This is a genomic window from Rhizobium mesoamericanum STM3625, assembly GCF_000312665.1.
Taxonomy (GTDB): Bacteria; Pseudomonadota; Alphaproteobacteria; order Rhizobiales; family Rhizobiaceae; genus Rhizobium; species Rhizobium mesoamericanum.
The window spans coordinates 725150-782820 of sequence record NZ_HF536772.1 but is presented as its reverse complement, the minus strand read 5'-3'; the positions used below and the strand labels follow the sequence as shown (position 1 = coordinate 782820).

The 57671-nt window shown below is 58.9% G+C and carries 51 protein-coding genes, 1 tRNA gene and 1 pseudogene (2 of these 53 running past the window's edge); 23 read left to right on the top strand and 30 right to left on the bottom strand.

Annotated elements, in window-relative coordinates; translation table 11 throughout:
* The 15 genes from BN77_RS03800 to BN77_RS03740 all read right to left on the bottom strand — a co-directional run.
* Positions 1 to 35 carry the 5' end (the start) of a hypothetical protein gene (locus BN77_RS03800; RefSeq protein ID WP_244426159.1) on the bottom strand. The gene continues 184 nt to the left of window position 1, outside the view, so only the first 35 of its 219 coding nucleotides appear in the window; the start codon lies at positions 33 to 35; the stop codon falls past the left edge of the window.
* A gap of 21 nt (positions 36 to 56) precedes the next feature.
* The gene (locus BN77_RS03795) at positions 57 to 1277 is read right to left on the bottom strand and encodes an OpgC family protein (RefSeq protein WP_007528637.1); all 1221 of its coding nucleotides are present in this window, start codon (positions 1275 to 1277) and stop codon (positions 57 to 59) included.
* A gap of 98 nt (positions 1278 to 1375) precedes the next feature.
* Positions 1376 to 9895 carry a glycoside hydrolase family 94 protein gene (locus BN77_RS03790; RefSeq protein WP_007528635.1) on the bottom strand — a complete coding sequence of 2840 codons (8520 nt, stop codon included), beginning with the start codon at positions 9893 to 9895 and terminating at the stop codon, positions 1376 to 1378.
* A 355-nt stretch (positions 9896 to 10250) separates the two neighbouring features.
* Complete coding sequence (locus tag BN77_RS31890) at positions 10251 to 10415, bottom strand: DUF1328 domain-containing protein (RefSeq protein ID WP_007528632.1); 165 nt, start codon at positions 10413 to 10415, stop codon at positions 10251 to 10253.
* Between the two features lie 292 nt (positions 10416 to 10707).
* A complete protein-coding gene (locus BN77_RS34055; protein ID WP_167540360.1) occupies positions 10708 to 10872 on the bottom strand; it encodes a hypothetical protein in 165 nt (54 codons plus the stop codon).
* 125 nt (positions 10873 to 10997) lie between these two features.
* Complete coding sequence (locus tag BN77_RS34635) at positions 10998 to 11192, bottom strand: hypothetical protein (protein WP_081593521.1); 195 nt, start codon at positions 11190 to 11192, stop codon at positions 10998 to 11000.
* A 159-nt stretch (positions 11193 to 11351) separates the two neighbouring features.
* The gene (locus BN77_RS03780; RefSeq protein WP_007528628.1) at positions 11352 to 12101 is read right to left on the bottom strand and encodes an ABC transporter ATP-binding protein; all 750 of its coding nucleotides are present in this window, start codon (positions 12099 to 12101) and stop codon (positions 11352 to 11354) included.
* A complete protein-coding gene (locus BN77_RS03775) occupies positions 12098 to 12931 on the bottom strand; it encodes an ABC transporter ATP-binding protein (RefSeq protein ID WP_007528626.1) in 834 nt (277 codons plus the stop codon). The genes BN77_RS03780 and BN77_RS03775 overlap by 4 nt, the downstream gene beginning before the upstream one ends.
* Positions 12928 to 13863: an ABC transporter permease gene (locus BN77_RS03770; RefSeq protein ID WP_007528624.1), complete on the bottom strand. Its 936-nt coding sequence runs from the start codon at positions 13861 to 13863 to the stop codon at positions 12928 to 12930. The genes BN77_RS03775 and BN77_RS03770 overlap by 4 nt, the downstream gene beginning before the upstream one ends.
* Entirely contained in the window at positions 13860 to 14927 is a 1068-nt protein-coding gene (locus BN77_RS03765; protein ID WP_208856421.1) for an ABC transporter permease, read from the bottom strand. Before BN77_RS03765 ends, BN77_RS03770 begins: the two co-directional genes overlap by 4 nt.
* Before the next feature lie 18 nt (positions 14928 to 14945).
* The gene (locus BN77_RS03760) at positions 14946 to 16589 is read right to left on the bottom strand and encodes an ABC transporter substrate-binding protein (protein ID WP_007528620.1); all 1644 of its coding nucleotides are present in this window, start codon (positions 16587 to 16589) and stop codon (positions 14946 to 14948) included.
* A gap of 49 nt (positions 16590 to 16638) precedes the next feature.
* Positions 16639 to 17697: a dipeptidase gene (locus BN77_RS03755; protein ID WP_007528618.1), complete on the bottom strand. Its 1059-nt coding sequence runs from the start codon at positions 17695 to 17697 to the stop codon at positions 16639 to 16641.
* Between the two features lie 157 nt (positions 17698 to 17854).
* The gene (locus tag BN77_RS03750; protein ID WP_007528617.1) at positions 17855 to 18880 is read right to left on the bottom strand and encodes an ABC transporter permease; all 1026 of its coding nucleotides are present in this window, start codon (positions 18878 to 18880) and stop codon (positions 17855 to 17857) included.
* Between the two features lie 33 nt (positions 18881 to 18913).
* Positions 18914 to 20455 carry a sugar ABC transporter ATP-binding protein gene (locus tag BN77_RS03745; RefSeq protein ID WP_007528615.1) on the bottom strand — a complete coding sequence of 514 codons (1542 nt, stop codon included), beginning with the start codon at positions 20453 to 20455 and terminating at the stop codon, positions 18914 to 18916.
* Positions 20456 to 20525: 70 nt separating this feature from the next.
* A complete protein-coding gene (locus BN77_RS03740) occupies positions 20526 to 21455 on the bottom strand; it encodes a sugar ABC transporter substrate-binding protein (RefSeq protein WP_007528612.1) in 930 nt (309 codons plus the stop codon).
* A 324-nt stretch (positions 21456 to 21779) separates the two neighbouring features.
* Between BN77_RS03740 and BN77_RS03735 the strand changes: the two genes are divergently transcribed.
* Positions 21780 to 22289, top strand: coding sequence for a DUF1993 domain-containing protein (locus BN77_RS03735; protein WP_007528611.1), 510 nt, complete (start codon positions 21780 to 21782; stop codon positions 22287 to 22289).
* Here the strand turns inward: BN77_RS03735 and BN77_RS03730 are convergent.
* The gene (locus BN77_RS03730) at positions 22268 to 23815 is read right to left on the bottom strand and encodes an alkaline phosphatase family protein (protein ID WP_007528609.1); all 1548 of its coding nucleotides are present in this window, start codon (positions 23813 to 23815) and stop codon (positions 22268 to 22270) included. The two genes, BN77_RS03735 and BN77_RS03730, sit on opposite strands and share 22 nt — an antisense overlap.
* 9 nt (positions 23816 to 23824) lie before the next feature.
* Positions 23825 to 24808, bottom strand: a complete 984-nt coding sequence (galE, locus tag BN77_RS03725; RefSeq protein ID WP_007528607.1) for a UDP-glucose 4-epimerase GalE — start codon at positions 24806 to 24808, stop codon at positions 23825 to 23827.
* 347 nt (positions 24809 to 25155) lie between these two features.
* Here galE and BN77_RS03720 point away from each other — a divergent pair, with 347 nt between their 5' ends.
* A complete protein-coding gene (locus tag BN77_RS03720; protein WP_007528602.1) occupies positions 25156 to 25938 on the top strand; it encodes a class I SAM-dependent methyltransferase in 783 nt (260 codons plus the stop codon).
* A 1-nt stretch (position 25939) separates the two neighbouring features.
* Here BN77_RS03720 and BN77_RS03715 read toward each other — a convergent pair whose 3' ends face one another.
* The 10 genes from BN77_RS03715 to BN77_RS03670 form a co-directional block, all read right to left on the bottom strand.
* Positions 25940 to 26644, bottom strand: a complete 705-nt coding sequence (locus BN77_RS03715; protein ID WP_007528600.1) for a response regulator transcription factor — start codon at positions 26642 to 26644, stop codon at positions 25940 to 25942.
* Positions 26641 to 29349, bottom strand: a complete 2709-nt coding sequence (locus BN77_RS03710; RefSeq protein ID WP_007528598.1) for a sensor histidine kinase — start codon at positions 29347 to 29349, stop codon at positions 26641 to 26643. Before BN77_RS03710 ends, BN77_RS03715 begins: the two co-directional genes overlap by 4 nt.
* Before the next feature lie 62 nt (positions 29350 to 29411).
* Entirely contained in the window at positions 29412 to 29981 is a 570-nt protein-coding gene (kdpC, locus tag BN77_RS03705) for a potassium-transporting ATPase subunit KdpC (RefSeq protein ID WP_007528596.1), read from the bottom strand.
* 12 nt (positions 29982 to 29993) lie between these two features.
* Entirely contained in the window at positions 29994 to 32081 is a 2088-nt protein-coding gene (gene kdpB, locus BN77_RS03700; protein ID WP_007528594.1) for a potassium-transporting ATPase subunit KdpB, read from the bottom strand.
* A gap of 205 nt (positions 32082 to 32286) precedes the next feature.
* Positions 32287 to 33990 (bottom strand): potassium-transporting ATPase subunit KdpA, encoded by a 1704-nt coding sequence (gene kdpA / locus BN77_RS03695; protein ID WP_007528591.1) that lies wholly within the window; start codon positions 33988 to 33990, stop codon positions 32287 to 32289.
* 62 nt (positions 33991 to 34052) lie between these two features.
* On the bottom strand, positions 34053 to 34142 hold the full coding sequence (locus tag BN77_RS03690; RefSeq protein ID WP_016556800.1) for a K(+)-transporting ATPase subunit F: 90 nt from the start codon (positions 34140 to 34142) through the stop codon (positions 34053 to 34055).
* 438 nt (positions 34143 to 34580) lie between these two features.
* Positions 34581 to 35234 (bottom strand): CDP-alcohol phosphatidyltransferase family protein, encoded by a 654-nt coding sequence (locus BN77_RS03685; RefSeq protein ID WP_007528588.1) that lies wholly within the window; start codon positions 35232 to 35234, stop codon positions 34581 to 34583.
* Positions 35231 to 35623: a hypothetical protein gene (locus tag BN77_RS03680; RefSeq protein ID WP_007528586.1), complete on the bottom strand. Its 393-nt coding sequence runs from the start codon at positions 35621 to 35623 to the stop codon at positions 35231 to 35233. The genes BN77_RS03685 and BN77_RS03680 overlap by 4 nt, the downstream gene beginning before the upstream one ends.
* Positions 35620 to 36567 (bottom strand): phosphatidate cytidylyltransferase, encoded by a 948-nt coding sequence (locus tag BN77_RS03675; RefSeq protein ID WP_007528584.1) that lies wholly within the window; start codon positions 36565 to 36567, stop codon positions 35620 to 35622. The genes BN77_RS03680 and BN77_RS03675 overlap by 4 nt, the downstream gene beginning before the upstream one ends.
* Positions 36564 to 37208: a lysophospholipid acyltransferase family protein gene (locus BN77_RS03670; RefSeq protein ID WP_040677547.1), complete on the bottom strand. Its 645-nt coding sequence runs from the start codon at positions 37206 to 37208 to the stop codon at positions 36564 to 36566. Before BN77_RS03670 ends, BN77_RS03675 begins: the two co-directional genes overlap by 4 nt.
* A gap of 223 nt (positions 37209 to 37431) precedes the next feature.
* On the opposite strand from BN77_RS03670, the gene BN77_RS03665 reads away from it, so the two are divergent.
* The 7 genes and pseudogenes from BN77_RS03665 to BN77_RS35800 form a co-directional block, all read left to right on the top strand.
* Positions 37432 to 37746: a DUF6074 family protein gene (locus tag BN77_RS03665; protein ID WP_040676699.1), complete on the top strand. Its 315-nt coding sequence runs from the start codon at positions 37432 to 37434 to the stop codon at positions 37744 to 37746.
* Between the two features lie 439 nt (positions 37747 to 38185).
* Positions 38186 to 39349 (top strand): isovaleryl-CoA dehydrogenase, encoded by a 1164-nt coding sequence (locus BN77_RS03660; RefSeq protein ID WP_007528578.1) that lies wholly within the window; start codon positions 38186 to 38188, stop codon positions 39347 to 39349.
* A 26-nt stretch (positions 39350 to 39375) separates the two neighbouring features.
* Positions 39376 to 40983: a carboxyl transferase domain-containing protein gene (locus BN77_RS03655; protein WP_007528576.1), complete on the top strand. Its 1608-nt coding sequence runs from the start codon at positions 39376 to 39378 to the stop codon at positions 40981 to 40983.
* Between the two features lie 7 nt (positions 40984 to 40990).
* Positions 40991 to 42976: an acetyl/propionyl/methylcrotonyl-CoA carboxylase subunit alpha gene (locus tag BN77_RS03650; RefSeq protein WP_007528574.1), complete on the top strand. Its 1986-nt coding sequence runs from the start codon at positions 40991 to 40993 to the stop codon at positions 42974 to 42976.
* Positions 42973 to 43860 carry a hydroxymethylglutaryl-CoA lyase gene (locus BN77_RS03645; protein WP_007528572.1) on the top strand — a complete coding sequence of 296 codons (888 nt, stop codon included), beginning with the start codon at positions 42973 to 42975 and terminating at the stop codon, positions 43858 to 43860. Before BN77_RS03650 ends, BN77_RS03645 begins: the two co-directional genes overlap by 4 nt.
* Positions 43860 to 44636 carry a crotonase/enoyl-CoA hydratase family protein gene (locus tag BN77_RS03640; RefSeq protein WP_007528570.1) on the top strand — a complete coding sequence of 259 codons (777 nt, stop codon included), beginning with the start codon at positions 43860 to 43862 and terminating at the stop codon, positions 44634 to 44636. The genes BN77_RS03645 and BN77_RS03640 overlap by 1 nt, the downstream gene beginning before the upstream one ends.
* Positions 44599 to 44790: pseudogene (locus BN77_RS35800) on the top strand (hypothetical protein); the annotation flags it as partial. The gene BN77_RS03640 and the pseudogene BN77_RS35800, both read left to right, overlap by 38 nt.
* Before the next feature lie 131 nt (positions 44791 to 44921).
* Here BN77_RS35800 and BN77_RS03635 read toward each other — a convergent pair.
* Positions 44922 to 45011, bottom strand: a tRNA-Ser gene (locus BN77_RS03635).
* Positions 45012 to 45316: 305 nt separating this feature from the next.
* Between BN77_RS03635 and rplU the strand changes: the two genes are divergently transcribed.
* The 4 genes from rplU to BN77_RS03615 all read left to right on the top strand — a co-directional run bounded on the left by rplU (position 45317) and on the right by BN77_RS03615 (position 47305).
* Positions 45317 to 45634, top strand: a complete 318-nt coding sequence (gene rplU, locus BN77_RS03630; RefSeq protein WP_007528566.1) for a 50S ribosomal protein L21 — start codon at positions 45317 to 45319, stop codon at positions 45632 to 45634.
* A gap of 34 nt (positions 45635 to 45668) precedes the next feature.
* Entirely contained in the window at positions 45669 to 45938 is a 270-nt protein-coding gene (gene rpmA, locus BN77_RS03625; protein ID WP_004127267.1) for a 50S ribosomal protein L27, read from the top strand.
* A gap of 126 nt (positions 45939 to 46064) precedes the next feature.
* Positions 46065 to 46721 (top strand): GNAT family N-acetyltransferase, encoded by a 657-nt coding sequence (locus BN77_RS03620; RefSeq protein ID WP_028746530.1) that lies wholly within the window; start codon positions 46065 to 46067, stop codon positions 46719 to 46721.
* A gap of 35 nt (positions 46722 to 46756) precedes the next feature.
* Complete coding sequence (locus BN77_RS03615) at positions 46757 to 47305, top strand: GNAT family N-acetyltransferase (RefSeq protein ID WP_007528553.1); 549 nt, start codon at positions 46757 to 46759, stop codon at positions 47303 to 47305.
* A 38-nt stretch (positions 47306 to 47343) separates the two neighbouring features.
* Here the strand turns inward: BN77_RS03615 and BN77_RS03610 are convergent, their stop codons facing one another.
* The gene (locus tag BN77_RS03610) at positions 47344 to 48207 is read right to left on the bottom strand and encodes an endonuclease/exonuclease/phosphatase family protein (protein ID WP_007528551.1); all 864 of its coding nucleotides are present in this window, start codon (positions 48205 to 48207) and stop codon (positions 47344 to 47346) included.
* 83 nt (positions 48208 to 48290) lie between these two features.
* On the opposite strand from BN77_RS03610, the gene obgE reads away from it, so the two are divergent.
* From obgE to modC, 7 genes are all read left to right on the top strand, one after another.
* Positions 48291 to 49373, top strand: a complete 1083-nt coding sequence (gene obgE / locus BN77_RS03605) for a GTPase ObgE (RefSeq protein WP_007528548.1) — start codon at positions 48291 to 48293, stop codon at positions 49371 to 49373.
* On the top strand, positions 49360 to 50529 hold the full coding sequence (gene proB, locus BN77_RS03600) for a glutamate 5-kinase (protein ID WP_040676695.1): 1170 nt from the start codon (positions 49360 to 49362) through the stop codon (positions 50527 to 50529). Before obgE ends, proB begins: the two co-directional genes overlap by 14 nt.
* Positions 50522 to 51805 carry a glutamate-5-semialdehyde dehydrogenase gene (locus tag BN77_RS03595; RefSeq protein WP_040676693.1) on the top strand — a complete coding sequence of 428 codons (1284 nt, stop codon included), beginning with the start codon at positions 50522 to 50524 and terminating at the stop codon, positions 51803 to 51805. Before proB ends, BN77_RS03595 begins: the two co-directional genes overlap by 8 nt.
* A 37-nt stretch (positions 51806 to 51842) precedes the next feature.
* Positions 51843 to 52436: a nicotinate-nucleotide adenylyltransferase gene (locus tag BN77_RS03590; protein ID WP_244426202.1), complete on the top strand. Its 594-nt coding sequence runs from the start codon at positions 51843 to 51845 to the stop codon at positions 52434 to 52436.
* A gap of 485 nt (positions 52437 to 52921) precedes the next feature.
* Entirely contained in the window at positions 52922 to 53707 is a 786-nt protein-coding gene (gene modA, locus BN77_RS03585) for a molybdate ABC transporter substrate-binding protein (RefSeq protein WP_007528540.1), read from the top strand.
* Between the two features lie 73 nt (positions 53708 to 53780).
* A complete protein-coding gene (gene modB, locus BN77_RS03580; protein ID WP_007528538.1) occupies positions 53781 to 54482 on the top strand; it encodes a molybdate ABC transporter permease subunit in 702 nt (233 codons plus the stop codon).
* Complete coding sequence (modC, locus tag BN77_RS03575) at positions 54479 to 55543, top strand: molybdenum ABC transporter ATP-binding protein (protein WP_007528536.1); 1065 nt, start codon at positions 54479 to 54481, stop codon at positions 55541 to 55543. The genes modB and modC overlap by 4 nt, the downstream gene beginning before the upstream one ends.
* Here the strand turns inward: modC and BN77_RS03570 are convergent, their stop codons facing one another.
* Complete coding sequence (locus BN77_RS03570) at positions 55544 to 55915, bottom strand: winged helix-turn-helix domain-containing protein (protein ID WP_007528533.1); 372 nt, start codon at positions 55913 to 55915, stop codon at positions 55544 to 55546. It lies immediately after the preceding gene.
* Between the two features lie 204 nt (positions 55916 to 56119).
* On the opposite strand from BN77_RS03570, the gene rsfS reads away from it, so the two are divergent.
* The 3 genes from rsfS to BN77_RS03555 form a co-directional block, all read left to right on the top strand.
* The gene (gene rsfS / locus BN77_RS03565) at positions 56120 to 56563 is read left to right on the top strand and encodes a ribosome silencing factor (protein WP_007528531.1); all 444 of its coding nucleotides are present in this window, start codon (positions 56120 to 56122) and stop codon (positions 56561 to 56563) included.
* A 76-nt stretch (positions 56564 to 56639) separates the two neighbouring features.
* Positions 56640 to 57122: a 23S rRNA (pseudouridine(1915)-N(3))-methyltransferase RlmH gene (gene rlmH, locus BN77_RS03560; protein ID WP_007528529.1), complete on the top strand. Its 483-nt coding sequence runs from the start codon at positions 56640 to 56642 to the stop codon at positions 57120 to 57122.
* Positions 57123 to 57239: 117 nt separating this feature from the next.
* A protein-coding gene (locus BN77_RS03555) for a murein hydrolase activator EnvC family protein (RefSeq protein WP_007528527.1) crosses the window boundary here: on the top strand, positions 57240 to 57671 show its beginning. It continues 1023 nt past the right edge of the window; the window shows 432 of its 1455 coding nt (coding positions 1-432); the start codon lies at positions 57240 to 57242; its stop codon lies off the right edge, out of view.

Here is a 57671-nt window from a genome sequence, read left to right as displayed (position 1 = left end):
GATGTGCCGCTGCGGGCGGTCAGACGATCGTTCAAGCATCCCGGTAGCGCTGCCATCTAGCGTCGATCGCGCGAACGATCGACGCGTACCGGAACTGGCACCAGGGCTCGGTTGAGAAGCCTGCTACGGCTTCCGGTCTCGAGCTTTCGCTTGCGCTCAAGGTGGAAGGCATATGCGAACTGGATGGCAATGCCGATAACCACGAAGATTGGGCCGCCGACACGGTCGTGGTTGTTGATATAGAGCACCACCTGACCAACCATCGCCAGAATCGTACCGGCGACAAAGACGTTCAGTGAGTGGCGGCCAAGAATGGCCAGTGGATTGTCCGCGGAGCGGCGAAGCAGGCGTGAGATTACGGGAATATTGATGACGAGATAGGTGAGCGCCAGAACGTGCAGCAGTCTCGGCAGCGACAGGAACGTCTTGTCGAAGCCTGTCAGTACGGGCGGCAGCCCGAGTGATGCCAAGGCAATTCCGAGGCTCCAGAGTTGACCGACGACCCACGCAAAAGACAGCACGACATACGTGGCTGCGAGCACCAACAGGACCGGGTTCTGCGGCAGTTTGCCGCCGCGATACACATGCACCGTACCGACAATGCCTATTGTGAAGAGGAACTGCCAGGACAGCGGGTTGAGAAACCAATAGCCCTCGATCAGCATGTTATGAGGCGCAATCTCGTACATGCCCGCAAACAGCCACACAGTGCCGGAAACGACGAGCGCAAGAAGTGGGCTTGCCGCATTGAGCACAAGGATGAGCGGTACCATCAGCATCAAGGCGCCATACATCGGCAGGATGTTGTTGTAGCCAATCTGATGGCCGAGCAGGACCAGCGAGGGAATGCCGGCCTTCAGATTGGTGAGGACGGCAAGGATGTTGATTTCACACAGCAGGCCTGGTCGGTGGAAGATCCATGCGCCGGTCAGGAATAGGGCGAGCGTCATGAATGTTGTGATCATGTGAGCCAGGTAAAGCGTGAATGCTCGCCTCATGGCCTTGGTTGCGGTCTGCAGCCACGTGCCGGTCTCAAAATTTGGACCGTAGGCCAAGCCGACGGCAATGCCAGAGATCAGCACGAAGGCTTCGGCCGCATCCGAAAAGCCAAAATTCTTGGTTGTGAAATTCTCGAAAATCTGACCGGGAACATGATTGATGAAAATCGTGATGAGCGCCAGACCGCGCAGAACGTCCAATCTCGTATCACGCTTTGGCGCCGCTACCGCCACAGAGCTTTGCTTGGCGCCGATCGTTCCCTCGAGCGCTATCGCCATGGACCCTCTCCTATTTCCGATTTGCAAACGCAGTTGCGGCCAAAAGATCTCCCTTTTGGCCGCAACGAATCGCCGGATGATAGCGAGGAAAAATGCCGTTATCCGACCGGATATCCCTCGTCGGGATCGGTGACTTCGCGTCCGTTGATGGTCACATCGTAACCTCTTGGATGGGACGATTTTGAGACCGAAATGAGGTATTTAGTACCCGTATGGTCAATCTCGGCGGAGAAGCCGTCCCATGTGCTCGCCAGTGCCGGACGCACGTACAAGCGGCTATCTTTTACCCTGATACCAAGGATGCCCTCAGTCACCGCGCGGTAAAGCCATCCCGCCGAGCCGGTGTACCATGTCCAGCCGCCGCGTCCGCTGAGCGCCCCCTCGCCGTATACATCGGCTGCGATGATATAGGGCTCGACGCGATAGTGTTCCGCGGAAACCGGATCACGCGCGTGATTGATCGGGTTGAGCAGTTCGAAGCAACGCAGAGCATCGTCGCCGCGGCCAAGCTCAGCCAATGCCATGACGACCCAGGTTGCGGCATGGGTGTATTGACCGCCATTTTCACGCACACCCGGCGGATATGCCTTGATGTAGCCGGGATCTTTGGCCGAGGTCGCAAAGGGCGGTGTGAAGAGCCGGATGATCCGCGCCTCGGGATCGACCAGCTTGTCTAGGACCGCGTCCATTGCCTTCGCTGCGCGGGCCGGATCCCCTTGGCCTGACAGCACGCTCCAAGACTGGGCGATCGAATCGATCTGGCATTCGAGGCTTTCCTTCGAGCCGAGCAGGGTGCCGTCATCGAAGGTGCCGCGCCTGTAGTAGGCCCCATCCCAGGCGGCGGTTTCAAGCGCGGCCTTGAGCTCGGTCAGGTGCTTGGTCCACCGTTCAACACGGGTGGTATCGCCCCGCTCCTGTGCATAGGCGGTAAACGAGCGCAGTGCGCCCGCCAGAAACCAGCCAAGCCACACGCTGGTTCCCTGGCCGCCGACGCCGACGCGGTTCATACCGTCGTTCCAATCGCCGCCGAGGAATAACGGCAAGCCATTCTTTCCTTTCCTGGCGATGGCGAGGTCCAGAGCGAGCGCCGCATGTTCGTAGACGCTCGTCTTGTCCTCGGAGATCTCGGGTAGAAAGAACGAGTCGTGCTGGCCCTCAAGGAGGGCTGGCCCGTCCAGGAATGCAAGCTGTTCGTCGAGGATGCGTTTATCCCCTGTAATGCTGCAATAGTGATGGATCGCGTAGGCAAGCCAGACCACGTCGTCTGAAATCAGGGTTCGGACTCCAGCGCCAGTGCCGGGCAGCCACCAGTGCTGAACATCACCCTCGCGGAACTGCCGGGAGGCTGCATTCAGGATCTGCTTTCGGGCGATCGACGGCTCATGCACGACGAATGCCAACGTATCCTGCAACTGATCGCGGAAACCAAAAGCACCGCTAGCCTGGTAGAAAGCTGTACGCGCCATGATGCGGCAGCCCAGGCTCTGGTATGGCAGCCAGGTATTGATCAGATTGTTCATACTCTGGTCGGGGGTGGAAATTTGCAGCTTTCCGGTGAAACCTTGCCAGAACGCGCGGTTGGCCTGGACAACGTCCTCAAAGGCAACCTTGCGGATATCGTTGATCAACGCCCGCGCTTCCGCTTTCGTTTTGGTATCGCCGAGGAAGAAGCAGACATCCCGCTCCTCGTCCGGGGCGATCTCAATGTCGATCGCTAGAACCGCCGCGGAATCGCCGTCGAGTTCGGTGCTGCCGGAAAGGCCGGCTGCTGAACTGAGCGCTTGCGGCGATTGGATCGTGCCGCGCTTGCCGATGAATTCCCGGCGGCTGGCGGTAAAGCTCGATGGCTTCTCGCTCGCCACAAAGAAAGCAGCGCGACCGGAATAATCGATGCTATAGCTGTTGCTTGCAAACAACGCGCCGGTCTCTTCGTCATGGTCGGATAGGATGAACGGAGCTGTCTTCTGGGCATTGTTCCCCAGGATCCATTCGACGTAACCGTAGAGCCGAAGCTTTCGCGGCTTAGCTCCCGCATTGCGGAGCCGGACTCGCTGCAACTTCACCGGCTTCTCGCGATCGACGGTCTGTGTCACTTCGAGAGCGATTTCGTTCTGGACGCTGGAGAATACGGAATAGCCTAAGCCATGCCGTGCTTCGAAGCGGACATCCTGCCGCTGCGACAGGCTCGCGAACGGAGTCAAAACCGCACCGCTTTCGCGGTCGACGACATAGATTGCTTCACCGGAACGGTTGATGACGGCGTCATTGGACCACGAGGTCAACTGATAGTCACGGGAGTTTGCGCTCCAGGTGAAGCCGGCTCCTTCAGCCGAGACGTGGAAGCCAAACTTCTCATTTGAGATCACGTTGATCCACGGATGCGGCGTAGCGTGGCCTCCGGGAATGCGCACGACATACTCCCGTCCATCGCCGGCAAAGCCTCCGATCCCGTTCCAGAAATTGAGGTCGCCTTCCTCCTCAATGACCACCTTCGATGGTCGTGAAGCAGGTGGCGGGGCGACCCGCTTAACGAGCGTCTTCGCTCGGTCGGCACGTTCTAGTTCCTGCTGTTCTTCCTTGCTTGGAGAAAAGAGCGCTACGGCGCGATTGATCTGATCGATTATCTTGCCATTCTTGGCATGGAGTGTGACGCGCGAGGCGGAGATGAGCGCGTGATATGTCGACTCTTCCATCAGATCCTTGCGCACAGTGAAGATGTGCTGACGCAAGCCGTCGGCCTGACCAATGCGACGAACGTTCTCGGCCATCTGGTCAACCGCGTGCTGCATGTCCTGTGCATAGGATGAAGCGCGCTCGTTCATGATGACCAGGTCGGCGGTGACGCCACGTGAGCGCAAGTATTCCTGCGCAAGCAACGCCTCCCTGACGATGTCGAGATCCATGTCGTCGTTGACGCGCAACGTAAAGATCGGGAAGTCACCCGAAATCGCCAATGGCCAAAGGGACGACTGTGACTGCATGCCCGCGGCGACTGCGGCCGCATCGGCGCGCAGATACATATCCGGGTAAACCAGGTAGCGACCAAGGTGTTGGAAGGCAGCCGCCTGCTGCGACGTCACGCCGACATGGCGCATTTGCACCTGCGTGCGAGTCCATGCCTGGACGAGCTCATGGTTGAATGCGTCCGCGTGGCGATACCGATCAACTGCCAAGTCCACCTCGTTGCGGCTTGGGGCTGCAATAGTCCAGAAAATGACGCTGACCTTCTTGCCTGGTGGTACGCGCACCGTGCGGCGAAGCGAGAGAACCGGATCGAGGGTAAAGCCGTCCGTGCCGGAAAGCGTGGCTCCTGGATCGAAGGCGGCAGCATTCGAGAGGCTGCGTCCCCGACCGAGGAACTTGCGGCGGTCAGTCTCGAACTCGGTGTGGCGCGAATTGCCAGCGCTGTCGACAATAAGGTGGGCAACGGCGATATTCGGCTCGTTCGGATCACGTTTGTTGCGCTCGACGCGGATTACGTCCCCACGCTTGCCGATCTCCGTCTTGACGAACATGCGAGCGAATGCCGGGTGGGCGTTGTCGACATCGTCTGTTGCAAGGACAGGCTCTAGATAGGAGGTTACTTCGATAAATCGATCCTCCGTCCCCGAGTTGATAAGGGTCAGTCGGCGTGCTTCGGCGTCATGTTCGGTGGCGACAATGCATTCGACCTCGCTCGTGAGGTCGCCCACCGTTTTGGTGAACTCCGCCTTCTCATCGGCGAAAAGAACCTTGACCTGCTCCCCCTCGACACTCTTTGGCTCCGTGGTTGCCGACCACCATTCATTCGTCGCCGTATCACGAAGAAAGATGAAGGTACCCCAGCGATCCTCGGTCGGATCGGCTTTCCAACGGGCGACCGATTGGCCGTTCCACCGCGAATAGCCGGCGCCGGTGGCGGTCAGCATCAGCGAGTAGTGCCCGTTCGAGAGGAAAACCAGCTCGCGATCGCGCGATGCCGGATCATAGATCTTGCGCAGTTCAGGACGTAACAGATCGTCCTGGATGCTGGCTGGGGTATCGGACTCGTGCTTGCCGCTCATGACCGGAATATCCCTCGGTGCCTTCTCTTGCAGAAGGAGTTCGGCAGCCTCAATCACCGGATCCGAGTGGAATAGTTCGCGCAAGTGGCCGTTGAAGGCAACGTTCGCGACAGCGGCGATCGACATGCCATGATGGTGAGCATAGTAGTTGTAGACGACAGCGCAAGTCTTGCCTTCAGGCAGGCGGGTCGGCGTAAAGTCGACGGCGTCATGAAAACCGAACTTGCCGAGCGCACCGAGCTTGCGCAGACGGTGGAGATTGTCAAGCGCCGCGTCGGGATTGTACTGGCTGGCAAGGATGGACGCATAGGGCGCGATAACAGCGTTATGTCCCAGGCCTCGCTTCAGGCCGAGCGTTGGTACGCCGAAGTTCGTGTACTGATAGTTGAGGTTGTGGTCGCGGGCGTTGAAGGCCGCTTCCGAAATTCCCCACGGGATCCCCAGCTTGCGAGCATGGTTCATCTGTTCGACGACGACCAGGTTGTTGGTCTGGTTGAGAATGCCGCCACCACGCTCCTGCATGACGAGCGGCGGCATCAGGTATTCGAACATCGAGCCAGACCACGAGACAAGCGCTCCACGCGAGCCGACCGGAACGACCTGGCGCCCGAGACGGTACCAGTGTTCCGTCGGCAGGTCGCCCTTGGCGATGCCGAACAGGCTGGTGAGGCGGCATTCAGACGCCAACAGGTCGTAGCAGGCCTGATCAAGCTCGCCGCTTTCGACGCGGTATCCGATCGACAGCAAACGCCTTTCAGGTCGAAACAGGAAGCCGAAGTCCATTGAGAAGGCAAGGTCGCGTGCCTTGTCGCGCAAAGCTATCAGGCGCGGACGCAGCGCATCGATGTTGGATAGATCAAAGGTGCTGTCAGCGATGTGGGCTTCGCAGACCTTGACGAGCGACTCCGCCCAACGTGTGACCTCTGCGCTCAAGGCGGACTTCACCTCATGGTCGAGGTTAGCGGCCAGCTTTTGAATGTCGCGCGCCAGCACGGCAAGGTTGATAATGCGGATCGACGCGAATTCATGCTCGCGCTTGACGGCCGCAAGCGCGTTCAGGAAGCCGATGATTCGCTCTTCGAGGCGACGGCGCAGCGGGCGAACGGTCTTGCGATCATCCGGCATCTCCGACAGCACTTCTGCGAGGATGCCTGCCGTATCACCGACACCATCGAGGTTGCCCTGCATGTGAGCGGAAGGCGCTTCGGCCCAGTTGCGGCACGCGGACGAAATCGCAATCAGGTGGCCGGCGAGGTTGCCGCTGTCTACCGCCGAAACATAGCGAGGCCCGAGCGTCTGGAGCGTATCGGTATGGTACCAATTGAACAGGTGGCCGCGGAATTTCTCCATCTTATCGATCGTAGCGATCGTCTGTTCAAGCCGCTCGATGGTTTCCTCAAAGGAGAACCACCCGAATTGGCGGCCGGATACAACGGAAAGCAGGTAAACGCCGATATTGGTCGGAGACGTGCGCGCGGCCACGATTACATGCGGGGTTTCCTGAACGTTGTCCGGCGGCAGATAATTCTGCTCGGCGGTGGTAAACGTCTCGAAATAGCGCCAGGTGCGGCGGGCGATCTTGCGAAGCTCGGTGGATACGGAATCGGCGACTTCGAGACGGTCTTCGGTCTCCGCAGATTGGCTGACATAGTAGGCAACGAGCGGTGAAAGGATCCAAAGCAGCGCGAAAGGAACGCCAACCAGATAGGAATTGTCGCCGGAGAGTGCCGCGAAGCCAAGCGCGAGCACGGCGAGCGCCGGTGCGTGCCACATTGCCTTGTAATAAGAAAAGATGGTTCCCTGCTTACCGGCCTGGACGCTGGCTGCCGTTCGCCACTGCAGCATCAACTTGTGGCTGACAAGCAGACGGTAGAGCGAGCGACCTATCGCATCGGCCATCATACAAGCGGAATCGGCGATGAAGATAATTCGCAGGGCGACCTGTGCATTGGCGGCACGGATGTCAGACCAGACCGTGTAGAGATGGGCCCGGGCGACAATATCGCTGGTGCGCGGGATGATACCGTTGATGAGCGAGAGCGTCGGCGCGACGAACAGGCAGAAAATAAGGAGGATCTGCCACACGAGAGCGCCGAGCGGCCCCATGAAATACCAGCCAAGAACCGAAGCGAAGAACCATGCGATCGGCGTTAGCGACCGGCGGAGGTTGTCGAACATCTTCCAGCGGCCAAGCCCCGTGACGCCATGCTTCGGATTGAACATGTAAGGTAGCAGCTGCCAATCGCCACGCGCCCAGCGATGCTGGCGTGAGGTTTCGACCTCATAGCGGATTGGGAAATCCTCGACCAGCTCCAGATCGGTGACGAGCGCGCAGCGGGCCATCGAACCTTCAAGCAGGTCATGGCTGAGCACCGAGTTTTCCTCGATGCGGCCCTTCAGCGACGCTTCGAAAGCGTCAACGTGATAGAGACCTTTGCCGGTGAAGGTGCCTTCGCCCGCCAAGTCCTGATAGACGTCGGAGACGGTGAAGACGTAGGGATCCAGGCCGCGGTTGATCGAAAAGACGCGCTGGAAAACCGAAGCGTCCTTGCCTGTTGTCAGGGATGGGGTGACACGCGGCTGCAGCACGCCATAGCCGCTTTCCACGCGGTTCGTCGCCGGATTGATAACCGGACGGTTAATCGGGTGATAAAGCTTGCCCACGAGCTTTGTGACCGCGTCGCGCATGAGGCGTGTATCGGCGTCGAGCGTCATGACGTACTGGATGTTTGCCGGCACGATATTGGCACCGGGAAGGTAAGTCGTATCGCGATCGCCACGAAGCAGCATGTTCAGTTCATGCAGTTTGCCGCGCTTGCGCTCCCATCCCATCCAGGCGCCTTCGGACGGATTGTAGAGCCGACGGCGATGCAGGAGGTAAAAGCGCGTCCTGCCATCAAAGGCATAGCGTGCCGAGAGGTTCGCGACTTCGCGCCGGGCATAGTCCAGCACCTCCAGATCGGCGGATGTTTCTTCGACCTGGCTGTCAGGCCAGTCGCTGAGCAGCGCAAAGTAGATTTCGCCACGCGGGTTGGCGAGGTAGTGAACTTCGAGATTTCGGACCAGCTCATCGACGCTGTCGCGGTTGGAGATGAGGCAGGGGACGACCAGGAGCGTGCGGGCTTCCTCGGGAATGCCTTCCTTGAATTCGTAACCGATCAGTCTAGCTGGCGTAACGAAGAACGACAGTACGGTGTTAAAGAGACCGGTCGCGCCTTCAGAGGCAGGAAGCGAAAACATGATCAGCAGGATCGCGATCTCAAGCGGTCCCATGCCAGCATTTGCCATGAACTTGCCGACGACCGCCATGGCGATGATGGTGAGCAGGATCACCGGAGTGGCGATCGACAGCCAGTTGAACCGGCGAACTGTTCGGACGAAATACTGCGTCAGCGTGGGACGATAGTTTGACCGAGCCTCCAGCTTTGGCCTCTGCGCGCCAGTCAAAAAGCCACCAACGTTTGGCTCATGTGGCTGCGATTCCCCAGACGCCCTTGCCTCTTCGGTCATATCGAGGGCCAGTTGGGCAATTTCCATTTCCGACAGCGGCGATCGCTTGGCGATCTTTTCGATCTGTTTGCGGTATTTGTTGCGCGAGCCGGAATCGAGATCGCCGTAATCGGAATGATCCCAGAGCAGCTTGTCGACATGACTAACCTGCTCCACCCAGACAGACCACTCGGTATCGTCGATCTCACGAAGACTGCGAATGATGTTGCCCATCGTGACATTGCCCGAGGACAGGCGGCTATGCTCCGCCATCGTCGTCTCTTCGCTGTCACGACCGAGGGCTTCAAGGCGTTCGTCGAGCCAGGCGATCGCCAGGCTGGATGCCTGTGAGCCGTCGCGCATGCGGTAAAGGAACTGGGTCGCGAAAGTGTTGTCTTCGGCAAGCGACTCCAGCGACTTGAGATATTCGGCGGCCTTCGCCGGGTCCGTCAGCCGCACAAGCTCGTCTGCGGCCTCGTTGGCGCGTCGACGGAGTCTGCGGCTGCGCTCAACGCGGCTCGAAATGCGACGCAGGTTCTCGACGAGCACATAGCGCACGAGCGAAGGGAGTGCCCAGAGTTCACCGATCCTTAGCGTTTCGCTCTGTTGGAAGCCATCGACGAGCGCCGTCAGGCTTTCCTGCGAGATAGTGCTGTGGGTGTGTGCGACGTAAAGCCAGGCAAGCGCCAGGGTGCGTGGGATCTGAACACCATTCACGTCGATGGTCGGCAGTTCGCGGTAGAAGCGCCGCGGGAAGTCACGACGGACTTCCTGAATCGCTTCCTCGACGATGTAGTGGTTGTCGAGCAGCCATTCCGCTGCCGGGGTGATCGTTTCACCAGATTCCACGTCGGTTGCCGTGGTCCGATAGACCCGCAGAATTTCCTTCTCGTTTTCCTTATGCCGCGCGAAGAAGTCGAAGGGTGCAAAGGCGGGAAGTGAGTCGACGCCGCGTGTGGCGACAGAGGCGCCGATTCCTTTGATATCCTCGATGGAGAGATAAGTTGAGCGGATCGAGTCGTTATGGTCGATCTGCTTCGTTTCGGACTCGCGGGACGGGCTCGGAGACGTGGTGGAAATGGACATGGGTTCGGTTCTGGATCCAAACAAAGTTATGATGATTTTGCGTAGCCTTTTGCACTGCCAAATATGACTGCCGCATGAACAGAGCCGGGGTTTTGTTGATCCCCACGTCAAGATCGAAACGGCAATCAACCGACGATGCAAATCGGTTTAAACGCAACTTATGTGGGCTATGTGCGAACGCGGCTCCGTTGGGCCCTCCACCCTTTGCCACTCCCGGAAAGTTGGACACCATTGCGATAATTCAAGTCAAGATGTTTCAATGAATGCGATTCGGGCCACGGGACAATATCGCCTGCGGTCACAAAAAAACCGACGCTTGGGCAAGCGCCGGTTCCAGACTTATGGCCGTCTTTTTTCAAGTACGGCGCATGACGCGCATTATCAGAGAGACGACGAACAGGATCAGGAACAGGAAGAAAAGAACCTGAGCGATTGACGCGGAAGCACCGGCAATTCCCCCAAAGCCCAATACGCCAGCGATCAGCGCAACGACAAGAAATACGAGTGCATAATAAAGCATAGCGATCTCCTTTGTCTCAGCTGAAGAAATTAACGGAAGGTCGCTCTGTTGGTTCCGTTAAAGTTTCAAAGGGGCTCGGCCCAAAGGAGAAGGTGCGTTCATGACGCGCCCTCGCATAATCAATGGCCGACCCACATTGTTTGGAACCCGCTGAAGACATGAAGCGGAATAATCGCCGGGATCGCGCCTCATTACCATTCTCCCTTCACAATATTCGTACTGAGAGAATGAGGAGCTGAACGGATGATTTCCGCGGCGGCATCGACTGTCACCGCGATGTGCTCTCGTTGGCTTAGCCTACGACGCCAAAGACGAGGGCCGCGACGAAAACGAATGCTGCCGTAATCAGGGTTGCGTGAACAGCAAGCTGGATCTTGCTACGGGTCGTGCCCAGCTTCTTGGTCTGGACGGAACCGTACTGATTCACATGAGCATGCGAGATACCCAGGTCTGCCATGTGCTGCCTCCGTTTCTTCCGCGTTTCTTTTTGTTATGGTATGTTTTCGTATTTTCTCTATCTGATAGGTAGAGATAAAATTCCGTCTTGCCAGGGTGCGATAAAAAATCCGTCCGTTTGGTGGACTAGGCCAGAGTTCGCCACGCCCAAAGCAAGGAATGATCCTCTCCAGCGCTCCGGCGGAATCCGGCTGGTGCCGCAGGTGTGTCCAGCATCCGCCGGTCTTGCTCTGTGGGAATGGATGTCGAGACTGGAGCTTCTCTGTCGGTTTTGGCCGGTGGATGCAGGTATCCCATGGTCATGCCGCCGAGAAAAAACATGCCTGACCTCCATGATCACGAAAATTAACGGGCGTTAACCGGATCATGACAGAATTAAGGCACCTGTCAATAGTCTAGTTGAATGGTCGTGTTTTAGCGGATTGTTAAGGCTGAGGTCCAACGCGCCTCAACCATAACAATTCGTTGAAAGGAGTGCCTTTAAGCTTTGACAAAGCCCTTGCTGGCGACCATCAGATTTCGCGTATAGTCTTCGCTCACGACTGCCTGTGCTAGCTGGTCGGAGGTCAGTCGTTCGACGACGGAGCCGTTTCGCATCACGGCCAGGCGATCACACATGTGGGTGACCACGCCGAGATCATGACTGACCATGACGAAGGTCAGTTTGCGATCCCGCCGCACCTGTTCGAGGAGGTTCAGAACCTCCGCTTGCACTGAAGCGTCAAGGGCAGACGTCGGTTCATCAAGCAAGAGTATGGACGGCTCAACGATGAGAGCTCGTGCAATCGCAACGCGTTGACGTTGACCGCCCGAAAGCTGATGCGGGTAACGAAAACGGAAGCCGTTTCCAAGCCCGACCTCGTCGAGAGCGCGGGCGATGCGCATGTCACTATCGCTGATGCCATGTATGGCCAACGGCTCGAGAAGGAGGCGATCTATGGTCTGGCGGGGGTGCAGCGATCCATACGGATCCTGGAACACCATCTGCACCTGTCTGTAAAAGGCCTTCGATCTTTTCGCACCGACGAGGGGATCGTTATGGATCGTGATGCGGCCGCGTGCCACTGGCGCCAGGCCGGCAACGGCACGGAGCAGCGTTGACTTTCCCGATCCGGACTCACCGACCAGGCCGAATGACTCACCGGTCTCAACATTGATGTCGACGTCCTTCAGCGCGTGGAAGTGATCATAGACCACGCTCAGCTTGTCGACTGAAAGTGCAGTGCTCATGCGGCCCACTCCGGCTTGCGATTGAGAACCGGCAGGGGATGCCTGCTTTGTCCAATTTGAGGCATGCAGTTCAACAGGCCCTGTGTGTAGGGATGGCGCGCATTATTGAGCTCGGACGCCTTGAGTTCTTCAACGATCTTCCCGGCATACATAACGATGACACGGTCGCAGAAGGACGATACCAGGCGCAGGTCGTGGGATACGAAGATCAGCCCCATGCCGCGCTCCGACACGAGCCGGTCCATAATCCTGAGAACGTCGAGTTGGACTGTTACGTCCAGTGCGGAGGTCGGTTCGTCGGCGATCAACAGCTCCGGATCGGCGACCAGCATCATGGCGATCATGGCGCGTTGACCCATGCCGCCCGAGATCTCGTGCGGATAGAGATCGAAGACCCGCTTCGGATCGCGAATCTGCACGGCCTCCAGCATGGCGAGTGCGCGGTCGCGTGCCTCCGCCTTGCTGACTTTCTCGTGGGTCCTCAAGGTTTCGCAGATCTGCCGGCCGATCGACATGACAGGGTCAAGCGAATATTTCGGATCCTGCAGGACCATCGCGATGCGTTTGCCACGCATCTGCCGGCGCTGCTTGGCGGATGCGGCTAAAAGGTCAATGCCGTTGAAATCGAGCTTGTCGGCGGTAACGATGCCATGCTTCGGGGTCAGGCCCATAATGGCGCGCCCCGTCTGAGATTTGCCCGAGCCGGATTCACCCACGATGCCGAGGCGTTCCTTACCAAGAGTAAGCGAAACGCCGCGGACGGCCTCGATCACCCCCGTGCGCGTGGGATAGCTGACCTTGAGGTTTTGAACGGTGAGGAGTTCGGTCACTGGCCGCTGTCCTTGGGGTCTAGGGCGTCGCGCAGGCCGTCGCCCAGCAGGTTGAAACCGAGGCTAACGATCAGAATTGCGAAGCCCGGCATGGCAGCGACCCACCACTGATCCAGGATGAAGCGTCTGCCAGACGCGATCATTGCGCCCCATTCGGGCAGCGGCGGTTGAGCCCCAAGACCGAGGAAACCGAGGCCAGCGGCTGTCAGGATGATGCCAGCCATGTCAAGCGTTACGCGGACGATGAGCGAGGAAAGGCAGAGCGGCATCACGTGCCGGACCACAATCCGCAGCGGTGACGCGCCCATCAGCTTGACGGCAGAGATGTAATCGGAACGTCGCACTGTTAGCGTCTCAGCGCGCGCAATGCGAGCATAAGGAGGCCAGGAGGTGATCGCAATCGCGATGATCGCGTTCTGGATGCCGGGTCCGAGAGCCGCAACGAAGGCGAGGGCCAGCACCAACTTGGGGAAGGCGAGGAAGATATCGGTAATGCGCATCAGTGTCGCGTCGACCCAGCCGCCGGTGTAACCCGACACCGTTCCAACGATCAATCCAATCGGAGCCGAGATGGCCGCGACGAGAACGACCACGAGCAGCGTCAAACGGGAGCCGTAGATCAGGCGTGAATAAATATCGCGGCCCTGGTCGTCGGTGCCAAGCCAGTAGCCCTCTGAACCGGGCGGCAGCAGACGCGCATTCTTCAGGTCGCCGACGATGGGCGAATGGGTTGCGAGGATGCTGGCAAAGGCAGCCACGAACAGGAGGGCAATGATGATCAGCAAGCCAACGACCGCCAGGCGGTTTGCGGTGAACTGGCGCCAGGTCACGTAGGCTCGGCCCAATCGTGCCTGCGCGCGCGATTGTGGCCGATCGGAAAGCAGCCACTCGCGGCGGCTTAATGGCGAAGTTTGATTTGCGGGCACCGTCATCGGCTTCGCGTCCTGGGGTCAAGCGTCCGGTAGAGTAGGTCGGACAGAAGATTGATGCCGATAAAGACCGTGCCGATGACGATGGTGCCACCGAGTACGGCATTCATATCCGCGTTCTGAAGAGAATTGGTGATGTAGAGTCCAATGCCAGGCCACGAGAAAACGGTTTCCGTCAGTACCGAACCCTCGAGCAGACCGGCATATGAGAGCGCGATGACGGTGACGAGTGGCACGGCGGCATTGCGCAATGCATGACCCCAGATCACGCGCGTTTCCGACAGTCCCTTGGCGCGCGCGGCAACCACATATTCTTGACTGAGTTCATTGAGCATGAAGCTGCGGGTCATGCGGCTGATGTAGGCAAGCGAAAAGTAGCCAAGCAGCGAAGCTGGTAGAATGATGTGGCGGAAGACGTCGTAGAAGACGTCCCACTGCCCCTGCATGGCGCTGTCGATCAGATAGAAGCCGGTCACCGGCGTGAAGCTATACTCGAAGACGATGTCGATGCGGCCGGGGAAGGCAACCCACCGTAATTGAGCGTAGAAGATCACAAGCGAGATGAGCGCCAGCCAAAATATCGGCACGGAATAGCCGATCAGGCCGATCACACGGACAAGCTGGTCGGTGATGCTGCCCCGGCGGACGGCGGCCAGCACGCCGAGCGGCACGCCGATAACCGAGCCAATAATCGTGCCGAGCGTTGCCAGCTCTATCGTCGCGGGGAAGACACGCCTGATATCGACCATGACCGGGTTGGTGGTCAATACCGAGGTCCCGAAGTCACCTGAGAGAATGCTTTTCAGATAGATGTAGAACTGCTGGTAGAGCGGCAGGTCGAAACCGAGCTCGCGACGAACGCGTTCGACAACATGGGCAGGCGCGCGGTCGCCGAGAATCGCAAGGACTGGATCAATCGGCACGACGCGGCCGATGAAGAAAGTGACGGCCAGAAGACCAAGATAAGTGGTGACGGCGGCGACAAGAAATCGCCCGACCGCCTTGGCAATGGGAACGGCGCGGCCCTGTTTGGGCCGTGCCTCCATCTTTGTTGCTACGATGCTCAACGGATCAATCCCGCCGGATTATTCCTTGCCGACCGGGCCGACATAGTTGGTGTCGAAGCTCGGGCCGAGTTTGAAGTCCGTTAGGCTCTTGCGAGCGCCGGCGACTTCGATCTGCTGGAAGATGATCACGAAGGGGCTGTTGGCAAGGAACTTCTTCTGAATGTCCTCATACATGGCTGCGCGCTTTGCGCCGTCGCGTTCGAGCAAGGCAGCCTTCGTTTCCTTCTCAAGTTCGGGCGCTTCCCAGGTATTGCGCCATGCGAGCGTCTTGACCGTACCGGCGTCCGAGTTGTCCGGGTTGGTGGTGAAGGTATCTGCATTCGAGTTCGGGTCGAAGTAGTCCGAACCCCACTGGCCGATGTACATGTCGTGCGTACGCGCGCGGTACTTCGTCAGAGTCTGCTTGCCGTCGCCAGGGATGATTTCCATCTTGACCCCGGCCTGGGCAAGCGTTTGCTGCATGGATTCGGCAATACCAGTTACCGGTTGCGTGTTGCGAACGTCCATCGTCACAGAGAAGCCGTCCTTAAGGCCGGCTTTTGCAAGCAGTTCCTTGGCCTTGGCCACATCGAGCTTATACGGATTTTCATCAAGCGCACCGAGCTGGCCCTTCGGCAGGAAGGTCTGGTGGATCTCGCCGATGCCCTTGATGAGGGTAGAGCCGATGGCATCGTAGTCGACGAGGTACTTGAAGGCTTCCTGAACTTCAGGCTTCTTCAGGTTCTCGTTCTTGGAGTTGAGGCTGACGTAGTAGACGGTGCCCTTCGGCGCGCTGACGGTCGTCAGGTCGGCATTCTTGGAGACTGCATCCAGGTCACCGGGTTCCAGGTTGCGGGCGACGTCGATATCGCCCGCTTCCAACGCAAGCCGCTGCGCCGAGCTTTCCTTCATAAAGCGATAGATGACGCGGTTCAGCTTCGCCTTATCGCCATAGTAATTGTCGTTGCGTTCCATCACGACAACTTCGTTGGCACGCCACTCACGCAGCTTGAAGGCGCCCGAACCGGCGTAACCGGTCTTCAGCCATTCGTTGCCGAAATCGTTGTCATACTTGTAGTCGGCGCTCGGCGTCACGGATTTGACGTGATCCATGACCAGCTTCTTGTCGACAACCGAGGCGACGGTTGCCGTCAAGCAGTTCAGCACGAAGCTCGGCGCATAGGGCTTGTCGACGGTAAAGACGAAGGTGTTTTCATCCGTTGCCTTAGCCTTCTCGGTGACGTTGCCGCCGTTGATGCCGAACTGGGTGATGATGAAGGCCGGGCTCTTGTCGAGCTTAACGGCGCGCTCGAAGGACCATGCGACGTCGTCGGCGGTGATCGGATTGCCGGAGGCGAATTTCATCCCGGGCTTCAGCTTGAACGTATAGGTCAGACCATCGTCGGAAACCGTCCAGCTCTCGGCGAGATCGCCCTTGACCTTCGAGGTGTCGCTCATGTCGAGACGGACGAGCAGGCTGTAGGTGTTGCTCGTGACTTCGGCCGTCGACAGCTCGAACGCCTCGCCCGGGTCCATGGTGATGATGTCGTCGATGGCGAAGCCTTCGACCAGCGTGTCCTTCGGCGTTTCCGCAAAGGCAGCCGTTGCGGCGGCCATCAAGATCGACAGAGCGGCGCCCGCCGAAAGCAGACGGAGAGTGCGGTTAAACTTGTTGACTGTCATGGATTCTTGTTCCCCTTTTTTCCATATCAATGCAAAGCGATAGACAAGCTTAGGCGGCCTCTTCTCCCCACGCCAAAGCCAGAATTCTCAGCCAGTTCCCGCTGGCCAATTTTTCGAGATCTTGGGCACCATATCCAACGCGCTGGAGAGCGGCAATGAGCTTCTGGTTGCCTGCGGCATCCCCGATTTCTTCGGGAATGGTCGCGCCGTCGAAGTCCGAACCGAGCGCCACGCAGTTTATGCCGACGCGCTCGACGAGATAATTGATATGGCGAACCATATCGCTGATCGGCGTATCGGCATCGGAGCGACCGTCACCGCGCAGCATTGCCGTCGCATAGTTCACACCGACGAGGCCGCCGCTTTCTCTGATGGCGTCGAGTTGCTTGTCGGTAAGATTGCGAGCGACTGGCGTCAATGCGTGGGCATTGGAGTGGCTGGCGACGAGCGGCTGATCGGTCGTCTTTGCGACATCCCAAAAGCCTTTCTCGGTGATGTGCGCCAGATCGATTAGGATGCCAAGCCTATTACACTCGCGCACAAGGCCAAAGCCCGCCTCAGTCAGACCGGGCGCTGTGTCAGGCGACATCGGGAAAGCGAAAGGCACACCGTGGCCGAAGATATTGTGCCGGCTCCACACCGGTCCGAGTGACCGCAGTCCGGCGGCGTGGAATACTTCGAGTGCCGCGAGGTCCGGCCCGATTGCCTCGCAACCTTCCATGTGCATCACCGCGGCGAAAACGCCGTCGGCGATCGCTTTGCGAATGTCCTTCACTGTGCGGCAAAGGCGCCAGGCGCCGGCACGATCGAGACGAAGCGCGATCGCGGCCATCTCTGTCGCGATACTCAGCGACGAAAGTGGTTCGAGCGGTGCGGCAAGCGGAGTGACGTAATGACCGTTCTTGTCGGGGTCGGCAAAGACGAGATCGCCGGAAGGAACGTATATTGCGCAGAGGCCGCCGGCCAGTCCGCCAGCTTTGGCACGCGGAGCGTCGATATGGCCGAGATCGGTTCCGTTTGAAAATTCAGCGACTGGATCGCCGCCATCCCGTTCATGTGTCCAAAGTCTGAGAAGGACGTCGTTGTGGCCGTCGAATACGAATTGCATCTGCGTTCCTGTGGGCCCGGGCGGGCGATATGACGAGCGCAGAATAGAAAAGATGACGGAATACGCTACCCTTTTTTTTAGAAATCTTTCGGTTCCGCATCAATGGTTAGCGGAAACGAAAAACGGGAGCCGAAACTCCCGTTTGAGAAGGCTTTTGTCAGTGCTTGGCGCGTTTCTTCTGTCGATAAACGTCGATGACGACAGCGGCCACGATGATCACGCCCTTGACGATCTCCTGGTAATAGGCGTCGACCCTGAGGAAGGTGAAACCCGAGGTCATGACGCCGAGGATGATCGTGCCGATAACCGTGCCAGTGATACGACCGACGCCACCCGTCAGGGACGTGCCGCCAATAACGGTCGCGGCAATCGCGTCGAGTTCGTACATGACGCCCATGCCGGCCTGCGCCGTCTGGGCGCGGGCCGCAGTCACGACGCCGGCAAGACCGGCCAGCAGACCGGCAATTGCATAAACCTTGATCAGGTGAGCCTCGATATTGATACCGGAAACGCGGGCAGCCTGAACATTGGCGCCGATCGCGTAAGTGAACTTGCCGTAGCGCGTGTATCGGAGCGCGATGTGGAAAATCAGCGCGACGACGAGGAAGACGACCACGGGCCAGATGCCGGTTCCGATGAAGTTGAACTGGTCGGTCAGGCCGGAGACCGGCTGACCCTTTGTGTACCACTTCGAAATACCGCGTGCGGAGACCATCATACCGAGGGTGGCGATGAAGGGCGGGATCTTCGTCTTGGCGATCAATTGGCCGTTGATATAGCCGGCAGCAAGGCCAATGAGCAGGCCGACACCGATCGGGATGAAGAATGGCAGATCCGTCAGGGAAGGATAGAGTGCCCGAGGCCAGGTCGATGCCTGCGCAAAGCTTGCCGCGATCATCGCCGTCATGCCGACGACTGAGCCGGATGACAGGTCGATACCGCCGGTGATGATGACCTGAGTCACGCCCACCGCGATGATGCCGATGACAGAGACCTGAAGGATCATGATCGTCAGGCGCTGCGAATTGAACAGGAAGCTCTGGCCGATAAAGATCCAGCCGAGGACTTCATAAATAAGCGCAATGCCGATCAGAACGAGGAAAATGCTGAGCTCCGGCGGAACGCGTCGTCTGCGCGGACGCGTTGCGAGTGGGGCTGCCGCCTCAGCTGCGTTTGTATTCATGATATCCTCCCTTCGGTTCTTCAAGCTAGCGCGTCATTGCGCGGCAAGCTCCATCACCTTGATCTGCGTTGCTTCGTCGCGATTGAGAAAACCGGTGACGCGTCCCTCATGCATCACCATGATGCGGTCGCTCATACCGAGCACTTCCGGCATTTCCGACGAGATCATTATGACTGCTACTCCGCTTCTCGCCATCTCTGTCACCAGGCGATGGATTTCAGCCTTGGCGCCGACATCGATGCCGCGTGTCGGCTCGTCGAGAATAAGAATTTTTGGATTGGTAAGCAGCCAGCGACCAATCAAGACCTTCTGCTGGTTGCCGCCGGAAAGGTTTTCCACGCGCTCGTCGAGATTGGGTGTCTTGATCCGGAGTTTCTTTGCCATGTCTTCGCAGGTCGCCTCGATCGAGCTTTCCTGCACGAAGCCACCCTTAACGAACTTGTCCTGGAGAACGGCGATCTGCATGTTCTCGATAACGCTCAGGATCAGGAGACAGCCCGTATCCTTGCGGTCCTCGGTCAGGAATGCCATTCGGTTCTGTATCGCGATGGTCGGCGACACGATATCCGTCTTCTTTCCGAAGAGTTCGATAGTTCCCGACGTCGCCGGTGTCACGCCGAACAAGGTTTCCGCTACATTCGATCGACCGGATCCCACAAGTCCCGCAACGCCGAGGATCTCGCCCGATCGGACATCGAAGGAAACATCATGGAAAATGTTGCTCAGGGAGAGGTTCTTGACTGAAAGGACGACGTCGCCGATTGGAACCTCCTCCTTCGGGAACATCTGGGTGATCTCGCGGCCGACCATCATGCGGATAATGTCGTCGCGGGTGACATCGGTTGAGGCATGCGTGCCGATATAGCGCCCGTCACGGAACACCGAGAACTCGTCGGCAATCTCGAACAGCTCGTTCATCTTGTGCGTGATGTAGACGATGCCGATGCCTTGGGCCCTAAGGTCGCGAATGATCCGGAAGAGATGCTCGACCTCGCGCTCGGTCAATGCGGACGTCGGTTCATCCATGATCAGGACGTCTGAATTGTAGGAGACCGCCTTGGCAATCTCGACCATCTGCCGGTTGGCAACCGAAAGTTCCCGAACCTGGATCTCGGGGTCAATGTCGATATTCAGCCGTTGAAACAGTTCGTCCGTCTGCCGGTACATCGCAGCGTGATCGACGAAGCCGAACTTGTTCTTCGGCTCGCGACGGATCCAGATGTTCTCGGCGACGGTCATGTAGGGCATCAGGTTCAGCTCCTGATGGATCATCGCGATTCCATTTTCCAGTGCATCGAGGGGTGATTTGAGCTGAATCTCGACACCCTTGAGGCGCACTTCGCCCTTGTCCGGGATGTAAATGCCAGCGAGGATTTTCATCAATGTTGATTTGCCTGCGCCGTTTTCGCCCATCAAAGCGTGTACGCTACCGCGCTTCAGTCGGAACTGAACGTCATCAAGTGCGACGACGCCGGGGAATTCCTTGCGTATGCCTTCGGCGCTCAGCAGATATTCCGCATTCGGAACAGCGCCGCTCTGACGCACAGCGGCCATGGTCGACGGGCTGATAACCATCTCATCTCCTCCCGACACGGATTGAAGCGACAGATGCGGAAACCGTATCCCGCATCCGTTTTTCTCGACGTTAGTTCTTCGCGACGAAGTCCTTGAAGTTGTCAGGCGTGACCAGCTGGAAAGGAATATAAACCTTCTTCTCGACCTTTTCGCCCTTCGCGAGCTTCAGAGCCGCGTCGAGCGCTCCCTTGCCTTGGCCGGCTGCATCCTGGAAGACTGTCACATCGAGATCGCCAGCCTGCATTGCGGCAAGAGCGTCCTGGGTCGCGTCAACGCCGCCGATCACGATTTTGCTGAGATCCTTGCCTGCTGCCTTGAGGGCCTGGATGGCACCGATCGCCATTTCGTCGTTATTGGAAATAACTGCGTCGAACTCGATGCCGCTGGAGAGCCAGTTGGTCATCAAATCCGAACCTTCTGTGCGCGACCAGTTTGCCGTCTGCTCCTCAACGATCTGGAGTCCCTTGCAGTTGTCGGTTGCGACAACATCATGGACATCCTTAGTGCGCATACGTGCGGCCTGGTTGGAGAGTTCGCCCATCAGGATGACGGCCTTGCCCTTGCCGCCGAGAAGACGGCAGACTTCCTTGGTTTCAAGCGTGCCGGATTCCTGCTCGTTGGAAGCGACGAAAGCCTGCTTGTCCGGAAGGCTGTCAACGTTGACCGGCTCGCGGTTGACATAAACCAGCGGAATGCCGGCTTCGGCCGCGATTTTCGACATGGCCGCCGTGGCATCGGTGTCGACTGGGTTGACGATGATTGCATCGACCTTGGATGCTATAAAGTTCTGGATCTGGCTTTGCTGCTTGGCAACGTCGTTCTGCGCATCTTCGACCTGCAGCGTCACGCCGTTCAGAGTCTTCGAGTAGCTCTGCATCCCGTTACGCAGAACAGTTAGGAAGTTGTCGTCGAATTTCGACATCGATACGCCGACGGTTTCAGCATGAGCGGCCGTCGACAGGACGAGCGCCATGGCAGTACCCATGATAAATTTCTTCATTGTTCTTTCCTCCACAAAGCGGTGTCCGGCTGCACCCTCCTCACGCCGGAGCTTCGGGCAGTGCCCAAAGCCAGTATTTTGCTCGTTGTGGGCCATCTCCCGTTGGCCATCCGTCAAAAACGGAATAAACGAACCGTAAAATTTCTATCACGGAATATTTATTCCATTTTATGCCGAAGGCGTCAAGCCCATTTCATTGATGAAGTCCGGTCGTGTTGCGAAAGTATCGTAGGGATCCGCCGAGCGAGGCTGAAAAGAGCAATGCCGCGAACTATATAATCGCGCCAACAACAGCAATTTCGCTGCTTCTCATGGAGAAAGCCGATGCCTATTTCGATGTATCGCTCAACAGTCCCTGTCTTCCAACGTGGCCTTGGAACCCTGAAAACCTATCTCGATAAGGCCGAGGCCTTCGCGATCGAAAAAGGCATCGACAGTGCGGAACTGGTTGCCGCGCGGCTGTCTTCGGACATGCTGCCGTTTTCAGGGCAGTATCAGCGTGCGACCGATACCGCCAAATTGGCGATTGCGCGGCTGACCGCCAGCGAAGCGCCGAAATTCGAAGACAATGAAATGACGATCGCCGAATTGCGCGCGCGGGTTGCGAAAACGGAAGCTTATCTCGCTACCATCGCGCCGGCCGTGCTCGAGGGAACGGAAACGCAGGAAGTCATCCTTTCGCCAGGGGGCAACAAGATCGCGTTCCGCGGCGACGAGTACGTCATGAACTTCGCGCTTCCGAACTTCTTCTTTCACCTCGTGACGGCACACGCGATCCTGCGCAACCGGGGCGTTCCGGTCGGCAAGATGGACTATCTTGGGCGCCTCGCTTGAATGGAGCTCAAGGCCGGCGCTTTAACCGGCCCCTTCTGCGTAAGTTCGGTAAAGGCCAGCGTTTGATCCAGATGGCGGGCCCGTATCGAAAGAAGCTTCTCGGCATAGGAAAGCCGGACGGCGAGATAGGTCTTATCTGAGGCGAGGTCGTTCAATTCCATCGGATCGGCCCGCAGATCAAACAAGAGCGGTGGCAGTGCGGCGAAATGCACATACTTGAAGCGCTCATCCCTGATGACGGCAAGATTGCATTCGTTTGAGAGCAATCCGAAATGAGTTTCCGGCTCTTGTGTAACAATGTCGCGGAAGTCGAATTCCCAGAAAGCTGCTTCGCGCCAACCTCCCGGCTCGCATTCCATGAGCGGCAGCAGGGATTGTCCGTCCAGGCTATTCTCGGGTTGAATATTTAGGCGGTCGCAGAGTGTCGGGAAGATGTCTGCGGCCGACGTAAACCGCTCGACCACCCTGCCCCGGGTGACGGCTCGCGGGTCGCGGATGACAAGCGGGATATGATAACTGCCATCGAAGAAACCGCCCTTGCCGAGCATCCAGTGATCGCCTGCCATCTCGGCGTGATCGGACGTTAAGATAATCAGCGTGTTATCCCACGCCCGCGCTTCCCTCAGTGCGCGCCAAATCCGCCCAAGTTGGGCGTCCACCTCCGTGATCATGCCATAATAGATGGCACGGATCGCGGCGAAGTCGCTTGCTTGCCACTCGCTTACGCAGCCGGTCGCCCCGTGGATGAAGCCGCCCTTTCCTACCCGCGGCATGGCATAGGAGAGATAGGGGTGCGATCGCTGCTCCGCCTCTTGGTTTGCCGCCCGGGCGAATTGCGGACCGTCCTGCGGACTGAACAGATCGTTGTATGGAGACGGTGCCGAAAACGGCGGATGCGGACGCAGGAACGAAATATGCGCGAACCAAGGCGCATCCTGCTCTCCCAGCCAGCGAATGAACTCGCCCGCGAGAAACGCCGTTTGCGTTTCGTCCTTCGAATAGGCTGTTGGAGCGTTCGAGATCTCGCCGCGTCGCGCGCCGACCGGGACATGAATGTCGCGACTATCCGCATACGGGTGTCCACGTTCGCGCAACCAGGACAGCCATTGCTTTTCATGCTCAGGAAGCAGTTGCCGGGCCGTAAAGCCGGGTAGCAAACCTTCATAAGTCGTCAGGTTCGGGTCGTTAGCACCCATGCCGCGCGGGTCGGGCGCGGTATCAGTGTAGCCGAACAGCGTTGGATCATAACCCGCCCGCCGGGCCGCCAGCGCCAGGTTGTCAAATCGCGCATCGAGGGGTGAGCCGTTGCGGCAAACCCGGTGGTTCATCTGATAAAGGCCGGTATAGAGCGTGGCGCGCGCCGGCGAGCATGGCGCGGCGCCGGCGTAGTGGCGGGCAAACAAGAAGCCTTCCGTCGCCAGCGCATCCACATTGGGCGTCCTGACATAGGCATGTCCGGTCGCCGACAAGCAATCACCGCGCCATTGGTCCGCGGTAATCAATAGAATGTTCGGTCGACCGGTCATGAATGTATGTCAGTGCTGGTTTGATTTTGCGTGCCAGTTCCACGCCGATCGGATGATCTGAGACAAATCATACTGCGGCGTCCAGCCTAGAACCTCCCGCGCCTTGTCATTGTTGGCAACCAGCGTGTGCGAGTCGCCTTCGCGGCGGCCGACATATTCTACGGGAAACGGTCGCTCCGACACGCGCTCGATGGCGCCGAGCAACTCCTTCACCGTGGTTCCAGTGCCGGTGCCGAGATTGAGCGCAACAGATTCCCCGCCTCGCAGCAGATACTCCACGGCGCGGACGTGCGCATCGGCGAGATCTAGCACATGGATGTAGTCGCGGACACAGGTGCCGTCTCTTGTCTCGTAGTCGGTGCCGAATACTTTGAAGCCTTCACGACGGCCAAGGGCGGCATCAATCGCGAGCGGTATGGCGTGCGTTTCAGGCTGATGCCACTCGCCGATCCGGCCCTCGAAGTCGGCGCCGGCCGCATTGAAGTAGCGAAGTACGACCGATCGAAAGCCGGTATACTTGTCGTAGTCGGCAAGCGCCTGCTCCACGATGTATTTTGTACGACCATAGGGATTGATCGGCACCTGGCGATGCGTCTCATCGAGCGGGACGCTTTGTGGTAAGCCGTAGGTCGCGCAGGTGGACGAGAAGACGAATGCCTTGACGCCCGCCGCCTGAGCGGCAGCCAAAAGTGTCAGCGTGCCAATGACGTTGTTCTCGTAGAAGGCAACCGGATCCTTGACCGATTCACCGACCTCGATGAGGGCGGCAAAGTGCAGGATGGCAGCTGGCTTGTGCTTGGCCAGAACCTCGTCAAGGCGAACTCGGTCCCGGATATCCCCTTCCTCAGCGGCCCCCCACCTCACGAATTCGCGATGGCCGTTGGAGAAATTGTCGAAAACGACCGGTTGGAACCCCTTGTTTGCAAGATCGAGACACGTATGGGAGCCGATATAACCAGCGCCGCCCACGACCAGAATCGTTTCACCTGCCATGCACCACCTTCAATTCTCGTTTCGGATGTAGAAGACTTAGAGCAGGTCGATGGCGAGGAAAAGAACGAAACGAAGGTGGCGCGGATGTCACGCGTTTTTTGTCTATCACGGCATTAGCAAATTGATGCGCCGAAGATTTTCCATGTAGCTGACTGTCTACCGGTACCAGACATACGCAACGCTCGAAATAACATTGCGATCTCTATTCAACAGTGACGTCAACAACCAGTCGTACTTCTGAATCATGCGGGCGCGTCATTTTAAATAGAATTGACTTTTGTTCTTGTTCTCTGCGAAGAATTGTTCCCTTCGCAAGTAGCCGCCGTGAAATTAGAGGCCGACGCCTAATGGATTCGTCGATCAGAAAGTTCATATTCCATGATCTTCAGGCGATCGAAGGATACATTGATCCGCCGGACGCTCTGGTATTTCTTGCGGTTTTGCTATCCCAAGAATCAGCATCTTTGCAAGGTAGCCTAGCCGAGATCGGCGTTTACTATGGACGTTCCTACTTTCTGTTGCGGAAGATCTGCGGAGACGCGGCCAAGATCGTAGCTATCGATCCATTTGATATCGTGAATCCGGACCGCGGCACGACGCAGTACGAACGTTTCGTGGCGGGCGGCCGTCGACTTGGCCTTTCCGTGGACGCCGAATGCGTCATCAAAAGCGACAGCACGCTGCTCCAGCCAGAGAACATTACCGAAAGAGCCGGGGCCGTCCGATTCTTCAGTATCGACGGGGGCCACATGCTTCACCACGTCGCGTCCGATAGTCGTCTTGCTGCCGCGTCGCTTGCCGAGCATGGAATCATCGTTTTCGACGATACGTTCAATCCGGCTTGGCCCGAGGTAACTGCCGGCGTGACCGACTTCCTGCGCGAAGAGGCTGGTCGCTTTTCCGTTTTCTGCCTAACAAAATACAAGACTTATGTTTGTCGGCAGCCGTTCCACGAGTTCTACGCGCGTGCGATCAGGACTTCGACTGACCTCAAGGCATTCGAGCATATCGAAACCGCCTTTCTCGGTTCGACCGCCATCCGATTGCATAATCCGATACGCCGGCGCATCGCTCACGAAGTGATGGTCGGGCTCGGTCTGCGCGCACTATCGGAGCGCGTCTATCGATAACCTACCCTGTTGGGGGATCCGCTTCTTTCAGTCTGTACCCGACACCGGTCTCGGTGGTGATATATTGCGGCTGGTCCGGGCTCTGTTCGATCTTCTGGCGTAACTGTCGAACATAGACCCGCAAATATTGCACGTCGGCGGCCGGTCCCCAGATCTGCTTCAGGAGGAACTGGTGGGTCAGAACCTTGCCGGCATGCTGGGCAAGAACCCTCAGAATGTCATATTCCTTCGGCGAGAGCTTGATTTCCCTGCCTTCGATCTTGACGATGCGTTTGACCAGATCAATTGACAGGCCGCCAGCCTGAAAGATCGCCCGCTCCCCCTGCTGCTGCAAGCGATGGCGTAAGGCGACCCGCAGCCGAGCGCCGAGTTCGTTCATTCCGAACGGCTTCGTTAGATAGTCGTCAGCCCCCGCTTCGAGAGCATTGACGATACCAGTTTCATCTGTACGGCTGGACAGGATCACAATGGGCAAGGTTAGGCCCGCGTCTCTCCATTCCTGCAACAGTTCGTGCCCCGATTTGTCCGGCAGGCCAAGGTCGAGCACGATCAGATCAGGCGGTTCGTCCTTCGCCGACTGCAGAGCAGCAGCGCCGTTCGGCGCCTCGTGCACTTCATAACCTTGTGCGGTGAGGCCAACGCGAAGCAGTTTTCGGATCGGAGGCTCGTCATCGACGACGAGAATTTTTACGGCTGAACCGGTCATTTGAGCTCATCCAATTTCGGAATTTCCTTTGGTCGTGGAAGACGGATGGTGAAGACGGCACCGGAATGATTAGAGCGATTTCCGGCTGTGATCGTGCCACCCATCGCCTCGACAAAACCTCGGCAGATCGGCAGGCCGAGGCCCGTGCCAGCGCGAACCTGATCGCCTTTGCGCACGCGGTAGAAGGTATCGAAAACGCGGTCTAGGTCTGCCGGGGGAATGCCAGGGCCTTCGTCCGAAACCTGGATCATCACGTTGTATTCATCCGCCCGCCCTTCAATCCGGATCGACGATCCTTGCGGCGCATACTTGGCAGCATTGTCAAGCAGATTGAAAAGCACCTGCTCAAAAAGTACGGGATCGACACGGACCATCGGCAGGTCCGGAGGGATTGTCGTGATGGTCTGATGGTGCGCGAGAATTTTCTCGGCGCGGCGCAGCGCGCTTCCAACAATGTCGCCGGGATAGTGCAAGGCATAGTTAGGCTCCATTGCCCCGGATTCGATTTTCGTCATGTCGAGCAGGTTGGCGATAAAGCGGTTCAGTCGTTCCGACTCGTCGATAACGGTAGACAGAAGATCCATTCGATCTTCCTGCGGCATGGAATCGAGATAGTCACGCAGCGTGCCGGCAGCGCCAAGGACGGCCGCGAGTGGAGTCTTCAGGTCATGCGAGATCGAGGTCAGAAGGGCAGAGCGCAAGCGGTCGGCTTCCGCCGCAAGCCTTGCACGATCGACATCTGCCACAAGTTGAATGCGCTCGATTGCAAGCGCTGCCTGGTCCGCCAACGCGTCGAGAAGGCGTTGCTGCTCAGGCGTCAATAGGGGGCCATCGCGTCGGTCATTGTCGAGGCCGATCACGCCAACAGCTGCCCGTCCGGTTCGCAGCGGTACATAAAGGCGTTTGGCGCCAGGCAGTGTATCAGCGCCGCGGCCGGCGGCGTGATTGTGCTCCCATGCCCACCGGGCAGCGGCAATATCCGCCTCGTCGAGGGTGTCGTCCGGCGGATAGCCGGCCTTGACGCAGATGGTGCCTTCCTCTGGCAGTAGAAGCACGACGCGGACCTTGAGCATCGACGCCAGCTGAAAGGCGGTGGCCCAGAGAACGTCATCGAGCGTGCCCGTTCCGGCCAATTTTTTGGAGAACAGGTAGAGGTCTTCGGTCGTTCTGGCACGCTGCCGGGCAGCGGCCGCCTGGCGTTGGACCGTTGCTGTGAGATTGCTGGCAATGACGGCAACGCCCAGGAAAAAGAACAATGCAAGTACGCTCTCCGGATCGCTGATCGTCAGCGTGTAGCGAGGCGGCAGGAAGAAGAAGTTGAAGGCGAGGGCGCTGAGAATGCAGGTGTAGAGCGCTGGACGAAGCCCGTGGATTACCGCTGACGTGAGAACGGCCATGAGGAACACAAGGGCAAGGTTTCGGACATCCAGCACCTGATCAAGTACGACACCAGCGACGAGCGCGATTGCTACATAGGCCGTGGCGGAGAGATACGCCTGGATATTGAACGCCGGCGAGGAGGGGGCAGTTTTCATGCTGCTCGCGGATGCCCCGTCTTTCTCGTTGCCGGAAATCACGTGGACGCTGATGCTGCCCGATGTTCGGATCAGATCGTCGACGATGGAGCGGTGGAACCAATCACGCCATGTCGGCTTGCTGGGCGCTCCGATGACGATATGCGTGATATTGTTGGCCGCGGCGTGCCGGACCAGCTCTTCCGAGACTTCGCGACCTGGAATGGTGATTGCCTCGCCGCCAAGCTGTTCAGCCAGTCGGAGCGTTGCTGCAATCGTGTCGCGGTCAGGTTCCGTCAGGCTGATCGAACGATTGGTTTCGACGTAGACGGCTGCCCACGGTGCTCGCAGTCGCGAGGCCATTCGAGACGCGTAGCGCACGAGCGAAGCTGATCGTGGATGCTGATCGACAGATACAAGGACCCTTTCACCGGCAGCCCAGGGGCCAGCGATGGCATGTGCCTGCATGTGGTTCAGCAACTGGTCATCGACTCGCTGCGCGGTCTTGCGCAATGCAAGTTCACGCAGCGCGGTCAGGTTGCCCGGGGTGAAATAATTGGTCAGGGCGCGTTCAGCGGTTCTGGGGACATAGACCTTCCCGTCGTGCAGCCGTTTGATCAGATCGTCCGGCGTCAGATCGATGATCTCGACGTCATCCGCCATGTCGATGATCGAGTCGGGGACCGTCTCGCGGACGCGGACGCGAGTGATTTGAGAGACGACGTCGTTCAGGCTCTCAACGTGCTGGATGTTCAGCGTCGAATAGACGTCGATGCCGCGGTCAAGCAATTCCTTCACGTCGAGGTAGCGCTTGGGGTGCCGGCTTCCTTCGGCGTTCGTATGGGCAAGTTCGTCGACAAGGACAAGCCCGGGCCGGCGTGCAAGGATGGCATCGATATCCATTTCCTCGAGAGGGCGGCCCTTGTAGTCGATCTTGACGCGGGGAATGACTTCGAAACCCTCGACCAGGGCCTGTGTTTCCTTGCGGCCATGGGTCTCGACGATTCCGATCACCACGTCGACACCATCGGACAGCTTGGCGCGGCCCGACTCCAACATCTCGTAGGTCTTGCCTACGCCGGGCGCGGCGCCGAGGAATATCTTCAGCCGGCCACGGGTCTCCTGTCGCGCCTTCTCAAGCAGTGCATCGGGCGAGGGCCTGCCAACCTTGTCGCGGTTGTCTTCCGGCATGCTTTTCATCTTTCCCTGACGAGGAAGCCCCGGCCACGCGCAAGCGGCCGGGGCTTTCCACCCTACTCAGACATAGAAGCATCAAGAGACTGGTTCAATGCCAGAACATTGACCGTGCGCTCACCGAGAAACCCGAGCTCGCGGTGAACGACGGCGGCATCGACAATCGCCTTCAGCTTGGTTTCGTCCACGCCGCGGGCCTTGGCAACACGGGGTACCTGGAAGTAGGCCGCCTCAGGAGAGATGTGCGGATCGAGGCCGCTGCCGGAGGCCGTCACGAGATCGATCGGCACCTGGGTATTCGGATTAGCGGCCTTGGCGGCGTTATAGTCGGCCTTCACGCGATCGAGCAGTTTCTGGCTCGTGGGACCAAGGTTGGAGCCGGAGGACGAGGCAGCGTTGTATCCGTCGCCTGCCGCCGAAGGGCGGCCATGGAAGTACTTGTCGCTGGTGAATGCCTGGCCGATCAGCGTCGAGCCGATCACTTTGCCCTCCTTCCGGATGAGGCTGCCGTTCGCTTGCGCCGGGAAGAGAGCTTGCGCGGCGCCCGTCATTGCGAGCGGGTAAAGCAGACCGGTGATGGCGGTGGTGGCAACGATCATGACGATTGCCGGACGAAGTTCTTTCAACATTATGTCAACTCCTTAGGCGAGACCGATGGCGGTGATGGCCATGTCGATCGCCTTGATGCCAATGAACGGGACAATGATGCCGCCGATGCCATAGATGAGCAGGTTACGGGAGAGCAGCGCGCCGGCGCCGATCGCACGGTATTTCACGCCCTTCAGCGACAGCGGTATCAGCGCCACGATGATCAGTGCGTTGAAGATGATGGCCGATAGGATGGCGCTCTGCGGGGTGGCTAGTCCCATGACGTTCAGGACGCCGAGTTGCGGATAAAACGCCAGGAACATCGCGGGGATAATGGCGAAGTACTTGGCGATGTCGTTGGCGATCGAAAAGGTGGTCAGCGCGCCACGGGTCATTAGCAGCTGTTTGCCGATCTCGACGATCTCGATGAGCTTCGTCGGATCGCTGTCGAGGTCGACCATGTTGCCGGCTTCGCGGGCAGCGACCGTGCCCGTGTTCATGGCGACGCCGACATCGGCCTGGGCGAGGGCGGGTGCGTCGTTTGTGCCGTCGCCGCACATGGCAACGAGCTTGCCCTTGGCCTGTTCCTCACGGATCAGTGAAAGCTTGTTCTCCGGCGTCGCCTGGGCGAGGAAATCGTCGACGCCGGCCTCGGCCGCGATGGCGGCCGCCGTCATCGGGTTGTCGCCCGTTATCATGACGGTACGAATGCCCATCCGGCGCAGCTCGGCGAAGCGCTCGCGAATGCCGCCCTTGACGATATCCTTGAGCTGGATGACGCCGAGAAGCTTGCCATCTCGGGCAACCGCCAGCGGCGTGCCGCCAGCCTTGGCGATTTCATCGGCGATCGCCTGCAGTTCCCGCATGCTCTCGGAGTTGGTGCGGATGGCGACGGTGGTATTGCCGGAAGCCGGTGCCGATGCAGCCCCGGCGTAAGTGAGCACGGCGTCGACGGCGCCCTTGCGGATCGACGAGCCTTCGACGTCGACACCGCTCATGCGGGTCTGGGCGGTAAACGGCACGAATGTGGCGTGCAGGCTTCCCATGTCGCGGCCGCGGATCGCATACTTCTCCTTGGCGAGCACGACAACAGAGCGGCCTTCCGGCGTTTCGTCGGCGAGCGACGCCAGCTGTGCTGCGTCCGCGAGTTCCTGTTCGGTGACGCCACGGACCGGGCGAAAGGCGGTTGCCTGGCGGTTGCCGAGCGTGATCGTGCCGGTCTTGTCGAGGAGCAGGGTGTCGACGTCACCGGCTGCTTCGACGGCGCGGCCCGACATGGCAAGTACGTTGAAGCGAACGAGACGGTCCATGCCGGCGATGCCGATTGCCGAGAGCAGTGCGCCGATGGTTGTCGGGATCAGCGTTACGAAGAGCGCGACGAGGATGATGATCGGGATCGAGCCGCCGGCATAGCTCGCAAAGCTCGGGATCGTCGCGGTGGCCAGTACGAAGATCAGCGTCATGCCGGCAAGCAGGATGTTGAGAGCGATTTCGTTCGGGGTTTTCTGCCGCTCGGCACCTTCGACGAGCGAGATCATTCGGTCGAGGAAGGTGTGTCCCGCGGCAGCGCTGATGCGGACGCGAATCCAATCGGATAGGACCTGCGTGCCGCCGGTCACGGCCGACCGGTCGCCGCCGGACTCGCGGATGACAGGGGCGGATTCGCCGGTGATTGCAGCCTCGTTGACCGAGGCGACACCCTCGACGACTTCTCCGTCCGATGGAATGATATCGCCGGCCTCGACGAGGACGAGATCGCCGACTTTCAGGCTGGTGCCCGGAACGAGGTGATAGCCGCTGCCGTTGTTGGCCGTCAGCAGCTTTGCCTGGGTCTCGGTGCGGGCCTTGCGCAGCGAGTCCGCCTGTGCCTTGCCGCGCCCTTCGGCGACGGCTTCGGCGAAGTTTGCGAACAGCACGGTGAACCAGAGCCAGAGGTTGATCTGGAAGGAGAAGCCGAGATTTCCACCGCCGGTGACAAGGTCGCGGACGAACAGGATCGTGGTTAGCGCTGAAACCGTCGCCACGACGAACATGACCGGGTTCCTGGCAAGGGTGCGCGGGTTCAGCTTGTTGAAGGCAGCGCCCACGGCCGGAATGAGAATGCGAGAATCCATGATGCTCGCTGATTTTGCCTGGCTCATAAGAGACTCCAGCTTAAAAAGAGTAAGGCGACCGTTGTGCGATCAGCCGTGTAGGATCCGAAATACCGCGATGTCACGAGGAGACCGGCGAGCATCAACAGGATGATGTCGGAGGCGCGGGTCATCCGCTGGCTGTCACGTCCCGGAAAACCGGGACGTGCATTGAAGGATTTGCGAAGCCTGTACCGAAGGATCATGCTTCACCTCAGAAGGTCTGGCCGGCGATCATGACCAGATGCTCGACGACCGGACCAAGCGCGAGCGCCGGGAAAAAGGTCAGGCCGCCGACGATCAGGATCGTGCCTGCCAAGAGGCCAACGAAGAGCGGACCATCCGTCGGGAAAGTGCCGGCGGAAGCCGGAACGGTCTTCTTGGCGACGAGCGATCCTGCGATTGCGAGCGCCGGGACGATCACGAGGAAGCGACCCATCAGCATGCCCATGCCGAGCGTGATGTTGTACCAGGGCGTGTTCCCGGTCAGGCCACCGAAGGCAGAGCCGTTGTTCGCGGCAGCCGAGGTATAGGCATACAGGATCTCGGAGAAGCCGTGGGGGCCGGCCGTGCCGATCGAGGCGACAGCGGATGGCAGGACGCTCGATATCGCCGTGAAGACGAGCATCGCGAGCGGCAGGCAGAGGATGGCAAGCACTGCCATCTTCATCTCCTTGGCTTCGATTTTCTTGCCAAGATATTCCGGCGTGCGACCGACCATCAGCCCCGCCACGAAGACAGCAACGATGACGAAAAGCAGGATGCCGTAGAAGCCTGCACCGACGCCGCCGACGATGACTTCGCCAAGCTGCATGTTGACGAGCGGAATGAGGCCGCCGAGCGCCGTGAAGCTGCCATGCATAGCGTTGACCGCGCCGCAGGAAGCCGCGGTTGTGATCACGGCAAAGAGCGAGGACATAGCGACGCCGAAGCGAACTTCCTTGCCCTCCATGTTACTCCCGTTGAGGCCGAAGGCGTGCATCAGCGGATTGCCGGCCGCTTCGGCCCAATAGGTGACGCCGACGCCGACGACGAAGAGAAGACCCATGGTCGCGAGGATGGCCCATCCCTGACGCTGGTTGCCGACCATGCGACCGAAGACATTGGTGAGGGCGGCGCCGATTGCGAAGATGGAAACCATCTGGATCATATTCGAGATGTTGTCAGGATTCTCGAACGGATGCGCGGAGTTGGCGTTGAAGAAGCCGCCGCCATTGGTGCCGAGCATCTTGATGGCAAGTTGCGAGGCGACGGGGCCGAGGGCAATCGTCTGCTTGGCGCCCTCAAGGGTGGTCGCGTCGACATAGGGCCCCAAGGTCTGCGGAACGCCAAGATAGACATAGACCAGCGTCAGCACGATGCAGAGCGGCAGCAGGACGTAGAGGATCGCGCGGATCATATCGACCCAGAAGTTGCCGATCGCTTTGCCCGAGGTGCGCGCAAAGGCACGAATGAGACCGACTGCAATGGCAATACCGGTTGCTGCCGATACGAAATTCTGAACGGTGAGCCCTGCCATCTGCGTCAGGTAGGACATAGTGCTTTCGCCGCCGTAGTTCTGCCAGTCTGTGTTTGTTACGAAGCTGACGGCGGTGTTGAAGGAAAGCTCGGCTGGAACAGCGGACATGCCGGCCGGGTTAAACGGCAAAGCCGCCTGGAGACGCATTAGGGCATACAGAACGAGTACGCCAAGGAAATTGAACAGCAACATCGAGAACGCGTACGAAGTCCAGTGCTGTTCCTCGCGTTCGCCGGTGCCGGCAATGGCATAAAGTCCCCGTTCGATCGGAACAAGGACCGGTGAGAGAAGCGTCCGTTCGCCGCTGAAGACGCGCGTCATGTAACCGCCGAGCGGTTTGACGAGCGCGATGATGATCCCGCAATAGAGCAAGATCTGAAGCCATCCGTTAAGGGTCATGGGAAGTAACTTTCAATACCCGATTGGTTTCGCCTGTCGCGCATTGGGAGAAGGTGCGACGGCTAGAAGCGCTCGGGGCGAATGAGAGCGTAGGTGAGATAAACCGTAAGAAACACGGTCACGGCACCGCTGAGAATATAATCGAGGGTCATGGCGCTTTTTCTCCGGTTAGAGCCGGTCGCAGGCTTTGGTGTAGGCAAAGCACAGGGCGAAAAATACGATTGCTGTGGCGAGTAGAACTATGTCCATCATCGATCGTGACTCCTGTTGTTCTTCTGGAGTCAGACAAGACAAAGGGTGCCACCCCATCGGATGGCACCTTTCATGCTTTCTGGCGTGGAGATGATCCTTGGATCTCTCGGCCATTAATATGCGGCTGAAGCGCATAAGCGTTCGAGATCGGCGGCAGAGCGCGGATATAAAAATCTTATAAACGGGAAAAAAGAAAAATGCCTCGCCGAAGCGAGGCTAGTCCTAGGCCGCTTCGGGGAAAAGAAGAAGCGGCGTCGTTGTTGTATTGCCCGGCGACCCGGCTGCAAAGCGCACTTTCCCGCTTTTCGGTACGCCTCGGAAGGTTTGAGCGACGTGCGTCAATTACGCCCGCGGTCAGCCTTCAGGTTCCGAACGACGTTTCTGCCTCGGCGCAGCGCCGTGACCGCAGCGCCGACGGCGATTAGCCAAAGCGCCGCGAGCAGAACCTGATTATGCCCGTCCCACAGCGGCTCGAGGATCGATAGAAGTGCTGCGGCCGTTATCGTCGCCATCCGATGCTGTTTAGCCATCGGGCCTGAGAAGTCGCTCGGCGTTCCCGTCGCTCGTCCGAGCTCGCGAACATAGCCTGTCAACACGGCAAAAGATGCCGCTGCCCAACCAAGCCCAGGAGATCCGATGCCATATCCCACGCCAGCGAGGATCAGTATATCGGCGATACGGTCGGGGAATTCGTTCCAGAACGGTCCATCGGCTGTGCCCTTGCCACCTTCGACGGCGACCATGCCGTCGAAGAGATTGCACAGCAGCCGCAACTGGCAGAAGGCGGCCGCAAGGACTAGGAGGAGTGCTCTACTCAATCCGTTATCTCGTCCGGCGAGGAAAAACGTGCCGCTCGCCAGGGCTGCGGCGATCATGCTCGCTTGCGAGATCTGGTTCGGCGTAATCGACCGCGCCGCCAGCCATTGTGCCATGCGCTTTGCCCATTGTGCGTCTCTGCTTGCAAGCGGCCGCCGATCGCCCGTTTCCGTCATACCTCAATCCTCTGTTGATAGAGAAAGTAATTGTAGACCGCTCCGTAGCTCGTCGAGACAGCCAGCGGCACCGCTATGGTTTTCAGGATTTCTGGCGTGCCGCTCAGTGCGTGGATCGAGATCAGTGCGGCAGTGGAAGCCAGACATGCGATCAGCGGCGGCGCCCACAGACCCGCGCGCCCTTTGAATTGTCTCGAGAGCCGTTCAATGACCGTCTTGAGAAAAAAGGTGAGGCAAGCCGAGAGCCCGCCTTGCACAACGCCAGCCAGCGAGGCTTGCTGCAGCGGGTGGTTGCTGTTTGCGAAAAGCGCCCAGCCACCCATGGCGACAAACGCGAAGAGAACGTGCGTTACACTGCTTTGAGCCATGCGACGTATCAGCGCCGTCATGTGACCGACCACCAGTAGCGGACAATGTGGAAGAAGATTGGTGCGGAAAAGACTACGGAGTCGAGCCGATCGATCAATCCGCCATGTCCCTCGATCAGGTGGCCCCAATCCTTGACGCCGCGATCTCGCTTGATTGCCGACATGACGAGGCCGCCGAAAAAGCCCATCATTGCGATAACAAGGGCCAAGACGCCGGCCTGAAACGGCGTGAAAGGCGTGATCCACCACAGGGCGGAACCGATCAACGTTGCGCTCACCACGCCGCCAACGAAGCCTTCCACGGTCTTCGAAGGGGACAGGCTCGGCGCGATCTTGGTTCGACCGAACAGCTTGCCCCAGACATATTGGAGGACATCGCTGAGTTGTACGATGATCACCAGGAAGGCAATCAGGAGAACGTTACGACCTTCGTAGCCCGAGATCGTCAACGTCAGCAGCGCGGGAACATGCGAGGCACAGAAGACACAGATCATCAGCGCCCATTGCACTTCGGCAATGCGTATCAGGAAGCGCTCGGTATCGCCGCGCAATACCGAAATGATCGGCATCAGCAGGAACGCGTAGACGGGAATGAAGATCGAGAAGATGCCGTATTGTCGCTCCCACAGCAGCCAGTACTGCAGCGGCAGCACGACAAAGAAGGCGGCTGCCAGAGCCCAATGGTCGGCACGTTTGGTGTCGGTCAGGGTGATGAACTCGCGTAGCGCCGCGAAAGAGCAGAAGCCGAAGAGCAGCAGCACGCCAATGCGACCGGCAAGAAAGGCGAGGCCGATCAGGATGACCATGATCCACCATGCCTTGATGCGCGCATTCAGATTCTCGAGCGCGGCATTCGACTGACCGGCAGGCAGGCGCCGCTGCAGCAGGTAGCCGATGGTCGAGGAAACGACGAGGAGCGTGAAAATGCCAAGGACGAGCATCCATAGGTCGGCGTTTGCGTTCATTGGTCACCGCCCGGGTGCTTTGGTGACAGATCGAGCAGCGCTCTGCGCGCCCTGTTAAGGAAGACTTCCTTGTTCTCACCGGCTTCGATTTGCATGACGTCGCCAAAGGTCACCGTGCAGATGAGGGGGATTGGAACAATCTCGCCCTTCGGCATGACGCGGTTGAGATTGTTGATCCAGACCGGTACGAGCTGAACGTCCGGCCGGATCGAGGCGAGATGGAAAAGCCCGCTTTTGAACGGCAATAGCTGGGCATCCGTCTGGTTACGCGTGCCTTCGGGGAAGAGAATCAGTGACGCCCCGGAATCGATGACCTCGGCCATGACTTCAATTGGATCGCGGGTGCGTCGATCGCGATCCCGCTCGATAAGCACGGCGTCGAAGACATCGCGGCCGATAAAGCGGTTGATCGACGACTTTAGCCAATATTCCGCGCCGGCGACGGGGCGTGTACGGTGCCGTAAGCTCGGCGGCAGGACCGCCCAGACCAGAATGAAATCGCCATGGCTGGAATGATTGGCAAAATAAACGCACTGACCCTGGGGAATGCCCTCGTTCGGCCAGATGGCGCGCACGGCAGTAATTGCGCGCGCGAATACCACGATGGCCGCCGCGACAGGCTTCGCGATTACCCTTCTCACCAATCCTAGCCCCCTTGCTGCATCGACAAAGCAGCACAGAAACCTAGCTGCATTTTTGATGGTTCGGAAGTCCTGCTTGTGATGGAAGGCCACCCCTCCGAATTGCCGCTCCGACGCATCGCCGAGGTTCGTGAAAGATCGAACTGACACGTTTGTCTGAAGTGAAGAGGAAAGCGTTAACCATGGTCGGCTAGGAATGAGTCGGACGCAATGGAATGAGTCGATGCCAGTACAGTCAAACAAAACTCTGCAAGCAATGACGACAAGCGAAATCGTGCTTTTCCCGGTCGCTTCGCGCGCCGGTGACATTGAACGGTGCGCGGCCGAACTGGATCGCCGCAATGGCGAGGATGCGGTCGCCTTCTGGAAGACGGAGTGCCGCCGACTGGCTGCTGAGCTGACGTCGCTTGGCTGCTCCGAGGATGAGGTCCGCAACCACGTCATGATATTCCAAGCCGAGGTCCAGGCCGAGCTCGTTCGCCGCCATCAAGTCCGGGCACTCGCCGAAAGCCGCAGCGGCCGCGCCATCAAGCGCTGATCACATCACGATCGGCTGCCGCTTTGTCGGACAGCCCTCGAGCGGTTGAAAGCGTCGCTCCCGCCGACGAGATCTTTCCATATTTTGCGCCAGACGAACCGTCTTGGTTCAGAAATTCCGCGCGCCCGGTGGTAGCATCACTTTGTTCTCGCGCGGATCTGCGAAGATCTCGTTTGTATCCAGGTCGTTGCCTGTCTTGGGAGAAGGGGCAGATGTCCGCGGAAGATCTGACAAATATTCGCAGGAGCAAACTGGCGGCCAGAAGTCTGGTCGACCGGAAATGCTTGCCATTTTCGCGTTCTTCAACGAAATTTATCGGGCCCACCGGCGGTGGAGGAGCTGCCGACAAGATAAGCGCGTGAAGAACAACGACGGGAGATTAACGACACACGCATACCGGAGGCTGCGCTAGTCGTGCGCCGGATTTGGGAGGGAAGGCATGTATTCCGGTGGTTTGAGATTTGGTCTGACGGACGAGATCGAGGCGCTCCGTGACAGCGTGCGACGTTTTGCGACGGAGCGCATCGCACCGCTCGCTGCAGAGACGGACAGTAACAACAGTTTCCCAATGCCACTCTGGCGCGAGATGGGCGATATGGGGCTGCTCGGGATCACGGCCGAGGAGGCCTATGGCGGTGCCGGCTTGGGCTATCTGGCTCATTGCGTCGCGATGGAGGAGATCAGCCGTGCTTCGGCCTCCGTCGGGCTCAGCTACGGAGCCCATTCCAACCTTTGCGTCAACCAGATCAGCCGCAATGGAACGGAAAAGCAGAAGTCCCAGTATTTGCCGAAGCTCATTTCGGGAGAACACATCGGCGCACTTGCCATGTCTGAGCCGGGCGCTGGGTCTGACGTCGTTTCGATGAAGCTTCGAGCGGAGAAGCGAGGCGACAGTTACGTTCTCAACGGCAACAAGATGTGGATCACCAACGGTCCGGATGCCGACGTTCTGGTGGTCTACGCCAAGACCGACCCGGAGGCAGGACCGCGGGGCATCACTGCTTTGATCATCGAGAAGAACTTCAAGGGCTTTTTCACCGGCCCGAAGCTCGACAAACTCGGCATGCGCGGCTCCAATACCTGCGAGCTGATCTTCGAGGACTGCGAAATTCCCGAGGCAAATGTGCTCGGTACCATCGGCGGCGGTGCGCGCGTTCTGATGTCGGGGCTCGACTATGAGCGCGTCGTCCTTTCCGCGGGGCCGATCGGCATCATGGCCGCCTGCATGGATGTCGTCGTGCCTTATCTTCACGAGAGAAGGCAGTTCGGCCAGCCGATCGGCGAGTTCCAGCTGATGCAGGGCAAACTCGCCGACATGTACGTCGCCATGAACACAGCACGCGCCTATGTCTATGCGGTGGCGGCCGCCTGCGATCGCGGCGAGACGACACGCAAGGATGCGGCGGGCTGCATTCTCTATGCCGCGGAGAGGGCGACGCTTGTGGCCCTGGAAACGATCCAGGCACTCGGCGGTAATGGCTATACGAACGACTATCCTGCCGCCCGGCTGCTACGTGATGCCAAGCTTTATGAAATCGGTGCCGGGACCTCTGAAATCAGACGGATGCTGATTGGCCGCGAGCTTTTTGCGGAAACGGCCTGATCCATCCGACAACCATGCGGTGACCAATGACGGTTTTGAAGTCGCAGATTTCGACGAATTCGGAGAGCTTCAGGACAAATCGCGCGGCAATGACCGAAGCGATTCGTGTCATCGAGGAGGCGGCTGTAAATGCTGCAAATGGTGGCGGACCTGCGGCGCGTGAGCGTCACGTTGCCCGTGGCAAGATGTTGCCACGCGACCGGATTGCGGCCCTGCTTGATCCGGCTACACCGTTTCTCGAGATCGGATTGACGGCCGCCCATGGCATGTACGGCAATGAGGCGCCGGGTGCCGGCCTCATCACCGGCGTTGGCCGAGTTTCCGGATGCGATTGCATGATCGTCTGCAACGATGCCACGGTCAAAGGCGGCACCTACTTTCCGATGACGGTGAAGAAGCACCTGCGTGCGCAGGAAGTTGCGGCCCAGAACAATCTGCCCTGTATCTACCTGGTGGATTCCGGCGGCGCGAATTTGCCGAACCAGGACGAGGTGTTCCCGGATCGCGATCATTTCGGTCGGATATTTTATAATCAGGCCAATATGTCGGCAGCGGCAATTCCACAGATTGCCGTGGTAATGGGTTCGTGTACGGCGGGCGGTGCCTATGTGCCTGCCATGTCCGATGAGGCAATAATCGTCGAAGGCCAAGGGACGATCTTTCTTGCCGGACCGCCATTGGTCAAGGCCGCGACCGGCGAAGTCGTCTCCTCGGAGGAGCTCGGCGGTGGCGATGTGCATACAAGGCTCTCCGGCGTTGCCGATCATCTCGCACGTGACGATGCACACGCTCTTGCGCTGGCGAGGCGCGCTGTCGCCAATCTCAATCGATCCAAGGCGGGCGGCATCGAGCGCCAGGCGGTCGAGGCGCCATTGTTCGATCCTTCGGAAATTGCAGGTATCGTCCCGGCCGATCTGCGCGTGCCCTACGACGTACGCGAAGTTATTGCCCGTATAGTCGACGGCTCGCGTTTCGATGAATTCAAGGCGCGTTACGGGACGACGCTGGTCTGCGGTTTCGCCCACGTCCACGGTATCCCCGTCGGCATTGTTGCCAACAACGGTGTGCTGTTCTCGGAATCGGCCCTCAAGGGCGCTCATTTCGTGGAACTCTGCTCGCAACGCAGAGTACCTCTTGTCTTCCTGCAGAATATCACCGGTTTCATGGTCGGTCGCAAATACGAAACCGAAGGCATCGCTAAGAATGGCGCCAAGCTCGTTACCGCGGTCGCAACGACTGGTGTGCCGAAGGTCACGATCTTGGTCGGCGGTTCATTCGGTGCGGGCAATTACGGCATGGCGGGTCGCGCCTTCTCGCCGCGCTTTCTCTGGACATGGCCTAACAGCCGTATCTCGGTCATGGGTGGAGAGCAGGCGGCGGGTGTCCTTGCGACCGTGCGGGGAGAAGCGCTCTCGCGCGCCGGCACGCCATGGACACCCGAGGAGGAGACCACTTTCAAGCAGCCGGTGCTCGATCTTTTCGAACGGCAGAGCCATCCACTCTATGCCTCGGCACGGTTATGGGATGATGGGGTAATCGATCCGGCCAAGAGTCGCGACGTGCTCGGCCTCTCGCTGTCTGCGGCGCTGAACGCACCGATTGAAGACACGCGCTTCGGCCTGTTCCGGATGTGAGGTGGCGATGTTCCAGAAAATTCTCATCGCAAACCGTGGCGAGATAGCCTGCCGGGTAATCCGCACCGCTAGGCGCATTGGCATCGCTACCGTGGCGGTCTATTCGGATGTCGATGTTGGGGCGCTGCATGTCGAGATGGCCGACGAGGCGGTTCGCGTGGGACCTGCCAGCGCACAGGAAAGCTATCTCTCGATCGAGCGGATTCTTTCTGCGGCGGAGCGAACCGGCGCTGAAGCCATTCATCCCGGTTATGGGTTTCTCTCGGAAAATGCTGATTTTGCTGCGGCCGTGGAGGCTGCAGGTATGGTCTTCATAGGACCGCAGGCCTCCTCCATTCGCGCCATGGGATTGAAGGATGCGGCAAAGGCATTGATGGATCAATCGGGCGTGCCGATTGTCCCCGGTTATCACGGAGAGGAGCAGAATGACGAATTTCTGGCCGATCAGGCAACACTGATCGGCTACCCCGTGCTCATCAAGGCCCGCGCTGGTGGTGGCGGCAAGGGCATGCGCCGCGTCGACAGCGAGGAGGATTTTCGGGAGGCGCTCGCCGCCGCACGGCGCGAGGCAAAGGCCGCTTTCGGCGACGATGCGGTTTTGATCGAGCGATGTCTTGTTCGTCCGCGCCACATCGAGGTTCAGATCTTTGGGGATCGGCTTGGCAACGTCGTGCATATTTTCGAACGCGATTGTTCGCTGCAGCGCCGCCATCAGAAGGTAATTGAAGAAGCGCCAGCGCCGGGGATGACGCCGGAGATGCGGCGCGCGATGGGCGACGCAGCGGTGCGCGCAGCGCGCGCCATCTCATATCGTGGCGCCGGCACCGTGGAATTTATCGCGGATGTCTCGAATGGCCTGCGGCCGGATCGATTCTACTTCATGGAGATGAATACCCGTCTTCAGGTCGAGCACGCCGTCACCGAGGCGATTACCGGAGTCGACCTGGTCGAGTGGCAATTGCGCGTGGCCGCCGGCGAGCCTCTGCCGAAGAATCAGTCGGAGCTTGAGATCTACGGTTGGGCATTCGAAGCGCGAATTTATGCCGAGGATGCGGCCAAGGGCTTTCTGCCCGCGACGGGAACGATTAGGCATTTGGACTTTCCCGATGTTACTGCGCGAATCGATTCAGGAATCCGTCCAGGCGATACCGTCTCCGCCCACTATGATCCTTTGATTGCCAAGATGATCGTGCATGGACCGAACCGCAACGTCGCGCTGTCGCGGTTAACCCGTGCGTTGCAAAGTTCACATGTCGTTGGCGTCACCACCAATCTGGAATTTCTGGCCAGGCTGAGCGCGCACGAAGAAGTCGTCGCCGGCCATCCGGATACCGGCCTGATCGATCGCGATCTTCAATTGCTGACCGCCGTCGAGCCGCCAGCGGACACCGTCGTTGCTCTCGCTGCCGTCCTGTCGATGGGTGCGCTTGCGCCATCATCCGAAGGCGATCCATGGCTTACGCTAGGGCACTGGCAGCTGTGGAGCGAAATGCAGCGTATCGTCGCCCTGACCTATGAAGGGGGGCATTCGACCCTGCGGGTTGCCGCCAAGGGGTTCGATTTCTTTGCCGTGCACGACGGCAGGAGAGTCATTCCGGTGAAAATCGTTAGCCGGCAGGACGACGGATGCAGGGCGGAGGTCGATGGCCGGCAGGTCCAGGTCAAGGCAAGTGCGGCAGCACATCATTTGGTGGTCAGCGTCGACCACAGGACGCATTTATTTCACCTCGGCAATCCGCTCGATTTCAGCGCGGCCGACGTCGCGGATGGCAACAGGCTGATCGCCCCAATGCCGGGCTTTGTGAAGATCGTGCGCACGAGTTCGGGGGCGAAAGTCTCCAAGGGCGATGCGCTTATCGTCATGGAGGCCATGAAGATGGAACTCACGCTTGTCGCGGCCCGCGACGGAACGGTGGAGGCTGTCGAGGTGAGCGAAGGACAGCAAGTCGATGAAGGCGCCGTGCTTCTCACACTCCGGGTAGAGGAGATGTGATCGTGCAGCCCGGAGAATCCACACTGCTGCCGCGGGATGTCTCGATCGTCGAGATGGCGCCACGTGATGGCCTTCAGAACGAGAAGGACCTGATACCGACGGCGAAGAAGATCACCCTGATCGACATGATCTCAGAATGTGGTTTCGAGCGAATTGAGGCGACGAGCTTTGTCAGCTCGAAGTGGGTGCCACAGCTTGCCGACGCCGCCGAGGTGATGGCCGGTATCAAGCGCAGGCCGGGGGTCCGCTATGCAGTTCTGACGCCGAATATGAAAGGGTTCGAGGCTGCAATGGCCGCGGGCGCGGACGAAGTCGCGATCTTTGCTTCCGCCTCGGAGAGCTTCTCGCAACAGAATATCAACTGTTCCATCGCCGAGAGCATCGAACGCTTTAAGTCGGTTGCCGAAGCAAGTCGTGCGCGCGGTGTCCCGATGCGCGGCTATGTCAGCTGCGTCGTCGAATGTCCCTACGAGGGCGCCGTCTCGCCCGATGCGGCGGCCCGCGTCGTCGAAAGCCTGCATGCCTTGGGCTGCTACGAGATCAGTCTCGGCGACACAATCGGTCGCGGGCGGCCGGAGGAAGTCGATCAGATGCTGGTGACGGTCCTCTCCTATGCGCCCGCGACGATGCTTGCCGGTCACTTCCACGATACCGATGGCTGGGCCATCGACAATATCGACGTTTCGTTAAAGCACGGACTGCGGGTTTTCGATGCGTCGGTCGGCGGATTGGGAGGCTGCCCCTACGCACCGGGCGCAAAGGGCAATGTGGATTCGCTGGAAGTTGCGCAGTTTCTTTCCCGAAAGGGGTACCGAACCGGGCTCTCTCCGGAGAAGCTCGAAGAGGCTGCGCGTTTTGCCCAGAGCCTGAGGAGCGCAGGATAATGCCAAAAACGCTGATGATTTCGGTCGACGAACGCGGTGCTGCCCGGCTTACGCTGGCCCGCGAGGACAAGCACAACGCAATGTCCGCCGAGATGATCGATGAATTGACCGAAGCTGCAAGCGTTCTCGCATCGGACAGGAATGTGCGCGTCATCGTGCTTGCCGGAGCGGGAAAGAGCTTCTGTGCCGGCGGCGATCTGGAATGGATGAGAGCCCAGTTGAAGGCGAGCCGGTCGGAGAGAATCGCCGAAGCACGGCGACTGGCGATGATGTTCAAGGCTTTGAACCAGGTTCCGAAACCACTCATCGGCTGCGTCCATGGAAGCGCCTTCGGCGGTGGTATCGGGTTGATCAGCGTCTGCGACACCGCGATCGCTTCGGAGGCGGCACGTTTCGGTTTGACGGAAGTCCGGCTCGGCCTGATACCGGCAACGATCAGCCCCTATGTCGTTGCGCGGATTGGCAGCTCTGCAGCGCGATCCCTATTCGTCTCAGGGCGCATATTTGACGCTGCTCATGCGAAATCGATCGGTCTTGTCGCTTCAGTTGTTGCGTCCGCCGATGTCGATCGCGCGGTCGAGAAGGAAATCGACGAGTTCATCGCGGCCTCGCCACAAGCTGCAGCGAGCGCCAAGGCTCTCGCGCGTTCGCTCGCCTTGCCTATCACGGACGAGATCATTGACAACGTAATTACTCGACTAGCGGACAGTTGGGAGACGGAAGAGGCGCAGGCTGGCATTGCCGACTTCTTCGAAAAGCGCCGGTCGAAATCTTAGAGGACAGGGTCGACTACCGTGGAAGGCCCCAGAGACTTCGGTCTTAGATGAGCGTCGTCGTTTTGTCGCTCGGCTGCTGGAGGGCGAAGGGATGAGCGAGGTTTGCCGGTCCTTTGGGATCTCGCGCCGGACGCTTACGAAGCCAGTCTCCCGCAACAGCGGCAAGAGACACCAGACCCATTCACAGCCGGGAGAACTGTTGCTGATTGGTCGCACCAAAGGTGTGCAGTCCACCACGTCCTAGGGACAGGCTATCTATGTCTCCGGGTCGGACAACGAGATTTATGGCGGAGAGGGTGGGATTTGAACCCACGATACCCTTGCAGGTATGCCGCATTTCGAGTGCGGTGCATTCGACCACTCTGCCACCTCTCCGCGGTCTGGTCGGCGCTTGTTCGGCGCGGTGGGCTACATAGCGACAGAATGACGGACTGGCAAGACGAAATCTCAGAGGTTTTCATCCTTTTGCCTTGACAGTGTTTTTGGCCTCGCGTATCTCGGCTTCGCAATAGGTGTGGATAAGTCCGTGCCTGCCCGTCTCGCGCTCGCGCGGGCGGATCACCGGCAGCGAGAGTTCTGGGCGAAAGCCTCTGAAATCCCTGCTTAACCTCGACTGATAAAAAGACGGCCACCTGCTTGTTTGGCGGGTATGAGCCGGAACGAACATGAAAGGATAAAAAATGTTCGCAGTCATCAAGACCGGCGGTAAGCAGTACCGTGTGGCGGCAAACGACGTGCTGACCATCGAGAAGCTTGAAGCAACCGCTGGCGACGCAATTGAATTCACCGAAGTCCTCGTAATCGGCGAAGGCGCCGACGCTGCGATTGGTGCCCCCTTCGTTAAGGGCGCTTCCGTCAAGGCCGAAGTGGTCGAGCATAACCGCGGCAAGAAGGTCATCGCCTTCAAGAAGCGCCGTCGTCAGAACTCGAAGCGTTCGCGCGGCCATCGTCAGCATCACACGGTCGTCCGCATCACGGACATCGTGGCTGCTAAGTAAGATTACGGGACTGAAGGTTTAAAGGAGAACACCAATGGCACACAAAAAAGCTGGCGGTTCGTCGCGCAACGGTCGTGATTCCGAATCCAAGCGCCTTGGCGTGAAGAAGTTTGGCGGCGAAGCCGTCATCGCAGGCAACATTATCGTGCGTCAGCGCGGTACGCAGTGGCATCCGGGTTCCAACGTCGGCCTCGGCAAAGATCACACGATCTTTGCTCTTACCGCCGGCAATGTGAACTATCGAACGAAGGCCAATGGTCGCGTGTACGTGTCTGTAATGCCGAAAGCGGAAGCAGCGGAATAAGCCGGTAGCGCTCTAAAACAGCCGGCGTCTCATCGACCCGGCTGAGCGTATCAGGTTCAGTCCAGAAAACAGGGGAGATGGGGCGCCATCTCCCCTTTTTTCTTGTCCAACTAAGGAGGACTGAACATGCAAGGCGAATTGTTGAGGGAGGGCCAATCGTGGTCTCCCCGGGAAGACCAGCGGTCTCCCAAGGAACGGCTGAGGCCGGAGCGGTTAAGGACCGATTGCCCTGTCTTACTATCGGAGCGACTCGTCATGCGCGCGCCGCACGAAGAAGACATTGACGCCCTTGCCCATCTTGCCAACAACGCCAAAGTCGCCACCATGGTGTCGCGTATGCCGCACCCGTACACGGCCAATGATGCCGCCGACTTCGTGCGACGCACGAAAAACGGCGAGATTGGCAAGTGCGTCTATGCGATCACCAAGGCCGAAAACGGCGCCTTCATGGGGTGCTGCGGGGTCGAACCGCATCTAGACGGACGGACTGTCGAGATCGGTTACTGGCTTGGAGAACCTTACTGGAATCAAGGCTTTATGACCGAGGCATGCCACGCTCTGGTCGATATGGTCTTTCGCACACGGCAGGATGTCGACCAAATCGATGCCCGTTGCAGGGTGATGAACGTCGCTTCGCGGCGGGTCATACAGAAGTGCGGTTTCCAGTTCCAGGGATCCGGCCTCGCGGCGTCGCTGGCGCTCGGCAGCAACGTGCCAGTCGAGTGGTACAGGCTCGACCGCAAGACCTGGATGTCGCTGAGAAGCTGGGGGAGCGTCCTATGAACGCGATCAGTCGTCAAAGACCCAAGAGTCAGTCGATGACGCCCGGTCCCCTGCCGGTTATTACAACGGACCGGCTGGTGCTCCGCCCGCATCGGCTGAGCGATGCAGATGCGATCGCGGACACGCTGTCCGACTTCGCCGTTACCCGCATGCTCGCGCGCGTTCCTGCACCCTACGACAGGCAGGACGCGCTCGACTGGCTGGTACCGGTGACGGCGCGCGGCATGCCCGACTGGCAGTTTGCCATCACTGTTGGTGACGACGCCCATATCGGCGTCGTCGCAATCGAACTTCGCCACGGTCTTTGGAATCTCGGTTACTGGCTGAACCGCTACTACTGGCGGCGCGGCTATATGAGCGAGGCGGTATCGGCCGTGTTGGAGCGGTTTTCGCGCCGTATGCCCGAGACGGTGGTTCATTCCGGCGTTTTCGCCGATAACCCGGCCTCGCTGAAGTTGCAGGAAAAGCTCGGCTTCCGTATGACCGGCTGTAGCGAAATCTACAGCTTCGCGCGTAACACCATGGTCACGCATGTTGAGACGATGCTGAAGCCCGGTGCCCTGCAACAGGCCAGGATCGCTTGAATTAAGGAAGCGTCCCGACGTGTCGGGACGCCTCAACCCTAGCCGTCGATCTCTACCCAGACAGGGAAGTGATCGGAGCCGACAGAGTTTGTGTCGATCTTCACGGATTTCAGGCGGTCCGCAAGGCCGCAGCTGACGAAACAGTAGTCGAGATGCATGCGTTTGCTGTGATCCTTGGGATCCATCCAGCTATAGCTGCCGGGCGTGTAGGCCTTCAACACCGCAAATGCGTCAATTGGCGTGCCGATACGCTGAACGCGACCGTAATAGCCGTCGCTGGCGCCGGAAAAAATGCAATACTCCGGCGATTCCGGCGTCATGTTGAAGTCGCCCATGACGATGTAATTCTCGGGCAACGGCGGATCGCTGATATCGAATTCTGCGGCACCCGTAACAGAGCTGCCTTCGGACACGAAGGCATTGATGCGCTCTTTCAAATGCGCAAGCTGCCGGCTGCGCTCGTCGTTGGAGACATGATCGAGATGCACCGAATAGACACGCAGCCCGCCGGAAGGCGTCTCGATAACGGCCTCAGTCGCGCCACGCTGGAGATTGATCTTGGAGATCGTTCGGCTGCGCGGCAGAAGCAGCGTTCGGGTCGAGAGGATCGGCCAGCGCGAGAGCACCATGTTTCCGAACTGGAAGCGGGTTCCGCGCGTCGGCCAGCCTTCCTCGGCCTCCTCGACATGCAGGTCGCAAGCCGGTCCATAAACCCAGAAATGGTTGGGAAAAAGCCCCGCGAGGTCCGCGACCATGTCGGCATAATCGTTGCGGACGAAGCCCCGGGTCACCTCCTGGAGCGCGATGATGTCGGCGCCCTCGAGGCTCGCAACGATTCGGTCCAGGTCGTAGATGCCATCAAGACCGAAGCCGTACTGTATGTTATAGCTCGCAAACTTCACGATAATCCTTTGACCTCCGATTGAAGCGCCTATATCGAGGGCGGCAAGAGGGGCGAGAACTGCCACCGCACAATGGAAGTAAGATGAAATTTCTCGACGAAGCAAAGGTCTATATTAAGTCCGGAGACGGCGGCGCGGGCAGTGTCTCGTTCCGGCGCGAGAAGTTTATCGAGTTCGGCGGCCCTGATGGTGGCGACGGCGGACGCGGCGGTGATGTCTGGGTCGAGGCGGTCAACGGTCTCAATACGCTGATCGACTTCCGTTATCAGCAGCACTTCAAGGCCAAGATCGGCATGCATGGGATGGGTAAGAACCGTACCGGCGCCAACGGCGACGACGTTACGCTCAAAGTGCCTGTCGGTACGCAGATCTTCGAGGAAGACAGGGAGACGCTGATCTGCGATCTGACCGAGGAAGGACAGCGCTTCCGGCTCGCCGCGGGCGGTAATGGCGGCTTCGGCAACGCGCACTTTAAATCCTCGGTCAATCAGGCGCCGGACTGGGCCAATCCCGGTCTTCCCGGCGAGGAAAAGACGATCTGGCTGCATCTGAAGCTGATTGCCGATGCGGGCCTTGTTGGATTGCCCAATGCCGGTAAGTCCACGTTCCTCGCAGCCGTAACCCGCGCCCGACCGAAGATTGCGAACTATCCCTTTACGACGCTACACCCGAACCTCGGTGTCGCGACCGTCGACGGGCAGGAATTCGTCCTTGCCGATATTCCGGGGCTGATCGAAGGCGCGCATGAGGGTGTCGGGATCGGCGACCGCTTCCTTGGTCACGTCGAGCGCACACGCGTGCTGCTGCATCTCGTGTCCTCGCAGGAGGAAAAGGTTGGTAAGGCCTACACGACCGTCCGCCGCGAACTCGACGCGTATGGCGGCGAGCTTGGCGACAAGGCTGAGATCGTCGCTCTGTCGCAGATCGATGTTCTCGATGCGGACACGCTGAAGAAGAAGACGAAGGAACTTGCCAAGGCCTGCGGCAAGACGCCGTTTCAGATTTCCGCGGCTACGGGCAAGGGCATGACGGAAGTGTTGCGTGCTCTACGCGATATCATCGTTGAGGCGAATGCTGGCGCGGCGGAAAAGCTCGGCAGGGCACCGAAACTTCGCCACCGTGATATGGTGTCGGACGATGAAGGCGGGGCCAATGACGACGCGTAAGTCGCTTGGGCGTTACCGCCGTGTCGTCATCAAGATTGGTTCGGCTCTTCTTGTCGATCGCAAGACGGGTCTGAAGAAGGCGTGGCTTGATGCAATGTGCCGCGATATTGCGGCGCTGAAAGCCAAGGGCGTTGACGTGCTCGTCGTTTCCTCAGGCGCAATCGCACTCGGTCGTTCGGTGCTGGACCTGCCTTCGGGCGCGCTAAAGCTGGAGGAAAGTCAGGCGTCGGCGGCCGTCGGCCAGATCGCCTTGGCGCGCGCTTGGTCAGAAAGTCTGTCGCGCGACGAGATCGTCGCTGGCCAGATTCTGCTGACACTAGGCGACACTGAAGAACGCCGGCGCTATCTGAACGCACGAGCGACCATCAACCAACTTTTGAAGATCGGTGCTGTGCCGATCATCAACGAGAACGACACCGTTGCTACCAGCGAAATCCGCTACGGCGACAATGATCGCCTGGCTGCGCGCGTCGCGACGATGACCGGCGCCGATCTCCTAATTCTGCTGTCGGACATCGATGGCCTCTATACGGCGCCGCCGCACCTCGATCCGCAGGCGGAGTTTCTGGCAACGATCGCTGAGATCACGCCTGAAATTGAAGCCATGGCTGGCGGTGCCGCGTCAGAGCTGTCACGTGGCGGCATGCGCACCAAGATCGATGCCGGCAAGATCGCGACGACGGCCGGCTGTGCGATGATCATTGCATCCGGAAAGACAGACAGCCCGCTCTTGGCAATCGAGAATGGGGCTCGGTCCTCATGGTTTGCCCCTTCAAAGACGCCCGTCACGGCACGAAAGACTTGGATTGCCGGACAGTTGCAGCCGGCGGGCGAACTTTACGTCGATGAGGGCGCGGTTGCTGCGCTCGGAGCCGGCAAGAGCCTGCTCCCGGCCGGGGTTCGCAAGGTTATAGGGCTTTTCGGCCGCGGCGACACGGTGGCGATCGTAGGCCCCCAAGGTCGCGAAATCGCGCGCGGGCTTGCTGGCTATGATGCCGAAGAGGCACGCCAGATTACTGGTCGCAAGTCGACCGAGATCGAGGCGATTCTCGGTTACGCGGGACGCGCGGCAATGATCCATCGCGACGACATGGTGATGACGTCGCAGATCAGTTCGAAATCGGAAAGGCAGAAGAAGGACACAAGCTATGCTTGATAATGTTGCGCAGTGCCCTGACATTGACGCGCTGATGGATGACATCGGCCGCAAGGCCAAGGCTGCCGCGCGACCGTTGCGCTTCGCGCCCACCGAGGCGAAGAACCGGGCATTGAACGCTATGGCTGATGCGATCCTCGCCAACAAGGATCATATCCTCTCCGAAAATGCCAAGGATCTGAAGGATGTCGCCGGCACGGATATGCTCGCGTCCTTCGTGGATCGTCTGACGCTGACCGACAGGCGCATCGCCGAGATGGCTGAGGGCATCCGGGCGATTGCTGCTCTAAAGGATCCGGTCGGCGAGGTCATCGCGGCGTGGGACCGGCCGAATGGCCTGAAGATCGAGCGAGTCCGCACGCCGCTCGGCGTCATCGGCGTGATTTTCGAGAGCCGTCCGAACGTGACGGCAGATGCTGGTGCGCTCTGCTTGAAAGCCGGCAATGCAGTCATTTTGCGATGTGGCTCGGATTCCCGGCGTTCGTCGCAGGCAATCCATGCCTGCCTTGTGCAGGGGCTGGAGGCTGCCGGACTTCCGGAGAATGCAATTCAGCTCGTGCCGGTGACCGATCGCGCTGCTGTTGGCGCGATGTTGCGCGGACTGAATGGTACGATCGACGTTATCGTTCCGCGTGGCGGCAAGAGTCTTGTTGCGCGAGTTCAGAACGAGGCGAGGGTACCGGTCTTCGCGCACCTTGAAGGACTTTGCCATATCTACGTGGACGCGTCGGCCGATCTTGGCATGGCCAAGGAGATCGTCGTCAATGCCAAGATGCGGCGCACCGGCATCTGCGGTGCGGTGGAAACGATTCTCGTAGATCGGGCCGTTGCCGAGACGAATCTTCGCACGCTACTGGAGGCCCTCGCAGGGGCCGGCTGCGAGATTCGCGGTTCGGCTGAGGTTGTTCAGGCAATGCCCGGCGCGAAGGCGGCCATCGAGGAGGATTGGTCGACCGAATATCTGGATGCGATCGTTTCGGTTGCCGTTGTCGACGGCATTTCCGGGGCGATCCAGCATATCCAGACTTATTCCTCCAACCACACCGAGGCGGTGATTGCCGACGATCCTGATGTGGTGGAACGGTTCTTCACCGAGGTCGATTCCGCGATCCTGTTGCATAACGCATCGACCCAGTTTGCTGATGGCGGCGAGTTCGGAATGGGTGCCGAGATCGGCATCGCAACTGGTAAGATGCATGCGCGCGGCCCCGTCGGCGTCGAGCAGCTGACATCCTTCAAGTATCGGGTGCACGGCACCGGACAGACCCGGCTCTGACGTGATCAACGACGAAGTCGACCGACGTTATCTTCGCATGCCGCATACCGAGCGCAGCATGGTCGTCGGTCTTTTCGGCGGTTCCTTCAATCCGCCGCATGACGGACATGCGCTGGTGGCCGAAATCGCGATCAAGCGGCTCGGCCTCGATCAGCTGTGGTGGATTGTTACTCCTGGCAATCCGCTCAAGGATCGACGCCATCTGTTGCCGCTTGCCGAGCGCATCACTTTGAGCGAGCAACTCATCCGTCACCCCGCGATCAAAGTCACGGCGTTCGAGCGCAATTTCGCGACGAGCTTCACGGCAAACACGTTGGCTCGCGTCAAGGCGCGCAATCCGCATGTCCATTTTATCTGGATTATGGGGGCGGACAGCCTGAAAACTTTCCATCAGTGGCAACACTGGCAAGACATCGTCAACACATTTCCGATTGCCGTGATTGACCGCCCTGGTTCCACCCTCTCATTCCTTTCATCGAAGATGGCGAGGACGTTTGATTTCGCGCGCGTTGACGAGGACGATTCTCGCGCACTCTGGAAGCGCCACGCGCCAGCCTGGACCTTCATACACGGTCCACGCTCTGGCCACAGTTCGACCGCTATCCGGGCCACGAACGCCGCGATCGAATAATTCGATTTTTTCGGGGTTTGACAAATAAAAAGCCCGACGGGGGAGGAGATCCGTCGGGCTTTATAAACTTGATCGACAACTGGGAGGAGGAGTGTTGCCGATCCATATCAAACGGCTTTGGGAGGAGGAGATCGCCGTTCGATGAGTGTGTTGTATCACAGTCGCCGGATTTTTGAACCGGGTTCATTGCATTGCAGCAATGCGTTAGGTGCATAACTTCCGGCCGAGCTCTCTTCGCATTTGCCTAATTATTGCACAAACGTGGCTAGTTCTCACGATTCTTCAGACCCCTGGAGAATCTTCCCCTAGAATTTGAGGGCAATATCTGCGTTTTTGTGAACCGATGGCATCTAGACATGCGATTCACGAATGCGTGAACTCTGAGGTCGAGGCGACCCCAAGGGTTATGCTTGTGGAAATATAGCGCTAGCCAAGGCACTGGCTGCGTTATATCTCTAGGAATATTTCGAACTTGGGGAGATATGATGCACAGTCGCCGCCAATGGGTTAAATTCACAGCCGCCGCCATCTCGGCCGCATTTCTGGGTATTACCGCAACACCTTCCGCGGCTGCGGAGAAGGTTACTGTTTTCGCAGCGGCCAGCCTGAAGAATGCTCTCGACGCGGCGAATGCCGCTTGGGCGAAAGAGCACGGCAAGGAGGCTGTTGCATCGTATGCCGCGAGCTCTGCTCTTGCTAAACAGATCGAAAGCGGCGCGCCTGCAGACATCTTTATCTCCGCCGACTTGGACTGGATGGACTATCTTGCGAAGAAGAATCTGATCAAGCCCTCCAGCCGGTCAAATCTCTTGGGTAACAAGCTCGTGCTTGTCGCAGCCAAGGATCATGGCAAGCCGGTTGAGATCATGAAGGGCTTCAATTTTCCCGCGCTTCTCGGAGACGGCAAACTTGCCATGGGTGAGGCGAAGTCGGTTCCGGCCGGCAAGTACGGCAAGGCTGCGCTTGAAACGCTTGGCGTGTGGACCTCGGTTGAAGCCAAGGTCGCCGGCGCTGAAAGTGTGCGTGCCGCGCTGGCACTGGTATCGCGCGGAGAGGCTCCCTACGGCATCGTCTATCAGACCGATGCCTCCGCGGACGCGGGCGTTGCCGTTGTCGGCACCTTCCCGGAGGATTCGCATCCGCCAATCATTTATCCGATCGCCATTCTCTCCGAGAGCAAAAATCCGGATGCCGCGGCTTACCTGGACTTCCTGAAGTCGGAAAAAGCCGCTCATTTCTTTGTCGAGCAGGGCTTCAGCATTTTGAAATAATTGCGATTTTTTGCATGAAGACATAGCCTGAGAAGGCCCACTCGAACGGGCCTTCTATTTCTGGAGAGATGGCTTGGACGCACTCGGCCTGAGCAATGATGAATGGACGGCAATCTTGCTCAGCCTGCGTGTGTCCGTGGTCGCGATGCTGGCGAGTTTGCCATTTGGCATAGGAGTCGCCCTGCTGCTGGCGCGCGGACGGTTTTGGGGTAAGTCGATCCTGAATGGGGTTGTTCACCTCCCGCTGATCCTTCCCCCTGTCGTCACAGGTTTCATCTTGCTGATCCTGTTTGGACGTCGCGGACCGATCGGTAGTTTTCTCGACCAGTATTTCGGCATCGTCTTTTCGTTTCGCTGGACGGGTGCGGCGCTAGCCTGCGCAGTGATGGCCTTTCCCTTGATGGTGCGTAGCATCCGACTCTCGATTGAAGCAGTCGATCGAAAACTGGAGGAGGCAGCCGGGACGCTGGGAGCCAGCCCCTTCTGGGTTTTCATGACGATTACATTGCCGCTGACACTGCCCGGGATCATTGCCGGAATGATCCTTTCCTTCGCCAAGGCAATGGGGGAGTTCGGGGCAACCATCACGTTCGTCTCCAACATCCCCGGAGAAACACAGACCATTTCTTCGGCGATCTACTCCTTTACGCAGGTCCCGGGCGGTGATGCCGGCGCCCTGCGGCTGACGCTCGTCGCTGCCGCCATTTCGATGGTCGCTTTGCTTGCCTCGGAATTTCTCTCGCGCATCGCCGGCAGGAGGATTGATCCGGAATGACGCTCGTCGTGCAAGCAAAGCAGCGGCTTGGCACCTTTTCCCTCGACGCCAGCTTCACCTCTGAGCGGGGGATCACTGCCCTTTTCGGCCGGTCGGGCTCCGGCAAGACCTCGATGATTCGCATCATCGCGGGGCTAGCGAGACCCGACAATGGGCACGTGATCGTTGACGGTGATGTTATGACGGATACCGACCGGCGGATCTTTGTCGCCAAGCACCGCCGAAGATTCGGCTATGTCTTCCAGGAGGCACGGTTGTTTCCACACCTCAGTGTACGGAACAACCTGTCATATGGTCGGTGGTTTGGCAAAGTCGCTGGTCCGTCGGAGAGCTTGGATCGAATTGTCGCACTGCTCGGTATCGAAAGCCTGCTCGAGCGCAAACCGGAAAAGCTCTCGGGCGGCGAGAAGCAACGTGTGGCAATTGGCCGGGCCCTGCTGTCGACTCCCCGCCTCCTGTTGATGGACGAACCCTTAGCGGGCCTGGATGATGCACGAAAAGCAGAAGTCATGCCCTACCTCGAGCGGTTGCGCGACGAGATGGATATTCCGATCGTCTACGTCAGCCACTCGATCGCCGAGGTCGCGCGCCTCGCCAATCAGGTCGTGGTCATGCGGGATGGCGAGGTGGAGGCGATCGGACCAGCCGTGAATGTGTTGAACCACCCGCCTGCCTCATTCGAGCGGCGTGATGGTGCGCTCCTCGAGGGAAAGGTCGAAAGCGTCGATACGCAGCATCGCATTGCGACCATTTTCCTGAAATCAACGCAGCTTCATGTGCCGGGTGCGGCGCTCACGCCCGGGAAGGCGGTTCGGGTCCGGATCCCCTCTCGCGACGTAATGCTGGCAATAAGAAGGCCCGAGGCGCTCAGCGCGCTGAATGTGCTTGAAGGCACCGTTCAGGACATGACGCAGGCCGATGACGCCACGATCGATGTACTCGTCGACTGCGGTGGGGACATAATTCTCTCGCGGATCACGAGTTTTTCGGCTGAGCGGCTGGGCGTGTGCATCGGAGCCCCGGTTTTTGCCGTCATAAAGACCGTCGCGCTGGAACAGTGATCAACGATCGGTTTGGGTCGATCGGTTTGCCTCGAGCCAGGCCAAATCTTCCGCAAGGATGAGCTTCACCGTCCGCTCCATGTTTCGAAAGCGGGCAAGGAGTTCATCACCGAACGGTGTCACCGCTGCGCCCCCGCCCTTCTGCCCACCGCGCTGGGATTCGACCACCGGATCCCGGAACATCCGATTCATGTCACTGACAAGTAGCCAGGCGCGACGATAGGACATGTCCATCGCCCTGCCTGCGGCGGAAATCGATCCGGTTTCCCTGATATGTTCGAGCAGTTCCATCTTGCCGCGGCCCAGCCGGTCCTCATGAGGAAAGCTGATGCGGAGTATAGGAATAAGCGTGTCTTCGACGGGGTTGTTCATCGTATGGATCTTTGCGGTCGGAACGGAACTTACTTTACGTGCGGTGATACGGGCTGTACACAGCAGGCCCGATGCGCAGTCCTCCATTCAACAATGGTTTGTGATCAAGACGGACATTCACGCTTTGTGATTGCGCGCGTCTTGAAACGTTAATGGTTTGGTGCCTATCTTAACTATGATTTGGTCACCAAATCAGTGATGTGCATGTTTTGTCATTCCGAGAAAGGGAAAGCACTGACAACAGTACACGCCAAGGGAAAAACGCTTGCCGTTGTCCCGAAGAGCTCGGAACGTGGCGCCGATGCTGCCGCCCGCGCCCTGCACGCCGTCCTCACAAGCCTTGAGGACTCTAAAGCTGAAGATATCGTTACCATCGACATTGCTGGAAAATCGGCACTGGGAGACTTCATGGTCGTCGTCTCCGGGCGCTCGAACAGGCATGTCATGGCGATCTCCGACCACTTACTGACTGATCTCAAAGACGAGGGCTTTGGAAGCGCCCGTGTCGAAGGTCAGGAAGGCGGCGATTGGATCCTGATCGACACCGGCGATGTCATCGTCCATGTCTTCCGTCCAGAAATACGCGAGTTCTACAACATCGAAAAGATGTGGGCTGCGCCGGATATGGACGAGGAAACGGTGCACTGACAGGCTGCTGGACGCTTTGTCCGCCGCCTGATAGACGGGCGCTATATCGCCCTATGGCGAACTGCGGGAGCGGATAATGCGTGTAGGTCTTTTTGCAGTGGGGCGGCTGAAGTCCGGCCCCGAGAAAGATCTTGCCGCCCGCTATTTCGATCGTTTTGCCAAGGCCGGCCCTGCGGTCGGCCTCGAATTCTCCCGTGTGGCCGAAGTTGCCGAAAGTCGTGCATCGAACGCCGATACCCGCAAGCGTGACGAAGCGGCGTTGCTGCAGAAGTCGCTGGCGGAGGGGAGTGTTCTCATTTTGTTGGACGAGCGAGGCAAGGCACTCGACAGCGCGGGATTTGCCAATCTCCTTGGAAACTATCGCGACCAAGGCAAGCGCGACCTGATAATTGCCATCGGCGGCGCCGATGGTCTCGATCAGTCTTTGTACAACCTTGCCGATGCAACCCTCTGTCTTGGTAAGATGACTTGGCCGCATCAGTTGGTTCGTACGCTGATTGCCGAGCAGCTCTATCGAGCCGTGACGATCCTTTCCGGCCATCCCTATCATCGCGTGTGATGGGCCTTGCTGCTCATGCAGCCGTGTCCGTCGTGGAATGCGGATCCTCAATCGATCTGGCAAACAATGCCAAATCAGCCTAATCTCCGCGCGATTTGAAAGGATTTCAAAGTTCGTATGCCGACACGTGCGTTCAAGCCAAAATACGTCATTCTGCCGGCCCTGGCCGTAGGTTTGAGTGTGTCTGTGGCGGTAGTTGCGAACCGCCCCTTCGCCGCCAGCGCCTTCGCGCAGGATGCGCCGCAAGCTGCGCAGATGTCGCCGGCCGAAACGCCTGCTGCCACAACTGCTACGGCCGCCGAGGAGCGCCCCGATCCGGCAGCTGATCTCGCGAGGAAGCGGGATGAGACTCGGGCTGAACTCGAAGCCTTGTCTAAAACGATCGAACTTTCATCGGATAGGGTTGCTGATCTTCAGAAGAGCATCGCGGATCTGGACAAGAACAACAGCAGCGTTCGTCAGGCGCTGATTGATTCAGCGACGCGGCGCAAGTCGCTTGAGAAGCAGATCCTGGTGAGCGAGAAGAAGCTGGCCGATCTGGGCGTAAAA

What these genes read in the sequence shown, in the direction of transcription:
- BN77_RS03745 (WP_007528615.1), bottom strand. Translation starts at nt 20,455, where the DNA reads ATGGTTATCAGCCCGTCGACCATGGCCGCTGTGCGTCAGAGCGGCGCT.
- rlmH (WP_007528529.1), top strand. Translation starts at nt 56,640, where the DNA reads ATGCGTGTAGGTCTTTTTGCAGTGGGGCGGCTGAAGTCCGGCCCCGAG.
- BN77_RS03730 (WP_007528609.1), bottom strand. Translation starts at nt 23,815, where the DNA reads ATGACCGGTCGACCGAACATTCTATTGATTACCGCGGACCAATGGCGC.
- BN77_RS03620 (WP_028746530.1), top strand. Translation starts at nt 46,065, where the DNA reads ATGCAAGGCGAATTGTTGAGGGAGGGCCAATCGTGGTCTCCCCGGGAA.
- kdpC (WP_007528596.1), bottom strand. Translation starts at nt 29,981, where the DNA reads ATGTTGAAAGAACTTCGTCCGGCAATCGTCATGATCGTTGCCACCACC.
- proB (WP_040676695.1), top strand. Translation starts at nt 49,360, where the DNA reads ATGACGACGCGTAAGTCGCTTGGGCGTTACCGCCGTGTCGTCATCAAG.
- BN77_RS03790 (WP_007528635.1), bottom strand. Translation starts at nt 9,895, where the DNA reads ATGTCCATTTCCACCACGTCTCCGAGCCCGTCCCGCGAGTCCGAAACG.
- BN77_RS03780 (WP_007528628.1), bottom strand. Translation starts at nt 12,101, where the DNA reads ATGAGCACTGCACTTTCAGTCGACAAGCTGAGCGTGGTCTATGATCAC.
- BN77_RS03680 (WP_007528586.1), bottom strand. Translation starts at nt 35,623, where the DNA reads ATGACGGCGCTGATACGTCGCATGGCTCAAAGCAGTGTAACGCACGTT.
- BN77_RS03595 (WP_040676693.1), top strand. Translation starts at nt 50,522, where the DNA reads ATGCTTGATAATGTTGCGCAGTGCCCTGACATTGACGCGCTGATGGAT.
- rpmA (WP_004127267.1), top strand. Translation starts at nt 45,669, where the DNA reads ATGGCACACAAAAAAGCTGGCGGTTCGTCGCGCAACGGTCGTGATTCC.
- BN77_RS34635 (WP_081593521.1), bottom strand. Translation starts at nt 11,192, where the DNA reads ATGTTTTTTCTCGGCGGCATGACCATGGGATACCTGCATCCACCGGCC.
- modC (WP_007528536.1), top strand. Translation starts at nt 54,479, where the DNA reads ATGACGCTCGTCGTGCAAGCAAAGCAGCGGCTTGGCACCTTTTCCCTC.
- BN77_RS03690 (WP_016556800.1), bottom strand. Translation starts at nt 34,142, where the DNA reads ATGACCCTCGATTATATTCTCAGCGGTGCCGTGACCGTGTTTCTTACG.
- BN77_RS03770 (WP_007528624.1), bottom strand. Translation starts at nt 13,863, where the DNA reads ATGACGGTGCCCGCAAATCAAACTTCGCCATTAAGCCGCCGCGAGTGG.
- rplU (WP_007528566.1), top strand. Translation starts at nt 45,317, where the DNA reads ATGTTCGCAGTCATCAAGACCGGCGGTAAGCAGTACCGTGTGGCGGCA.
- BN77_RS03735 (WP_007528611.1), top strand. Translation starts at nt 21,780, where the DNA reads ATGCCTATTTCGATGTATCGCTCAACAGTCCCTGTCTTCCAACGTGGC.
- obgE (WP_007528548.1), top strand. Translation starts at nt 48,291, where the DNA reads ATGAAATTTCTCGACGAAGCAAAGGTCTATATTAAGTCCGGAGACGGC.
- rsfS (WP_007528531.1), top strand. Translation starts at nt 56,120, where the DNA reads ATGTTTTGTCATTCCGAGAAAGGGAAAGCACTGACAACAGTACACGCC.
- BN77_RS03660 (WP_007528578.1), top strand. Translation starts at nt 38,186, where the DNA reads ATGTATTCCGGTGGTTTGAGATTTGGTCTGACGGACGAGATCGAGGCG.
- BN77_RS03640 (WP_007528570.1), top strand. Translation starts at nt 43,860, where the DNA reads ATGCCAAAAACGCTGATGATTTCGGTCGACGAACGCGGTGCTGCCCGG.
- BN77_RS03755 (WP_007528618.1), bottom strand. Translation starts at nt 17,697, where the DNA reads ATGCAATTCGTATTCGACGGCCACAACGACGTCCTTCTCAGACTTTGG.
- BN77_RS03675 (WP_007528584.1), bottom strand. Translation starts at nt 36,567, where the DNA reads ATGAACGCAAACGCCGACCTATGGATGCTCGTCCTTGGCATTTTCACG.
- BN77_RS03655 (WP_007528576.1), top strand. Translation starts at nt 39,376, where the DNA reads ATGACGGTTTTGAAGTCGCAGATTTCGACGAATTCGGAGAGCTTCAGG.
- kdpB (WP_007528594.1), bottom strand. Translation starts at nt 32,081, where the DNA reads ATGAGCCAGGCAAAATCAGCGAGCATCATGGATTCTCGCATTCTCATT.
- BN77_RS03615 (WP_007528553.1), top strand. Translation starts at nt 46,757, where the DNA reads ATGACGCCCGGTCCCCTGCCGGTTATTACAACGGACCGGCTGGTGCTC.
- BN77_RS03720 (WP_007528602.1), top strand. Translation starts at nt 25,156, where the DNA reads ATGGATTCGTCGATCAGAAAGTTCATATTCCATGATCTTCAGGCGATC.
- BN77_RS03665 (WP_040676699.1), top strand. Translation starts at nt 37,432, where the DNA reads ATGCCAGTACAGTCAAACAAAACTCTGCAAGCAATGACGACAAGCGAA.
- BN77_RS03750 (WP_007528617.1), bottom strand. Translation starts at nt 18,880, where the DNA reads ATGAATACAAACGCAGCTGAGGCGGCAGCCCCACTCGCAACGCGTCCG.
- BN77_RS03650 (WP_007528574.1), top strand. Translation starts at nt 40,991, where the DNA reads ATGTTCCAGAAAATTCTCATCGCAAACCGTGGCGAGATAGCCTGCCGG.
- BN77_RS03590 (WP_244426202.1), top strand. Translation starts at nt 51,843, where the DNA reads ATGCCGCATACCGAGCGCAGCATGGTCGTCGGTCTTTTCGGCGGTTCC.
- BN77_RS03710 (WP_007528598.1), bottom strand. Translation starts at nt 29,349, where the DNA reads ATGCCGGAAGACAACCGCGACAAGGTTGGCAGGCCCTCGCCCGATGCA.
- BN77_RS03685 (WP_007528588.1), bottom strand. Translation starts at nt 35,234, where the DNA reads ATGACGGAAACGGGCGATCGGCGGCCGCTTGCAAGCAGAGACGCACAA.
- BN77_RS03760 (WP_007528620.1), bottom strand. Translation starts at nt 16,589, where the DNA reads ATGACAGTCAACAAGTTTAACCGCACTCTCCGTCTGCTTTCGGCGGGC.
- BN77_RS34055 (WP_167540360.1), bottom strand. Translation starts at nt 10,872, where the DNA reads ATGGCAGACCTGGGTATCTCGCATGCTCATGTGAATCAGTACGGTTCC.
- galE (WP_007528607.1), bottom strand. Translation starts at nt 24,808, where the DNA reads ATGGCAGGTGAAACGATTCTGGTCGTGGGCGGCGCTGGTTATATCGGC.
- modA (WP_007528540.1), top strand. Translation starts at nt 52,922, where the DNA reads ATGCACAGTCGCCGCCAATGGGTTAAATTCACAGCCGCCGCCATCTCG.
- BN77_RS03570 (WP_007528533.1), bottom strand. Translation starts at nt 55,915, where the DNA reads ATGAACAACCCCGTCGAAGACACGCTTATTCCTATACTCCGCATCAGC.
- BN77_RS03740 (WP_007528612.1), bottom strand. Translation starts at nt 21,455, where the DNA reads ATGAAGAAATTTATCATGGGTACTGCCATGGCGCTCGTCCTGTCGACG.
- kdpA (WP_007528591.1), bottom strand. Translation starts at nt 33,990, where the DNA reads ATGACCCTTAACGGATGGCTTCAGATCTTGCTCTATTGCGGGATCATC.
- BN77_RS31890 (WP_007528632.1), bottom strand. Translation starts at nt 10,415, where the DNA reads ATGCTTTATTATGCACTCGTATTTCTTGTCGTTGCGCTGATCGCTGGC.
- BN77_RS03795 (WP_007528637.1), bottom strand. Translation starts at nt 1,277, where the DNA reads ATGGCGATAGCGCTCGAGGGAACGATCGGCGCCAAGCAAAGCTCTGTG.
- BN77_RS03715 (WP_007528600.1), bottom strand. Translation starts at nt 26,644, where the DNA reads ATGACCGGTTCAGCCGTAAAAATTCTCGTCGTCGATGACGAGCCTCCG.